At 60.1% G+C, this 57,671-nt stretch carries 39 protein-coding genes and 2 pseudogenes (1 of these 41 only partly in view); 24 read left to right on the top strand and 17 right to left on the bottom strand.

Going from position 1 to position 57,671, the window contains the following annotated elements; genetic code table 11:
* Positions 1 to 26 precede the first annotated feature (26 nt).
* The 4 genes and pseudogenes from KZ772_RS17860 (at position 27) to KZ772_RS17845 (ending at position 5,130) form a co-directional block, all read left to right on the top strand.
* Positions 27 to 1,085: pseudogene (locus KZ772_RS17860) on the top strand (IS30 family transposase).
* Between the two features lie 139 nt (positions 1,086 to 1,224).
* Positions 1,225 to 3,489: a fimbria/pilus outer membrane usher protein gene (locus KZ772_RS17855; protein WP_290537771.1), complete on the top strand. Its 2,265-nt coding sequence runs from the start codon at positions 1,225 to 1,227 to the stop codon at positions 3,487 to 3,489.
* 14 nt (positions 3,490 to 3,503) lie between these two features.
* Entirely contained in the window at positions 3,504 to 3,980 is a 477-nt protein-coding gene (locus KZ772_RS17850) for a spore coat U domain-containing protein (protein ID WP_290537770.1), read from the top strand.
* Between the two features lie 55 nt (positions 3,981 to 4,035).
* The gene (locus KZ772_RS17845) at positions 4,036 to 5,130 is read left to right on the top strand and encodes an OmpA family protein (protein WP_290537769.1); all 1,095 of its coding nucleotides are present in this window, start codon (positions 4,036 to 4,038) and stop codon (positions 5,128 to 5,130) included.
* 45 nt (positions 5,131 to 5,175) lie between these two features.
* Here the strand turns inward: KZ772_RS17845 and KZ772_RS17840 are convergent, their stop codons facing one another.
* Positions 5,176 to 6,834 (bottom strand): Na/Pi symporter, encoded by a 1,659-nt coding sequence (locus tag KZ772_RS17840; protein ID WP_290537768.1) that lies wholly within the window; start codon positions 6,832 to 6,834, stop codon positions 5,176 to 5,178.
* A 126-nt stretch (positions 6,835 to 6,960) separates the two neighbouring features.
* Here KZ772_RS17840 and KZ772_RS17835 point away from each other — a divergent pair, with 126 nt between their 5' ends.
* Positions 6,961 to 9,312, top strand: a complete 2,352-nt coding sequence (locus KZ772_RS17835) for a xylulose 5-phosphate 3-epimerase (protein WP_290537767.1) — start codon at positions 6,961 to 6,963, stop codon at positions 9,310 to 9,312.
* Here KZ772_RS17835 and KZ772_RS17830 read toward each other — a convergent pair.
* Positions 9,279 to 11,981, bottom strand: coding sequence for an HAD-IC family P-type ATPase (locus KZ772_RS17830; RefSeq protein WP_290537766.1), 2,703 nt, complete (start codon positions 11,979 to 11,981; stop codon positions 9,279 to 9,281). The genes KZ772_RS17835 and KZ772_RS17830 overlap by 34 nt on opposite strands.
* A gap of 8 nt (positions 11,982 to 11,989) precedes the next feature.
* Positions 11,990 to 13,411 (bottom strand): MBL fold metallo-hydrolase, encoded by a 1,422-nt coding sequence (locus tag KZ772_RS17825; protein WP_290537765.1) that lies wholly within the window; start codon positions 13,409 to 13,411, stop codon positions 11,990 to 11,992.
* Between the two features lie 244 nt (positions 13,412 to 13,655).
* On the opposite strand from KZ772_RS17825, the gene KZ772_RS17820 reads away from it, so the two are divergent.
* The 3 genes and pseudogenes from KZ772_RS17820 (at position 13,656) to KZ772_RS17810 (ending at position 16,501) form a co-directional block, all read left to right on the top strand.
* Complete coding sequence (locus tag KZ772_RS17820) at positions 13,656 to 14,447, top strand: endo alpha-1,4 polygalactosaminidase (RefSeq protein ID WP_290537764.1); 792 nt, start codon at positions 13,656 to 13,658, stop codon at positions 14,445 to 14,447.
* 102 nt (positions 14,448 to 14,549) lie between these two features.
* A pseudogene (locus KZ772_RS17815) lies at positions 14,550 to 15,607 on the top strand (monovalent cation:proton antiporter-2 (CPA2) family protein); the annotation flags it as partial.
* Positions 15,608 to 15,646: 39 nt separating this feature from the next.
* Positions 15,647 to 16,501 (top strand): NAD-binding protein, encoded by an 855-nt coding sequence (locus KZ772_RS17810; RefSeq protein WP_365871154.1) that lies wholly within the window; start codon positions 15,647 to 15,649, stop codon positions 16,499 to 16,501.
* A 199-nt stretch (positions 16,502 to 16,700) separates the two neighbouring features.
* Here the strand turns inward: KZ772_RS17810 and KZ772_RS17805 are convergent, their stop codons facing one another.
* Together KZ772_RS17805 and KZ772_RS17800 are read right to left on the bottom strand one after the other, a co-directional pair.
* A complete protein-coding gene (locus KZ772_RS17805; RefSeq protein ID WP_290537761.1) occupies positions 16,701 to 17,117 on the bottom strand; it encodes a hypothetical protein in 417 nt (138 codons plus the stop codon).
* A gap of 12 nt (positions 17,118 to 17,129) precedes the next feature.
* The gene (locus KZ772_RS17800) at positions 17,130 to 18,389 is read right to left on the bottom strand and encodes a hypothetical protein (protein ID WP_290537760.1); all 1,260 of its coding nucleotides are present in this window, start codon (positions 18,387 to 18,389) and stop codon (positions 17,130 to 17,132) included.
* A 361-nt stretch (positions 18,390 to 18,750) separates the two neighbouring features.
* On the opposite strand from KZ772_RS17800, the gene KZ772_RS17795 reads away from it, so the two are divergent.
* The 4 genes from KZ772_RS17795 to KZ772_RS17780 all read left to right on the top strand — a co-directional run bounded on the left by KZ772_RS17795 (position 18,751) and on the right by KZ772_RS17780 (position 28,985).
* On the top strand, positions 18,751 to 20,343 hold the full coding sequence (locus tag KZ772_RS17795; RefSeq protein WP_290537759.1) for an AarF/UbiB family protein: 1,593 nt from the start codon (positions 18,751 to 18,753) through the stop codon (positions 20,341 to 20,343).
* A gap of 464 nt (positions 20,344 to 20,807) precedes the next feature.
* On the top strand, positions 20,808 to 23,294 hold the full coding sequence (locus tag KZ772_RS17790) for a membrane dipeptidase (protein WP_290537758.1): 2,487 nt from the start codon (positions 20,808 to 20,810) through the stop codon (positions 23,292 to 23,294).
* A gap of 38 nt (positions 23,295 to 23,332) precedes the next feature.
* Complete coding sequence (locus tag KZ772_RS17785; RefSeq protein ID WP_290537757.1) at positions 23,333 to 26,329, top strand: parallel beta-helix domain-containing protein; 2,997 nt, start codon at positions 23,333 to 23,335, stop codon at positions 26,327 to 26,329.
* Positions 26,330 to 26,594: 265 nt separating this feature from the next.
* Entirely contained in the window at positions 26,595 to 28,985 is a 2,391-nt protein-coding gene (locus KZ772_RS17780) for a TIM-barrel domain-containing protein (RefSeq protein ID WP_290537756.1), read from the top strand.
* 113 nt (positions 28,986 to 29,098) lie between these two features.
* Here the strand turns inward: KZ772_RS17780 and KZ772_RS17775 are convergent, their stop codons facing one another.
* Positions 29,099 to 29,713 carry a lysophospholipid acyltransferase family protein gene (locus tag KZ772_RS17775; RefSeq protein WP_290537755.1) on the bottom strand — a complete coding sequence of 205 codons (615 nt, stop codon included), beginning with the start codon at positions 29,711 to 29,713 and terminating at the stop codon, positions 29,099 to 29,101.
* Between the two features lie 586 nt (positions 29,714 to 30,299).
* Here KZ772_RS17775 and acnA point away from each other — a divergent pair.
* The 7 genes from acnA to KZ772_RS17740 all read left to right on the top strand — a co-directional run bounded on the left by acnA (position 30,300) and on the right by KZ772_RS17740 (position 38,578).
* The gene (gene acnA / locus KZ772_RS17770) at positions 30,300 to 33,044 is read left to right on the top strand and encodes an aconitate hydratase AcnA (protein WP_290537754.1); all 2,745 of its coding nucleotides are present in this window, start codon (positions 30,300 to 30,302) and stop codon (positions 33,042 to 33,044) included.
* A 473-nt stretch (positions 33,045 to 33,517) separates the two neighbouring features.
* The gene (locus tag KZ772_RS17765; protein WP_290537753.1) at positions 33,518 to 33,796 is read left to right on the top strand and encodes a hypothetical protein; all 279 of its coding nucleotides are present in this window, start codon (positions 33,518 to 33,520) and stop codon (positions 33,794 to 33,796) included.
* A complete protein-coding gene (locus KZ772_RS17760) occupies positions 33,796 to 34,398 on the top strand; it encodes a GNAT family N-acetyltransferase (RefSeq protein ID WP_290537752.1) in 603 nt (200 codons plus the stop codon). Before KZ772_RS17765 ends, KZ772_RS17760 begins: the two co-directional genes overlap by 1 nt.
* A 261-nt stretch (positions 34,399 to 34,659) precedes the next feature.
* Entirely contained in the window at positions 34,660 to 35,772 is a 1,113-nt protein-coding gene (locus KZ772_RS17755) for an AraC family transcriptional regulator (RefSeq protein ID WP_290537751.1), read from the top strand.
* 116 nt (positions 35,773 to 35,888) lie between these two features.
* On the top strand, positions 35,889 to 36,773 hold the full coding sequence (locus tag KZ772_RS17750) for a fatty acid desaturase (RefSeq protein WP_290537750.1): 885 nt from the start codon (positions 35,889 to 35,891) through the stop codon (positions 36,771 to 36,773).
* Between the two features lie 13 nt (positions 36,774 to 36,786).
* Positions 36,787 to 37,593: an SDR family NAD(P)-dependent oxidoreductase gene (locus KZ772_RS17745; protein ID WP_290537749.1), complete on the top strand. Its 807-nt coding sequence runs from the start codon at positions 36,787 to 36,789 to the stop codon at positions 37,591 to 37,593.
* A 220-nt stretch (positions 37,594 to 37,813) separates the two neighbouring features.
* The gene (locus tag KZ772_RS17740; RefSeq protein ID WP_290537748.1) at positions 37,814 to 38,578 is read left to right on the top strand and encodes an NYN domain-containing protein; all 765 of its coding nucleotides are present in this window, start codon (positions 37,814 to 37,816) and stop codon (positions 38,576 to 38,578) included.
* A gap of 128 nt (positions 38,579 to 38,706) precedes the next feature.
* Here KZ772_RS17740 and KZ772_RS17735 read toward each other — a convergent pair whose 3' ends face one another.
* The 9 genes from KZ772_RS17735 to KZ772_RS17695 all read right to left on the bottom strand — a co-directional run bounded on the left by KZ772_RS17735 (position 38,707) and on the right by KZ772_RS17695 (position 46,820).
* Positions 38,707 to 39,996 carry a TRAP transporter large permease subunit gene (locus tag KZ772_RS17735; protein ID WP_290537747.1) on the bottom strand — a complete coding sequence of 430 codons (1,290 nt, stop codon included), beginning with the start codon at positions 39,994 to 39,996 and terminating at the stop codon, positions 38,707 to 38,709.
* Entirely contained in the window at positions 39,993 to 40,499 is a 507-nt protein-coding gene (locus KZ772_RS17730) for a TRAP transporter small permease (RefSeq protein ID WP_290537746.1), read from the bottom strand. Before KZ772_RS17730 ends, KZ772_RS17735 begins: the two co-directional genes overlap by 4 nt.
* Complete coding sequence (gene dctP, locus KZ772_RS17725) at positions 40,499 to 41,488, bottom strand: TRAP transporter substrate-binding protein DctP (protein ID WP_290537745.1); 990 nt, start codon at positions 41,486 to 41,488, stop codon at positions 40,499 to 40,501. The genes KZ772_RS17730 and dctP overlap by 1 nt, the downstream gene beginning before the upstream one ends.
* Positions 41,489 to 41,496: 8 nt before the next feature.
* On the bottom strand, positions 41,497 to 42,348 hold the full coding sequence (locus KZ772_RS17720) for a TRAP transporter TatT component family protein (protein ID WP_290537744.1): 852 nt from the start codon (positions 42,346 to 42,348) through the stop codon (positions 41,497 to 41,499).
* Between the two features lie 72 nt (positions 42,349 to 42,420).
* A complete protein-coding gene (locus KZ772_RS17715) occupies positions 42,421 to 43,242 on the bottom strand; it encodes a rhomboid family intramembrane serine protease (RefSeq protein WP_290537743.1) in 822 nt (273 codons plus the stop codon).
* On the bottom strand, positions 43,233 to 44,276 hold the full coding sequence (locus tag KZ772_RS17710; RefSeq protein ID WP_290510157.1) for an aminopeptidase: 1,044 nt from the start codon (positions 44,274 to 44,276) through the stop codon (positions 43,233 to 43,235). Before KZ772_RS17710 ends, KZ772_RS17715 begins: the two co-directional genes overlap by 10 nt.
* Positions 44,277 to 44,285: 9 nt before the next feature.
* Positions 44,286 to 44,852: an elongation factor P-like protein YeiP gene (yeiP, locus tag KZ772_RS17705; RefSeq protein ID WP_290510156.1), complete on the bottom strand. Its 567-nt coding sequence runs from the start codon at positions 44,850 to 44,852 to the stop codon at positions 44,286 to 44,288.
* A 184-nt stretch (positions 44,853 to 45,036) separates the two neighbouring features.
* Positions 45,037 to 45,825 carry a lysophospholipid acyltransferase family protein gene (locus KZ772_RS17700; protein ID WP_290537742.1) on the bottom strand — a complete coding sequence of 263 codons (789 nt, stop codon included), beginning with the start codon at positions 45,823 to 45,825 and terminating at the stop codon, positions 45,037 to 45,039.
* A 140-nt stretch (positions 45,826 to 45,965) separates the two neighbouring features.
* Positions 45,966 to 46,820, bottom strand: a complete 855-nt coding sequence (locus tag KZ772_RS17695; RefSeq protein WP_290537741.1) for a GNAT family N-acetyltransferase — start codon at positions 46,818 to 46,820, stop codon at positions 45,966 to 45,968.
* A gap of 274 nt (positions 46,821 to 47,094) precedes the next feature.
* On the opposite strand from KZ772_RS17695, the gene KZ772_RS17690 reads away from it, so the two are divergent.
* Entirely contained in the window at positions 47,095 to 47,376 is a 282-nt protein-coding gene (locus tag KZ772_RS17690) for a CDGSH iron-sulfur domain-containing protein (protein ID WP_290537740.1), read from the top strand.
* Positions 47,377 to 47,488: 112 nt separating this feature from the next.
* On the opposite strand, the gene ppc is transcribed toward KZ772_RS17690, so the two are convergent.
* Positions 47,489 to 50,155, bottom strand: coding sequence for a phosphoenolpyruvate carboxylase (ppc, locus tag KZ772_RS17685; RefSeq protein WP_290537739.1), 2,667 nt, complete (start codon positions 50,153 to 50,155; stop codon positions 47,489 to 47,491).
* Between the two features lie 444 nt (positions 50,156 to 50,599).
* On the opposite strand from ppc, the gene KZ772_RS17680 reads away from it, so the two are divergent.
* Positions 50,600 to 51,541 (top strand): GGDEF domain-containing protein, encoded by a 942-nt coding sequence (locus KZ772_RS17680; RefSeq protein WP_290537738.1) that lies wholly within the window; start codon positions 50,600 to 50,602, stop codon positions 51,539 to 51,541.
* 112 nt (positions 51,542 to 51,653) lie between these two features.
* A complete protein-coding gene (locus KZ772_RS17675) occupies positions 51,654 to 53,330 on the top strand; it encodes a serine protease (protein ID WP_290537737.1) in 1,677 nt (558 codons plus the stop codon).
* An 86-nt stretch (positions 53,331 to 53,416) separates the two neighbouring features.
* Here KZ772_RS17675 and KZ772_RS17670 read toward each other — a convergent pair whose 3' ends face one another.
* A complete protein-coding gene (locus KZ772_RS17670) occupies positions 53,417 to 54,415 on the bottom strand; it encodes an LLM class flavin-dependent oxidoreductase (protein WP_290537736.1) in 999 nt (332 codons plus the stop codon).
* A 215-nt stretch (positions 54,416 to 54,630) separates the two neighbouring features.
* On the opposite strand from KZ772_RS17670, the gene KZ772_RS17665 reads away from it, so the two are divergent.
* Positions 54,631 to 56,550, top strand: coding sequence for an acyltransferase family protein (locus KZ772_RS17665; protein ID WP_290537735.1), 1,920 nt, complete (start codon positions 54,631 to 54,633; stop codon positions 56,548 to 56,550).
* Between the two features lie 150 nt (positions 56,551 to 56,700).
* Positions 56,701 to 57,671, top strand: the 5' portion of a protein-coding gene (locus KZ772_RS17660) for a serine protease (RefSeq protein ID WP_290537734.1). Its footprint extends 856 nt past the window's final position; only the first 971 of its 1,827 coding nucleotides appear in the window; the start codon lies at positions 56,701 to 56,703; its stop codon lies off the right edge, out of view.

Below are 57,671 nucleotides of genomic sequence, written 5' to 3'. Positions count from 1 at the left end.
ACTCCCGCCAAGAAGTTGAAATTGCTATGAGATATGTACAGCTCACCTACGAAGAAAGAGTAATGCTTTCCACACTAAAACGGCAAGGCCTGTCAGTCAGAGAGATCGCACGCCAGCTGGGGCGTCATTTCTCAACTCTCTATCGCGAGCTACAGCGCAACAGTTGCTTGCACATTGACGGTTCGTACAGGCCCAGCAAAGCCGAGCGCCGAACCCGTGCCCGCCGCAGTCGCTCCAGGCGCAATCGTCACTACACTGATGATCACTTCAAGTTGATCCGGAAACTGCTGAGACAGAAGTGGTCTCCAGAGCAAATATCCGGCCATATTCGTCGGTTCTCTCTAATGCACCGCCACATCAGTCATGAAACGATATATCAGTACCTTTGGCGCGATAAGGCAGAAGGTGGCGCTCTATGGATGCATCTTCGCCAGTCGAGCAAGCAGCGAAGAAAACGCTATCGAGCCTATGACAGCAGGGGGCGATTGGCCGACAAGAGACATATCTCAGAAAGGCCTGGCTCCGTCGAAACCCGCCGCTGAGAAGGCATTGGGAGATCGATACAAGCAGCGAAGATGGGAACAGGTTCAACTGACTGCATATCTCAGAAAGGCCTGGCTCCGTCGAAACCCGCCGCTATAGGGCATTGGGAGATCGATACTGTGATGGGAACAGGTTCAACTGACTGCATTGTAACGATACTTGAGCGCAAGTCCGGGTTCATCCAGATCGGCAAGCTCAGAGACCGATCCACCAAATCACTTAACAAAAAAGTCATTCGATTGATTAGCAGAGACCCGATCTCGTTCAAGACAATTACTGCTGATAATGGCACCGAGTTCCATCAGTACAAGCTGGTTGAAAAGCGCACTGGCGTGAAATTCTACTTCGCAACACCTCATCACTCATGGGAGCGAGGCAGCAATGAAAACGCGAATGGGCTAATACGACAGTATCTCCCGAAAGGAACGAGTATGTCGGAGCTGACTCAGATTGAATGCGACAGGATCGCTGACAAACTTAATAGCCGACCAAGAAAGAGACACAACTACAAAACACCAGAGGAAATCTACTATGCCTACTGATATGGATTACTGTCGCGGTTCAAACTTGATACTAGGGTTCAGCGTTTCCGGTCATCAAGGTGCCATTGCAGACTCGACAGATCCACAGCCAGGTTGCGATAACCCGCAACGGGAAATCACCAGCCATGGCGACGCGTCCATGCGCCTGCTGAAATGGATCGTCAACGGCCGGGATCTGGGGGAGCACTTTATCCTGCGTGATGAATGTGGCGCGGTGCTCGCTCTGACGGAAGATCTGAACAAGGCCAGACTCTGTGCACTAGAAAGCGCCCCAGTGATCACTATTGATCAGCGCAACTATCGGCGCCTTGATCAGCAGGATGGTATTGCGCTGCATATTGACGAAGGTAATCAGACCCTCGTTCTCAGCGTGGCTGCCGACAATTTCTGCCCAACCCGCATTGATATGTCAGCGCAAACGCCAAGGGCCAGACTGGGGGAACCGCAAACCGGCGGCTTTGTGAATTACAACGTGACCGCCAGCCAGACAGAAAACAGTGACACCGCCTATAACGGTTTTCTTGGCCTGGGCGCCTTTGGCGACTGGGGCGTATTACAAAGTCAGCATTCCGGTTATGTCATCGGCGATGATACCGTCACACAACGCATTGCCACCTACTGGCAATTCGACAACCCGGATGAAACCACCACCTTCCGTATCGGCGATGCCTTTGCCGGACGCACGCCATGGCGCACAGGCGCGGCGCTGGCCGGTTTCCAGATCACCCGCAACTACGCCACCCGGCCCGAACTGGTTACCGGCCCGGTGGTGGACTTCCAGGCTATCGTCGATACCCAGGCGCAATTGCTGCTGGCCCAACGGGGGCTGGATCAGCCGGAAGTGATCGGCAATGCCTACTTCGGCAGTGGTTACCAGGTGCCTCCAGGGCCCGTGGATGTGATCAACCAGCCCCTGTTCAGTAACACCATCCAGACCCTGACCGTGCGCGAAGCGGATGGAACCCTCAGTACGCTGGAGATTCCGTCCTACTTTACGGTGGGCCAACTGCGACAGGGCTTTGATGATTTCGAGATCTCGGCAGGTCTGCAGCGTCAGGGCTTCAGTAATGACTACGACCAACTGATCTCATCATTCAGCTATCGCAGGGGCATGAACCGCTGGCTCACCCTGGGGGTCGGCGCAGCCGCCGCCTCCGAGCAGCACGTTAATGGCGGGGTCTTTGCACAAACCACCCTGCCCCGAATCGGCGCCCTGCAGACCCACCTTGCCACCTCCCGGGACTTGCCCGATGCGGACCAGCCCTGGGCCGCAGCAGCCACGCTCAGCAACCAGTACAAAGGCTATAGCTACTCCCTGTCCTACGAACAACAGCAGAATGGTTTTACCCCTTCGCTGGACACCACGCCGCTTGATACGGACGGTTTCCAGCAATGGGTTGGCAGTATCGCCGGCCAGCCCTGGCAGGGTGTGGGGCTGCGTTTCGGTTTCCAGTATCGTGACCCGGACAGTGCCCCGTTGCGTACGGCCCTGACCACCGGCATCTACTTCCATATCCGCCGGCAACTGCGTGTCCGCCTTTCCCATACCGAACAGCTGAAACCCGATCGGGACGGCCTGACCCTGGCCAGCTTCGAAATGCCCCTTTCCAGCAGGCCCCGCACCCGCGGCAGTCTGGAAGCCAGCAAGGCGCGTGATGAAGAAGCCGTGGTAGATGCACGATTGCGGGTACTGGGGAAGGCGGGATATCCCAGCGTGCAGGTGAGGCATCGATTACAGGGCGGAGACCTGACGGCCGTATCTGCATCTGTTGAACGCCCTGCCTATGGCGCCTTTGCCTCTGCCGTGGATGCAGCAGGCATTCGCAGTTATCGTGCCGGCGTTGCCGGCGGTGTCGTGATAAGCGAAGATTTCATTAAACCCACCCGTTTTGCCAATGGTGGCTTTGCTCTGATTGATCTTGGCCCGGAGTTTGCTGGTGTTCGTGTCAACGCCATTCCCACCGACAAGAAAGGCCGCGCCATGCTGGTCGGGCTCCCCCCCTTCCAGGAAACCGAGCTGCACATCAACCAACGCGACCTTCCCTATAACACCACGCTGGGCAACGAGAAAATCCTGGCCGCACCCAAAGCGTTGTCGATGGTTCGTGTTACTCCGGATTTCATTATCTATCGCGACGCGCTGGTACCCATTGTCGTTATTAATCCCAATGGCGTCAGCGAACCGCTGTCTGCAGCGGCACTTGTCACGGACGCCAATGCGCCTGATTCGGCCCCCTACCCTGTCGGGTTTGATGGCCTGGTCTATGTGAAAACCGCCGAGGAAAACGTCACACTGTCTGTAAACCAGGACGGAACCCAATCATGTGAAATCACCGTGGCGATTCCCCCGGCCGGCGAGCGAACCCCGCAGCTTTCCCCGGTACACTGCGTAATGGCGCCATGACGAGGAACTTCAGCATGCCCAGATTCATTGTCCTATTTGCGCTTCTCGCCAGCAGCCTGCCACTGCCGCTGTTTGCCGCCTCCTGCAGTTTCATTACCCCGGATGGCAGCACCCTGGTCGACTTCAATACCGTGTTTTCCTTGCAGACCAGCCCCGCGGATGGCCAGGGGCAAATCTCTTTTAGCTGCACGCCCGACCTGCTGAACCCACTCCCGGTTAATTACGAAATCAGTATCGATACGGGCAATTCCAGCACTTTTACTCCACGGCAGCTCATGCACAGCTCCGGCGCCACGCTCGACTACAACCTATACACCGACCTGCAACGGACCCAGATTCTTGGGGACGGGACAGTGGGCACCAGCACTGTCACCGGTAGCTGCTTATCGCTCTGCATCCCTCTGACGGTGTACGGAAGAATTCCCACCAATCAGTGGGGCCCGGCTGGCGAATACAGTGACACGGTAACCGTCACCCTGGAGCTCAACTAATCCCGGACATGTCATCGGCATGCTTTTAAGGTCTTTTTATGGCGACAGCTCCACAATGAATACGCACTTCCGTTTCCAGCACCTGTTTCTGGTCGTCCTGTTGGCCCCGGCTACGCTATTGGCTGACATGGGTAACCACGAGCAGAAGCCTGTTTCCTACTGGTATGTGGGCGGCGAAGTGGGCTATTACATGATCGAGCAAGATGACGACAGAACAGGCCCGCTGCCGGATTTCTGGCGCCCGGCCTTTCAGGTTGGCCGCCGTTTCAACCGGTATCTATCCACCCAGTTCCAGTATGGAAAGGCCGACAGAGCCCTGCGCGATGACGAACAGGAAGTGGAACACAGCCAGGCAAGCCTGCAGGCCAGGCTACACGGGGATGGCATCAATCTGTTCACCACCCATCCCTACCTGGGGCTGGGCTATGCACGTCACGAACTGACCACGGAGTCGCAGGACCCGGTCAAGGAAAACATGGTCCTGCTGGAACTCGGCGTGCAACGTTTGCTGGGTCAACACCTGATGCTGGATGTGGGCTACCGTCATCTGGTCGACACCGGCGATAACTTTACTGACCAGCACCCCTTTATTGCCCTCAATTACCGTTTGGGTCAGCAATATCCACTGGCGCCTGACCCGGCTCCCAGGCCGGCTCCGCCACCGGAACCTGAACCCTGGATCGACAGTGATGGGGATGGGGTAGAAGACAAAAAGGACAAATGCCCTGACACGCCACGGGGCGCCAAGGTGGATGCGGATGGCTGCCCCATCATGCTGACCGAGTCGGTCAACATCACCCTGGATATTGAGTTCGCCTTTAACAGTACCGAGGTTCCGGAGCGTTACCTGGACGACATCGGCAAGATCGCCACCGTGATGGTGGAGTACCCGGATAGCCAACTCATGCTGGAGGGGCATACCGACAGCGTGGGCAGCACCGCCTACAACCAGACCCTCTCACAAGACCGTGCAGATGCGGTCAAACGTGTGCTTATCCGCCATTTCCAGATCGATCCGACTCGCATTGGCACCATCGGCATGGGCGAGAGCCAGCCGGTTGCTGACAACGACAGCGAAGATGGCCGTGCCCGCAACCGGCGTGTGGAAGCCATCATCGAGGCATCCCGGGAAATCATGGAACAGAGATAGCAACGGGCTTGCCATCGCCGCTGCGAGCATCCGCCGGCGCTGCCTTTACAGCGACTCGGCGGCATTGTCGCCTTCGCCCTGTTCCCCTGTTGCCGTTGTCGCCTCTGTCGGGGCAGCTGTCTGATCACGTTCGGACAGCTGCCGATAATATTCCAGCGCCCGTTGCCATTGCTCCAGCAGCCAGCGCCCCTGACTGAGACTCTGCAATGCCAGATCCAGGGACTGGCGGGAGATCTTGCCCGCCATGGCATTGGCCAGCAGCGCACTCTTGACGCTTTCGTATTGCCCCAGCAAGGCACTATTCGGCGTGTGTTCAACACCGCCGTCCAGCCATTGCTGCCCCATCAATCTGCCGGCGCTGGCGAACCAGTCTGACAACAATGCCTGAATCACCGACCAGTCAGAATGACGCTGCATGGCCAGCCCGAAACCATTGAGCCGCTGCAGGGTTTCATCCATGTTGACCAGATTGCCCTGCAGCCGCCAGCCCATCTGAAAGGCGTCCACCTGCGCGCCCACCAGTTGCTGTCGCGCCACGTCGGCAAGAAAATCTCCCACTCCGGCATGCAACCGGGCTCGATCTGCAATTTGCGCCAGACGACGGGAATCGGGGGCCGGCAAGCTGGCCAACGCCGACGGGTACTGACCAAGCAAACGCTGCATTTCCTGGACCAACGCGACTCTCGCCGCATCCGGAAATGTCACCAGGTTTCTGTCCAGAAACTGTAGCTGCACAGTGCTCTTCTGGCGTTCACGGAAACGGCGCAACAGGAACCGGCTCAGAGGCGGTTCCAACGGCCACATCAGTACAATACCCAACAGATTAAAGCAGGTATGGAACAGCGCCAGCTGCGCAGCCGGATCCTCATCCAGCTGCCAAAGCCCAGCGAGATAGCCCACCAGATCCAGCATGGATGACAGTAGCAACAGCGCCATCACCGCGGTGAAAATATTGAACAACACATGTACCACCGCCAGGCGCCGTGCATTGGCAGTGGCACCCAATGTTGCCAACAGTGCCGTGGAGGTGGTGCCCACATTGGCGCCGATCACCACTGCTGCCGCCTCGCGAAAACCCAGTAACCCGCCGGCCAGCGCGGTAAGTACCAGTGCCACGGCAGCACTGGAGGATTGCATCAGGGTAGTCAGGATCACGCCAGCCAGGATCAACCACACCAGCGGTGTGCCAGCATCGGGCAACGGGAACCGTTCTCCCAGGTCCTGAAAACCGCTGGACAGTACCTCAATACCCAGAAACAGCACGCCGAATCCGGCCAGGGCCATGCCCAGGTTGCGGTAACGGTCTGCCGGGGCAAACACCCGCATCAGGGCACCGATACCCACCAACGGCAGGGCGATCGCGTTGATCTGGAACTTGATCCCCACCAGCGCCACCACCCAGGCAGTCAGGGTGGTCCCCAGATTACTGCCAAAGATCACCCACACCGCCCGCTCGAAACGCAACAGGCCGGTATTGACGAAGCCCAATGCCGCCACGGTGATAGCGCTGGAGGATTGCACCAGCGCCGTCAGCAAGGTACCGGACAACAGACCACGCAGGCGGTTACGGGTCCAGCTGGCCAGCAACCGTTCCAGTGACGCACCGGCAGCTACCTTCAACCCTTCGGTGATCAACCACATGCCCAGCAGAAAAAGGCCCACGCCGCCCAATACCGTTGCCACATATTCCATCGCTGCGCCCATGCTCCGTATCAACAAGAGGGTCACTGACTAATGTCATACTATCGGCGTTTCACCGGCTGGCGTCACCACCCTCGCTTCAGCCATGATGAAGCCCGACGATCCGCCAGGCCATGGAGAGCAATGATCATGCAAGACGCCCCTTCCCTTCCCGAAGACATGGAAACATGGGCTAACGGTTACGGTGTCATTCAACACGACGACATCACCCGCTCGCGCCTGACAGCCCTTCTGGAGAAGGCCGGGGACGCAACCACTCGCCAACACTGGCTGACACTGCTCGCCGCAGCGGATCGCCTTACCTGCATGGGCATGTGGCTGGTAGCGCACATGACCTATGTGCAACGCCCACGCCTGGATGGCCAGCCGCTGGCTGCCGACGATTTCAAGCCAACGCCGGAAGGCCACACAGGCGGCGCCCTGAACATGGTGCCGGCCTATGTGGGTTATCTGCTGGCCAATAGCTTGAGCGGCAAGACCCGCAGCTGGCTGATGGGGCAAGGACACTGCGTGGCCGCCATTGATGCGGTGAATCTGCTCACCGGCAATCTGTCACCGGCCCACGCGCAACGCTACCATTTCGACGAGGCCGGGCTCGCCCGCTTTGTGCAGGATTTCTACCACTACGGCGTCAAGGCTGACGGCTATCCGCAGTCGCCGCTGGGCAGTCATGTCAACGCCCACACCGCCGGCGGCATCATGGAAGGTGGCTACCTGGGTTTTGCGGAACTGCAATACGCCCACATGCCATTACCCGAACAATCACTGGTAGCGTTTCTCAGTGACGGCGCCTTCGAAGAGCAACGGGGCAGTGACTGGACACCGCGCTGGTGGCGAGGCCGGGACTGCGGCGATCTGTTGCCGGTGATGATCGCCAACGGCCGCCGCATTGATCAGCGCACCAGCCTCAGCCAGTCCGGTGGTAGTGGCTGGTTTGCCGGCCACCTGACCCTCAACGGCTTCGACCCGATCACCATCAACGGTCGCGACCCCGCCGCTTTTGCCTGGGCCTTGCTGGAAGCGGAACATCGCCTGGGCAATCTGCGGGAGGAAGCGGATTACCCGGCTCCCCTGCCCTATATCATTGCCGAGACAACAAAAGGGTTCGGTTTTCCCGGAGCCGGCACCAATGCTGCCCACAATCTGCCGCTGGTCAACAACCCGGCCAGCGATGCGCTAGCCCGTCAGCAATTCAACGACGGTGCCGCTTCCCTGTTTGTGCCGCCGGAGGAACTCCGGGCAGCTGTCGCCCAACTGAACAATCACGGTTACAGCCAGCGTCCACTGGAGCGGGATCATCCTCTGGCTGAGCCGGCACCGGTTTCCCCCTTGCAGTTTCCCGACCTGAGCGGCCTGGCATTACCCGCCGCTCCCATGGCGGCCATTGATCAGGCCTTTGTGGCTCTGGTGAAAGCGAACCCGGCAGTGCGGGTACGAGTCGGCAACCCGGACGAGATGCGCAGCAACCGGCTCAATGAGACCCTGGACCTGTTACAACACCGGGTCAGCGCCCCGGAGCAAGGCATTGCCGAATCCCTGCATGGCTCGGTGATCACTGCCCTCAATGAAGAGGCGGTGGTGTGCGCCGCTCTGGCCAACAAGCAGGGGCTCAATCTGGTTGCCAGCTATGAGGCCTTCGCGGTGAAAATGCTCGGCGCCATGCGCCAGGAAATCCTGTTCTCACGCCAGCGCCGCCATGCCAACCGTGGGCCCCACTGGGTCAGCGTGCCGATCCTGGTGAGCTCGCATACCTGGGAAAACGGCAAGAACGAACAATCCCATCAGGACCCTACCCTGTGCGAAGCCTGGCTGGCGGAAATGCATGACGTGGCGCCGGTCCTGTTTCCGGTGGATGCGCACAGCGCAGTGCAATCGCTGCTGAAGATCTATCGCAGCCAGGGGCAAGTCGCGGTTCTGGTAGTACCGAAAAACCCGCAGCCCGCCCAACTCAGTGAAGCACAGGCCCGGGATCTGACAGACCAGGGCGCCCTGTGTCTGCATCAGGACCCATCGCCCCGGGTGCAGCTAGTGGCCATCGGCGCCTATCAACTGGTGGAAATGCAACGGGCCAGCCAGCGGCTGACACAACATGGCGTGGCCCACTGCCTGTCGGTGATTCAGGAACCTGGCCGCTTCCGCACGCCTCGCGATCCGGAAGAGGCGCAGGCCCTGCATTCCCCCTCGACCATGGCATCACTGCTGCCCACCGTGGCCGAACGGGTGTTCCTGGTGCACGGCCACCCGGAAGTGTTCAGCGGGGTAATGCGCCCCCTGGATACTGGCGAGCGCAGCCGCTTCCTGGGCTACCGCAATCGCGGCGGCACTCTGGATACCTTCGGCATGCTCTACGCCAACCACTGCACCTGGGCCCATGTACTGCAGCAGGTGGCAGAGCTTCTGGGCCAACCGGATATCCCCTGGCTGAGCGCGGATGAAAAGGCCGCCGCTCAGGGTGTCGGTGACCCGGACACCCTGCGCTGATGTTGGTGGGGGCGCCGGCGGCGGAGCAGCCACTTTTCCGTTTCCACCGCCAGCAACAACAGCAGCGCCACCGCCGCTGCCTGTCCCCAGAAGGCCAGACCCAGAGGGCGGGAGGTGAACAGGGTTTGCATGACCGGCACCACAAAGAACAGCCACTGCAGCAGCAACACCACCAGCATGGCGATCAATGCCGGCAACAACCCGGCCAGGGACAACTGTGACCAGGCCGGGGCAGACAGGCGGCGGCAGGCAAACAGGTAGGTAATCTCGATCCACACCAGGGTCAGCACCGCCACATTGCGCGCCAGATCCAGATCCGTGTCGGCGAAACGGCTGAACTGCCAGAACACCAGCGCGGTTCCCAGGGTGCCCACCCACAGCAGACGCCCCAATAACAACGGCGACACCAGCCCCTGCCCCGGTGGTCGAGGCGGCCGTTGCATCAGATCCTGTTCGCCATGCTCGAAGCCCAGCGCCAGTGCCAGGGTTACCGCCGTGATCATGTTCACCCAGAGAATCTGCACCGGGGTTATCGGCAGCGGCGTCCCCACCACCACCGCCACCAGCAACACCGAGGCTTCAATGAGACCGGTGGGCAACAGAAACAACAGAGCCTTGACGATGTTGTCGTAGACGGTCCGCCCTTCGCGTACCGCCGCCGCGATGGTGGCAAAGTTATCGTCGGTGAGCACCATGGCAGAAGCATCCCGGGCCGCATCGGTGCCCTTGCCGCCCATGGCCACACCGATGTCGGCCCGCTGCAGGGCCGGCGCATCATTGACCCCGTCACCGGTCATCGCCACCACCTCTCCACCGGCCTGCAGCCGTTCCACCAGCCGCAGTTTGTCCGCCGGCGAGGTGCGGGCAAACACATCCACCTCGGCCAGCACCTGATCCAGCTGCCCATCATCCAGCGCGGACAATTCCTGGCCGGTGACCACACGTTGGCCAAGCAGCCCAAGCTGGGCGGCGATAACCGACGCGGTACGAGGATTATCCCCGGTAATCATTTTCACGCGGATACCGGCCTGCTGACACTGGGCCACGGCGGAGATGGCTTCCTGGCGGGGCGGATCCGTGGTGCCGGTCATGCCCAGAAACACCAGCCCCTGCTCCAGATCCTGGTGACCGAGGGGCCGGTCCACCGAGGGCATGACCTTGCAGGCCAGCCCCAGCACCCGCATGCCGTCACCGGCCAATCTCTCCAGTTGCTGTTGCCAGTAGTCTGCATTCAATGCTTCGGCACCGTCGCCGTTCTGTTGCTGGTCGCACAGCGCCAGCAAGCGTTCCGGCGCGCCCTTAACCATCAGCATGGGCTGGCCCGACACATCATTGAGGGTGGCCATATAAAGCCGCTCTGCAGCAAAGGGCAGTTCATCCCTGCGCGGGCATTGCTGGCGAAATGCCTCCGTCAGTCCGGCCTTGCGGGCCAGCACATACAAGGCACCTTCGGTGGGATCGCCCTGCATCACCCATTGGCCATCGCGCTGATTCAGGTGGGAATCGTTGCACAGCATGGCCACCTGGGCGGCGCGTGCAAAGATCTCGGCCGTCGCCGGGTTGTCGCTCTCTACCTGGCCTTCCGGCGCATACCCCTCGCCGGCCAGCTGCACCTGGCCGGCAGCGGTGACGAAGGTGCGGGTGGTCATTTCATTGCGGGTCAGGGTGCCGGTCTTGTCCGAACAGATCACCGTTACCGAGCCTAGCACTTCCACCGCGGGCAGCTTGCGGATCACCGCATGGTTCCTGGCCATTCGTTGCACGCCGATGGCCAGGGTAATGGTGACCACCGCCGGCAAGCCTTCCGGAATCGCCGCCACCACCACCCCCACGGCGACACGCAGCAGCTGGTCCGGCGCCAACCCCATGACGGCAGTCCCCCAGGCCAGCGCGATGCCGCTCACCACAACAATCGCCAGCGCCAGCTGATGACCGAAGCGGCTCAGGGCCCGGGTCAGTGGCGTCACCGGCGCGCTGACCGTAGCCACCAGGTTACCGATATTTCCCAGCTGGGTTGCCATGCCGGTGGCCACCACCACGCCCTGGGCACTGCCGGTGGTCACCAGGGATCCCATCCAGGCCATATTGCGTCTTTCCGCCAGGGGGGTATCGACCGGTAACGATTCCTGTTGTTTGGCCACCGGTACCGATTCGCCGGTGAGCATGGCTTCGTCACAGTGAAGCTCGCGCACCTGAAGCAGGCGCAGATCCGCCGGCACCCGGTCCCCGGCGGCCAGTATCACCACATCCCCCGGCACCAACTCACTGGCTTCCAGGGTATGCGCCTGACCATCACGGAGTCCCTGGCAATGGGACACCAGCATGCGCTGAATGGAGCGCAAGGCGGCTTCAGCCTTGCCTTCCTGCACAAACCCCACCAGGGCATTAATCACCACCACCAGCACAATGACCGTGGCATCGCTGTAATAGCCCAGCAGCAATGCCAGCATGGCCGCCACCAACAGGATATAAAGCAGCACGTTATGAAACTGGCCGGCTAGCCGCCGCCAGACACTGCGTGGTTTCTGATCCAGCAAGCGGTTTTCACCGAAGCGGCCACGGCGGGCAGCTACCTGCTCACTGGTCAGCCCCTCTGCCTGGCTCTCCAGAGCACTGAGGACGGTAACCCCACTGTCGTGATGCCATTGTGGCTTCGAGGAAGCATCCATTGGAAACCTCAGGAAAAGTCAGGAGAAAATGCCACCTGAGGCTCGGCCACTGACACCCGGATACCCATGTCTCCCAGGGCAGCGGCCAGGCTTTCCAGGGCCTCCGGCTCGCCATGAACCAGACGAAATTGAGGATCACCCGCAATGCCTTTGGCCCAGGCCAGCAGCTCATTGCGACCGGCATGGGCCGAAAAGCCCCCCAGGGTGTGACGCTGGGCACGGACCACAAAACGCTGCCCGAACATGCGGATATGGCTGGCACCATCCACTATTTGACGGCCCAGGGTGCCGCGCGCCTGATAGCCGGTAAACACCAGATGATTGCGTTCCTGCCACAGGCGATGCTTGAGGTGGTGACGAATGCGTCCCCCGTTGCACATACCACTGCCGGCAATGATGATGGCGCCCCGCTCAATGCGATTGATGCGCATGGACTGCTCGACTTCCGGTGTGGGAGTCAACACCGGCAAAAATTCGTGCAGGGAACGGGCACCGAAGTGGGCCATTACGCGCTGATCGTCTTCGTCCATGGCATCCAGCCACTGGTCGTAGAGACGGGTGACCTCCAGGGCCATGGGGCTGTCGAGAAACACCTGCCACCCGGACAGCAGCCCGCGATGGTAGAGGCACCCCAGGTGGAACAGCAGCTCCTGGGTTCGACCGACGGCAAACGCCGGCATCATGATCACGCCGTCATTGCGCGCCTCGGCGATGATCTGCTCCAGTTCCGTCATGGTGTCTTCCTGGCTACGGTGATCCCGGTCACCGTAGGTGCTTTCCATCAACACCAGATCCGCCCGCTCGGGCACTTCCGGCGGCCGCATCAGCACACGCTGGCTGGCCCCCAGATCGCCGGAAAATACCAGGGTACGCGGCGGCTCGCCGGCAATGGTCAACACCACCACCGCCGAGCCGAGAATGTGGCCCGCATCCAGTAGCGTCAGATCCAGGCCTGGCAGAATATTTTCATGCTGGTGGTAATCCAGTGGCTGGCACTGCTCCAGCACCTGACGCACATGATCAAGGGTATAGCGGGGACTCAGTTGGCGGCGGCCGGCGCGGCGGCGGCGCAAATTACTGTTGTCCAGATCTCGCTGATACAGACTGGCGGCATCCTCAAGCATAATCGCCAGCAGGTTTCGGGTGGCACGGGTGCAGTAAATCGGCCCGCCAAAACCTTCCGCCACCAGCAGGGGCAACAGACCACTGTGGTCCAGGTGGCCATGAGACAACACCACCGCATCAATATCCCGTGGATTGAAGTCGAAACGCTCATCCTGCAGGCGCTTCACCGCATCGCCGCCCTGGTGCATGCCGCAATCAAGCAATACGGATTTGCCATGCACGGCTATATGGTGACAGGAACCGGTCACCTCGCCAGCTGCCCCGTGGGACGTTACCGTAATAGTTGACGCATTATTCTTTGCCATAATTCCTGTCCCTGCCCGTGAATCAGATTTCCAGAACGATGAACGGCCACACCTTGCCGGGACACCCAGGCTACAACCACATCCTCGCCCTCCGGCAGGCAGCAACACAAGCCAGCCTATTCCAGGTAACAGAATGTCATTGCGGACACGCGGCATCTACATTTTTACCGTGGAATCGAACAGTAATCTGTCACGCATCAATGAAAAATCGGGTCACCACGACTTGTGACCATTTCGGTGCCCCATGGACCTGCCGTTAAACCTGCTTGCCGCCCTGCTGCTGCCACTGCCCACCGATGGCGGCAACCTGGCGCCTGACTGGTACCAGCCGCCTGTGGACGTGCAATGGCATATCCAGCTGCAGGGTGAGATCAACTCCGGGTACGACGTGGATCTGTATGTGGTGGATCTGTTCGATACCGACCAGAGCGTCATCCAGGATCTACAGGCTGCCGGCAGAAAGGTGATCTGCTATTTTTCCGCTGGCACCTACGAAAACTGGCGTCCGGACCGCCACCGTTTTCTGCCCACGGACAAGGGCCGGAGTCTGGACAACTGGCCCGGTGAGCGCTGGCTGGATATCCGCTCCCTCAATGTCCGCAAGCGCATGGCGGACCGTATTGAACTGGCCGCAGAAAAAGGCTGCGACGGCGTCGACCCGGACAACGTGGATGGCTATACCAATGAAACCGGTTTTCCCCTGAATAACAGACAACAACTGTCCTATAACCGCTTCCTGTTCCGCACCGCCCATCAGCACGGCCTGGCCGTGTCCCTGAAAAACGACCTGCAGCAAGTGGAGGAGCTGGTGGATTATGCGGACTTCGCCATCAATGAATCCTGCCATGAATGGCGCGAGTGCCATCTGCTGCAACCCTTTATTGATGCCGGCAAACCGGTGCTGCACATTGACTACCGGTTCATTCAGGATGCCGGAGAGAGAACCTTCCACTGCGAACACATGGATCTACTGGGCTTACGCTCCCTGACCCTGCCCCTGGCACTGGACGACAGCTTCCGTTTCAGCTGTTTCTGAATCCTTCCCCAATCCCGTTGATACCGATCAAGATCCGGTTCTGGCCTGCCATAACCGGGCTGCTACACTGGTAGTCTGGATTTTGGGGAACCCGATACTTTTATGCATGATGCCCTGACACTCATTGTTGTCCTGCTCGGCACCGCCGTGGCAGCCGTGGTGCTGTTTCGGCGCCTTGGCATGCCTCCCATTCTGGCCTACTTGCTCTGCGGTCTGGCCGCCGGCCCGTTCGGGTTTGGCTGGGTCAGTAATACTGAAGGCATTCAGCATCTGGCCGAGTTTGGCATCGTCTTTTTGCTGTTCACTCTGGGGCTGGAATTTTCCATTCCCCGGCTGATGACCCTGCGCCGCATTGTGTTCGGCGCCGGCCCGCTGCAAGTCGCGCTAACCGGGTTGGCCGTGTTCGCTATCATGCGATTGCTCGGGTTTGACTACACTCTCTCACTGATTACCGCCTGTGCCCTGTCGCTGTCCTCCACCGCCATTGTTATCCGCGATCTGATCTCCCGAGGATCGGTCAATACCGGCTATGGCCGAACCTCCACCGGTATTCTGCTTTTCCAGGATCTGGCCGCCGTGATCATGCTGGTGATGTTGCCGATCCTCACTCAGGAAAACAGCGGCCCCATGTGGTCCGTGGCGTCATTGACGCTGGCCAAATCCCTGCTGTTGTTTGTGGGCATCTATGTGATCGGCCGCTGGGTGCTGCCGCGCATGCTGGAAGAAACCGGCCGGGCCCGCTCCGATGAAGTCTTTGTCATGACCGCCCTGCTGCTGGCATTGCTGGCAGCCTGGGTAACCCACTGGCTGGGTCTGTCCATGGCGCTGGGCGCGTTTCTGGCCGGCATGATGCTGGGCGAAAGTCACTTCCGTCATCAGATCGAAGCGGATCTGCGCCCCTTCGCGATCTGTTGCTGGGGTTGTTCTTTATCAGTGTGGGCATGCTGGTGGACCCGAACCTTTTTGCCGATCAGTGGCACTGGATCATTCTCGCCGCCGCCACCCTGATGCTGTTCAAGGGGGCCCTGATCTTTACCCTGCTACGCTTGCTGAAAGAACGTGCGGATACCGCCCTGCGCAGTGGCCTGATCCTCTCCCAGGCGGGGGAATTCGGCTTTGTGCTGGTGGCGCTGGGTGTCTCCCATCAGCTACTCAGCCCCGATAAGGCGGGTCTGCTGGTGTCCATCGTGGTGCTCACCATGGTGTTCACCCCCGCACTGCTGGACAACAGCGGCCGGCTGACACGGCGGCTATTACAATCCTGGCAAAAGATTCCCGAAGACACACCGGTTTCCGATGAAACCCGCAACCATGTAATCCTCTGTGGTTATGGCCGGGTGGGCCAGAACCTGATGCGCTACCTGACCAGCTTCCATCTCAAGGCCGTGGCCGTGGACCGGGATCTGGTACGGCTACAGGAAGCCAGCGCCGCCGGTGAACATATCCTGTTCGGTGATGCCAGCCGCCAGGAAATCCTGGTAAATGCAGGCATTAAGAGTGCTCGCCTGTTAGTGGTGACCTTTGACGACCCGCGGCTGGCGGAACGCATCCTGCACACTGCCCGCGGCCTCAACCCCAATATCCGGATCCTGGTGCGCACCCGGGACGACACCCACCTGGATGCATTGATCGAGGCCGGGGCGGAAGAGGTGGTGCCCGAGGTCCTGGAAGCCTCCCTGATGCTGGTGGCCCATGCCCTGATGATGCTGGATGTGCCCTTCGACCGTGTCATGGCCACGCTGCGCAAGACCCGTCGGGAACGCTACCGCATGCTGCAGGGCTATTATCACGGCGACACTCTGCCCACCACCGACAGTGCCGGGAACCCGTACCGCCTGTTGCATGCGGTAACGCTCTCTGACAAGGCTCGCGGTATTGGTCGGAGTATTGCCCATTGTGCGCTCCGGGATGTGGAAATCCGTGCGGTAAAACGGCAAGACAAGACGCTGGAAAGTCCTGACGAAGAGCTGGTCCTCGAACCAGGTGACACGGTGATTCTTTATGGTCCACTGGAGGCGGTAGAAGCGGCGGAAAACCGGTTGTTGGGTGGGTAAGGCAGTTGCAAGTTACAAGTGGAAAGTTTCAACGCGGATGAGGTCGATATGGGCGACACCGGCAGTGGCCGCGATTAAGGGCTGGTTGTGTTATCCCGGCATAAATAAAACCGCCGCTGGATCGCGGCGGTTATGGTTATCGATTGGCACACGTCTCTTGCGCGTTGCCACTTGAAACTTGCCACTTGCCCCCTGACAGTCATGGCAAACGTAGCAACACCCGTAGTCCCTCCTGCATATCTGCTTCCTGCACATAGCCAACAGCACGAGGGTTCTGCTTTACCTGCTGCACCATGTCCCGGACATTCTTTACCTGTCGCGGCGGCATGCCCTGGCCGGTGAAAATCATCCTGGCCCAATAGCTCTTCAATTGCGAAGCAGATTTACCCGTCGCCCCCTGATAAAAGCGTTCGCGCTGCTGACTGCCTTCCGGCATGTCCAGCACGGTTACAGCATGGCCGTCGAAACGGGAGGCATTGTCCATATAAAGCTGGCGCACCTCATGGCGATCCATCTCTGCCAATGGCGACGACTCTGCCACTACCACCAGCAGGCCTGCGCATGACAGAGCGGGGCTGCAAAGGGCAAGGAAGAAAACACTTAATTTCTTTAACATTATCATTCTCCCTTAAAAGGCCGCATCGACAGTGAGCCGGAATACCGTGGGTTCTTCCTCTTCGATGGAAGGCGCCGACCCCCGGGGAGTGAACAGACCATTGGTCATGATCTTGTCGTTACTCATGTCATAAAAGCGCTGGGCCTCCAGCTTTACAGCAACCCCCACTTCCAGATCGTAACGCAACCCCAGGGTCCAGCTCTTACTGCGTACCTGATTGGCTGCAGAGAAGCTGGCTGCCACCGGCCCTTCGCTCTGAGCCTCACTGACGCCATGGGCATTGGCAGCCCCCCAGGTCACATGCGGCATCCACGGCCCGAAGCGATACCCTGCACTGACATAACCGCCCCACTTGGTGGGGAACCAGCCTTCGATACCCAGCTGGGTGCGCTCCGCCATCAGCACCATGGCGCCATTGTCATACTGCAGGCCCACACTGCTGATATAAGTCTGGGCATCGTCCAGGCTCACCGGAGCTTCCAGTGCCGCCTCCGGCAGACCGGTGGGGCCGGCAAGATCGGTAAGATCCAGCGTCACTTCCGCGTGGCTGTAACTGAGCCAGGAGGTCCAGTCCCGCCATTGGCTGGTCAGGTTGATACCGGCCAGATCGCTCACTTTATAGACCACCGGGGCGGGCAGGGAAAAACTGGGCACATCGGTGGCGCCGCCATACACATTGAGGCGATGGGAGACCGGACCGGTGTTCAGATTCCAGCTCAGGTCCACCCCTTCCATGGTGTCAAATGGCACCACGTCATAGGCTTCACCGGGCAAGGTCGCCCAGTGGTAGGTGTACCCCACATTGTTGTACTGGGTGTGCATGAAGAACGGCAATACCATGCGGCCGGCCCGTACCGTCACCGATGGCGACAGATCATGGCTAAGATAGGCCCACTGCACCTCCGCATCGTAATGATCTCGCCCCCGGGCCAGTACCTGCACGGTAGCACTGGTCTGATCGCTGATGGTGGCATTGAACTGTACCCCCGCCCGGGACAGCTCCCGGTGGGAAATCTCGTCGGTAGTGCGATCGATGTAGGCAATGGGCTCACCGCTGTTATCGCGCACATGGACATCATGTCGGGTGATCCCATAGGTCATGAAGCCGTTGACGGAAATACGATCGCTCCAGCTGTTTTGCTTGCCATACTGCTGCATTTCCAGCTGTTCGAGGCGCCGTTCCATGTCTTCCAGAGACGCAGGAGACTGCGCCTGGACCACCGGCGCCAGCAGCAACACGGCTGGCACCAATACCCTGGTAGTGGTTGTCATCAGGTTCCTCTGTACACGTTGTTATTATCGTTAGGGGCACCGATAGCGCTCCCCAGAAATCGGTATCGGTGTCTGTCCACTGTGGGTGAGGGAGACATTGCCTGCAGTGCCGGTTATCCATACGGTGCTACCACCCATCACACCGAGCCACGTAACCCTTTGAATTTAGTACGAAAGAACTAAATAAAGGTTACCCGTGGTAGCACCAAGCCATCATTCCCTAGCGCACTGGAACCGCATTTCGTCAACGCCCCGACCTGAATTGCCCTACAAAGTGAACGGTCGTAAACATTTTTGCTTGCCAATCGCGCCCTTCACCCCTATTTTGTGAACACCCATTCACAAAGCGGAGGCGTGCCCTATGCGAAACACGTCATTGGAACAAACCCCGACCACCCCGGCGGAGCCCAACTGGCAGCCGCTCAACGACTTTGCCGAGCGCAAGCAGAAGGACAGCGGCCTGAAGGCCTGGCTGGCCGTGGTGGAAGGCTGTATCCGTGCTATCGAGAGAACTGCCTGGCAAGGGCGGGAAATCGCCGACCAGGCCCTTAAAGCCTGCAAAGCGGTGGGCCGTGGCGCCAACGCCGTGAACGAGGAAATGCAGATCCTGGCGGAGGAAGCCCGCCGCTGGCCGACCCGCCTCAAGCGCCTGAGCAAAACCGGCTGGATGCTCACCAAGGTGGTGGCAAGCTACCGCCTGTGGGGCACCCGCTCCGCCTTTCTGCCGGCCAGCATGCGCGAGGCCGCCCTGGAAAACCTGCACCAGCGTAATGCCCGCCGCTTCCGCGATACCTCCCTGGAACAAGGCGGTGCCTTCTTGAAGATCGGCCAGCTGCTGTCCAGCCGCCCGGATCTGTTACCCCAGGCCTGGGTGGATGAACTGACGATCTTGCAGGACCAGGCCAACCCGGTGCCCTTTGAGGAGATCGCCCAAGTACTGGAGCAGGAATTCGGCCAGCCGCTGGATCAGCTGTTTGCCCATTTCGACCCGGAACCGCTGGCCGCCGCCAGCATCGGCCAGGTCCACAAGGCACAGCTGCACGATGGCCGCGAGGTGGCGGTAAAGGTACAACGCCCGGGCCTGGACGAAGTGGTGGAGCTGGACATGGCCCTGCTCAAGGTCTTCATGGACGCGGTGAAATCCGCCCTGCCGCCCATGGACATGGACACCATCGTCAGCGAAATCCAGCGCACCGTACGCGAAGAACTGGACTATGAACGCGAAGCCCGTGTGATGACGCAGATCGGCGCGCAACTGGCCGGCGTCACCGGCATCACCACCCCGGCCCTGGTAGCAGAACACAGCAGCCGCCATGTGCTGACCACAGAGTTCGTGCACGGCCGCAAGCTCACCACCGTGCTGGATGAACTACACCACACCGACCCGGACCGCCTGGGTGTGGTGCTGCATCGGCTGCTGGATGCCTGGTTCTCCCAGGTACTGCACGGCGGCGTATTCCATGCCGATCCGCATCCGGGCAACATCATGATCACCGACGACGACACCCTGGTGCTGCTGGATTTTGGCTGTGCACAAAGCCTCAGCGATGCAGCCCGACACGGTTACTTCCGGGTCCTGCAGGCCTGCGTGGTGGACGATCAGAAAGTGATTGCCGACACCCTGTTGGCCATGGGCTTCACCACCCGCAGCGGCAACCCGGATACCCTGCTGGCATTTGTCGCCGCCATTCTGGATCAGGTGCGCAACGCCATCATCTACCCGGACCCGGACAAGGGCTGGCCCAGCGCCGAGGAAATGATGCAGCAGGTCAGCCACCTGCTGGACCGGCTGGAACATGACCCGGTGGAAAAAATGCCCGGCGACTTCATCATGCTGGCGCGGGTATTCGGCACCCTGGGTGGCTTCTTCCTGCATTACCAGCCCAAGGTGGACATCGCTGCCCTGGTACTGGGCTACCTGACCCGCCCGCTGGATAACCGGCTGGTGGCATAATCCCCTTTCCATTTCCTGTAGGAGCTTGCTTGCAAGCGAACCACCACGAATCTCCGAGACCCCGTTCGCCTGCAAGCAGCCTCCTACAGACATTCAATCTACCAAGGGCCAATCATTCAGCCGCTCTCCCACCATTCTTTAATTGATAATTGAAAATGGATAATTGATAACACGTGGGGCAGGCCCGCTGTCGTCAAAGCCAAGAGGCCGCGCTCAACATCTGGGCCCGGCCTGCGCGTTTTCAGATCCGACTCGATGTTGATCGCGCCGTTATCAATTATCCATTCTCAACTATCAATTGCTTTTCCCCGGTGCCCCCCCTGTAACAAACCCCGTCCCCTTTTTGACAATAACGCTACAGCCTCTCCCAACCCTTTAGTTGTACAAACGTACCAACAAGAACGAACGTACCCATAACAACAACGGGCGCCCCGCACTGCGAGGACACCCTTAAGGGGTTAGCCATGCTACAACTGACCCGGGCCCCGGCCCTGACTGCTTCTTTTTTGCCCTGCTCACTGTTGCTGGCCGCCAGTCTCCTGGTCGGCTGTGGCGGTGGTAGTGGTGGATCCTCTGCCAGCACCGCCGCAGAGCAACCGCGCCAGCCCGATAGCGAAAATCCGGCCTCCCCGCCGGAACCCGGTCCGGCGCCAGAGCCGCAATCACTCAACCGCTACCAATTCGCCAATGGCTGCTACACCCTGCACAGTGATGGCCGCTTCCTGCAGGCGGACACCGCCAGCAGTGCCTACCGCCTGACCACGGACGCGACACAGGCCACCGCCTTTACCCTGAAACCCACCGACCTGGGCCGCTATCTGCTGGTGTCCGATTACCAACGCACCACCGGCAGCAGCGGGCAGAAACAGCTGCTCGGCATCAGCGACCCGGCCGGAGAGTTACTGGATCAGGGCGGCAACTTCGTCGGCGAGCTCAGCTACCTGGTGGCCGGGCTGGGAGACACGCTCAATCTGGTACTGGACCCGGTGGCCCCGCTAGGCGGTCTGCTGCGGGAACTGGGTGAAAACCTTGAAGGCATTGGCGGCACCCTGGGCGACACCACCCTGCGACCCTCCCTGGCCATGGTATCCAGCGCCAATGATCTGGCGGTATGGAATCTCAACCCCAGCGAGGGAGACAGTTTCACCCTGGCCTCTCAGGTCACCGGCCTGCTGCTCACCGCCAGCGACGACGGACTGACGCTCACCTCTCCCAGCCTGGAAAACGCCGACACCCGCTTTCTGCTCAGCGACGCCGACGGCTGCAGCGGCTACCCGGAAGCCGAGCTGAACGCCACCGTGGCCGACAGCGGCCCGGCCATTTACCTGAAAGAGGTGGAACGCTTCCGCGGCACTCCGGGTATCGATAACGACGATGTGTTCGGCTACGTGGATGCCCACAGCCATATCTCCGCCTACGAATTCATCGGCGGCCGGGTCAACTACGGCGACCCCTTCCACAAATTCGGCGTCGACCACGCCCTCCACGATTGCGCGGAAAACCACGGTCCCCAGGGTCTCACCGGCCTGGTGGAACAGGTGACCAGCAATCCGGGCCCCCACGAAACCCGCGGCTGGCCGGACTTTCCTTTCTGGCCGCGCAATGACTCCCTGCAACACCACCAGAGCTACTACAGATGGATTGAACGGGCCCACCTGTCCGGACTGAAGATCCTGGTCAACCACCTGGTGCATAACGAAATCCTCTGCCAGATCAATCCGCAGAAGCAGAACGACTGCGACACCGTGGCCGCCATCGAACAGCAGGCGCAACTGATGCATCGCATGGAGGATTACATCGACGCTCAGCAGGGCGGCCCCGGCGAAGGCTGGTTCCGCATTGTCACCAGCGCCAGCGAGGCTCGCCAGGTCATCGGTGAAGGCAAGATGGCCGTGATCCTCGGCGTGGAAGCGTCCAAGGCCCTCAACTGTGGCGAGTTCCTGGGCGTGGCGGAATGCAGCCGCGAAGAAATCGTCGAACGCCTGGACCGCCTCTATGCCATGGACGTACGCAGTCTGTTCCCGGTGCACAAATTTGATAATGCCTTTGGCGGCCACCTGCCGGATCTGTCCGACGGCATCGGCATTGGCGCCGTGCTGTACGGCGGCAACCTGCTGGAAACCGGCCATACCGTGGAATTCGAGGAATGCCCGGACCACGACCACGCGGTGAACGACAGCCCGCTGGCCGACCCACTGCAACCCTACGGCATCTTCGAGCAGTTGCTGTTTCAGCTGGATTACGCAGGCGAACGCTTCCCCGCCAGCCCTGAAGAACTGGCGGAATACGATCCGCGTCGCGGCACCGACCATCTGTGCAACACCCGCGGGCTTACCGACCTGGGTTTCTTCCTGATCGAAGAACTGGCCAAGCGCGGCATGATGATCGAAACCGACCACATCAGCCGCAAGGCCGCCACCCAGATCCTCGACCTGACTGCCCCGCGCGGCTACCCGGTGATCAACAGCCACGGCAACTGGGGCGGCACCGAAACCCTGCGTGACCGTGTCGCCGCCCAGGGCGGTATCAGTGCCTCCTTCGGTAGTGTTCGCGACGACTGGGTGGATCAGCTAACCCGCGACGGCAATCGCCCGCGCCCGAACAGCTACAAGGTGGGTCCCTTCGGCGGCGCCCCCTTCGCCTCCGACGTGAACGGTATTGCCGCCCTGGCTGGCAACCCGGGCACCCCGGATCAGGAAGACAGCCTCTACCCGTTCACCTCCGTGGATGGACGAGTGGTATTCGACAAGCAGATCACCGGTGATCACGCCTTCAGCCTCTATGAAGGCCGCGGCGTGGCCCACTACGGCCTCTACCCGGACCAGATCGCCGACATGGTGGCTCACAGCGATCGTCCGCCGGAACAAATCGACGACGCCATCAACCAGTTATTTACCTCGGCGGAAGCCTACCTGCGCATGTGGGAACGGCTTGAACAGGCGGCGCAATAACCGCGCCGCCGACCTATAACAAGACTTTGGGGAATACCATGAAAACGCTAACAGCCCGGTCTCTCTTTCTGCTGTTACTGACCACCACTGTCATCTCTGGCTGCGGTGGTGGCGGCAGCAGCGATCCTGTCAACACGCCCACCGCCAACAGCGGTAATGATGGCGACGGGGATGATGGCACTACCACTACCCCGCCCACCGGCGAAGGCCGCACCTTCATCATCTCCCCCGGTGACAGCGCCACAGAGGACATGGTCAACGCCATGATCCAGTTACGCCCCGGGGATACCCTGCAGTTCGACTGCGGCTATTTCAACCTGGATCAAGGGCTACTGATCCAGGCCACCGAAGACGTACTGATCAAGGGCTGCGGCAAGGACGAAACAGTGTTGTCGTTCAAGAACAGCGCCAATGTCACTGGCCTGGAAGCCTTGAACATTCGCGGCATCACCGTGGAAGACCTGACCATCCTGGATTCCCCCGGCGACGCCTTCAAACTCAAGGGTGTGAAATGGGGCACTCTGCGCAATGTGCGTGCCATGTGGTCCGGTGGCGGTGAGCCGATCACCGCCGACAATTACGGCGACCGCCTGCATGTGGCCTGTACCAACCCGCCTTTCAACGAAGGCGACCCCACCCCGGATTACGTGCCCAGCGCCACCAGCGGCCGCTACGGTATCTACCCGGTAGAGTCGGAAAACATTCTGGTGGAAGGCAGTGAATCCGTGGGCGCTTCCGATGCCGGCATTTACGTGGGGCAGACCAACACCGCCATCATTCGCGACAGCCGTGCCATTTATAACGTAATGGGCTTTGAAATCGAGAATGTGCAGGGTGGCGAGTACGACAACAACGTGGCCGAGTGTAATACCGGTGGCTTCCTGATCTACGATCTGGAAAATATCACCCAGTACGGCGATACCTCGGTGATGCTCAACAATCTGGCCCGCAACAACAATACCTACAATTTTGCCCAGAGCGGCCTGGTGTCCGCGGTGCCGCGGGGTACCGGCTTTATCACCCTGGGCTATGACAATATCGAAGTGTTCAATAACACCTTTGAAGACCACAGCACCGCCGCCGTCATTTACACCAGCTATGAGCTCATCGACGGCAAAGGCAAGACTGCCGACAAGAAACTGGATCCTTATACCGAAGGCCTGCACATCCACAATAATGTGATGAAAAACTCCGGCTATGACCTGCCGCCACCGGACCTGGAAAAAGTGGCCAACGGCGAAGTGGAAAGCGTGCTGCCCACCCTGATCGGCCTGAAGAACCTGCCCACCATCAACGACCCTACCCAGCTACTGGGCAGCCTGGACAATATTCTCAATCTGGGTAAAGGCGCCCACATTGTCTGGGATGGTCTGCGCGACGACCTGGATGCGGACTGCCCCTATCCGGTGGACAGCAACGGCGACCCGGTCCCCATGGACAGCAACGGCAAGCCCCTGCACACCAACGAGCATCCCAACCCGAGCTGCCATTACAACGCTTACAAGTTCGATGAGAACAACGAACGCATCCAGCCCACTTGGGGTTCCTGTATCCACGACAACGAATTCTCCGAGGACAGTGAGCCCTACCTGAACTTCCACGGCACCGATGGCCTTGAACTGGTGCTGGCCCTGGCCGAGCAGGATCTGTCGATCCTCTCGCCCGGTGGTCTGCTTGATGCCCTGGAAGGTCTGCTCAACATGCCGTCGGATACCAACCTGTCCGACCACGACTGCCAGGCCCGTTTCGGCAAACTGTTGCCGTCACTGCCACGGGTGGAAATTCCCCCCTTCGAGCCCAGCGGCGATTTCGATCCTGCGCCGCCGCCGGAAGTGGTAGAAGAACTGTGTAACGCTGAGGTGGCCAGCGGTGAAATCAATCGCGACGCCCTGGCAGTAAACTGCCCACGGCTGGAACAGTACAACCTGTTTGCCGATGCCACGGATCCACGCAGCTTGCCCAACGAAGGCGGTGTCCCCTTCGTGCTCAACACCAAGCTGTTCTCCGACTACGCCACCAAATACCGGGTCGCCTTTGTTCCTCCGGGCACCAAGGCGGTGTATCGGGACGGCCAGGGCGGCAGCAACCCCAATGGTGGCATCCACTTCCCCACCGGCACCGTACTGGCCAAGACCTTCGCCTTCACCGACGAAGCCAACGGCAATGAAAAACTGGTAGAAACCCGCCTGCTGATCAAACGCACCAGCAGCAGCGGCAAACCCTTCTGGGAAGGCCTGCCCTATATCTGGGGGGAAGAAGACGGTAACCCAGTGGCCCGGCTGGCCATGGGGGGCGGTACCGCCGCCGTGAACTGGCACTACCGCGATAGCGACTCAGGTGCCCTGCTCACTGGCAGCACCGACAGCTACTCCGTGCCCAACGCCAACCAGTGCATCACCTGCCATGGCAACGACGACCAGGCGGGCGGTAGCGCCCCTATCGGTCCCAAGCCGCGCAACCTGAACCGTGCCTACAAACCGGAATCCGCCTTCATGGGCAACACCGGCCAGGCCGGCTTCCCGCGCGTCAACCAGCTGCAGTACTGGACCGATGTGGGCATCCTCAGCGGCACCCCGGAACTTCAGATCAGCAACGGCGTCGCTACCAACATTGAGCGCCTGCCGCACTGGAACGTGCCCGGTGACAGCGGCAACACCGCCAACTCCGATGCGGATATTGAAAGCCGGGTAAAGGCCTATCTGGAAGTGAACTGCCAGCACTGTCACAACGACAAGGGCGCCGCCTCCAACACTGGCTACTATCTGGATCATTTCCGTGAAGTGGACGCCAGCTACGGCATCTGCAAGAAGCCCACCGCCACTGGCGGCGGCTCCTGTGGTCGCCAGCATGTCGTAGTGCCGGGCAGCGCTGACAGCTCCATCGTCTCCTGCCGTCTGGCCGCGGAAAACGACCCGCAACGGATGATGCCGCCCATCGCCCGCAGCGTGGCCCACGACGAGGCCACCGCCTTGCTGGACCAGTGGATCAATCAGGTGGTGGACAGCAGCTACACCAACGGCAGCGCCTGTAACTAGCGCTGCACCTTTCCCCCTCCCTCCTCCCCCCTTGTCTCCGGGAGGAGTGTTTGGCCCCTCCCCGCAAGGGGAGGGTTTTTATTTTTAATCTCGGAAACAACAGGGTCTGAGAACCTCAGGGCAAGGCCATGTTGCTGGCATGGTGCCATAAACACCGATGCAGGCATGGGCTTCTGAGAGGGACTTACCAAGGAACGGAATCAGCACAAAGACGAGAAAACGGTGTTGCCGACAATAGCCCAACGAAATGAATGGTGCCTTCATCATGAATAAAAACATGCAACTCATCCTTCTTCTCTCAGGACTATTGTGGGGATGCGGCAGTGATAACGACCCGTCTCCTTCAACGTCACCTTCATCTTCACCATCGACCCTATCCCCGGACATTACTTCCTCTGAGCCCGAAGCGCCCCCGCGACAGAAAAATGAAACACCCGCCACGACGCCACCCGGCAATATCCGGATAGAGGATGGCCCTGAGCGGATTACATTGAGAACAGACTATGGCCACGTGGAAATAAAACGCGCGCCATTATCCATGAGTTTTTACGACGGGAATGGCAACAAGGTATTGAGCAGCGACAGACAGCAGCCGCCTGTACCGCTGCTATTAAGAACACCGTTGCCAAGTCGTCTCTTGGGCGGCTGGACAGAGATCATGCCGGAAGCCCCCGCCCTGTATGCGCCTTTCACATTTGTTGTCGGCGATCAGTTGAACCTCCAGTTCCCGGCGACTTTCTGGGTCGGCAATATGCTGGCCTCGGCGTCCACCGGTGTCGAGTTCCGTCTCACCAACGTTCAAGGCGTGTCCGTCGACGGCAATCAGCTGTCATTGGACGTAGGCACCTCCGACCCCAGCGGGCGTAAGGCTCGCGTCACCATCAAGGCTGATGAAAACAGCAGCTTCCATGTCTCCGTCAAGGTGAATCACTTCCTCCGCGAAGTCCCGCTGATCTCAGCCAGCTTCGATTCAAGGCCTGACGAGGCTTTCAGGGGATTTGGCGGCAGACGCAACAAAATCAATCAACGCAATGAAGCTTTTTTGAATTGGGCTGAGGAGTTTTCACAAACGCCTGAGGAGCTTGAGCCGCTGATTGGCGATACGTTCGGTGACCACTACCAGTTCCCCAGCGGCCCCCAGGGCGCTTATTACATTCAATCGCTCTTCGTTTCTGATCAAGGCTACGGGTTTATGCTGGACCGCGATGAGCTCTCTCATTGGCGCATGGCATCCGACCGCAGCGATGCCTGGCGTGTCGAAGTGGCAGGCAGCGAACTGGATTTTCTGGTCGTCCCCGGCAATCAAAAGCAAGTCGTCAGCCGTCTCTCCGGCATCAACGGACGACATCGGGTTCCCCCCCGCTGGTCACTGGGTCCAATGCTCTCTGAAACCATTCAGGAATTCACAGATACTCCGGAGAATTACACCGAAAAAGTGAAGGAGTCGCTGGATCAAATCGAAGCGCTGGAACTGCCTGTCACTGCATTTGCTTTTGAAGGCTGGGTGGGGACCAAAAAGACCGGTGCCTTCGACGATATTATCCAGCGACTGCGCGCACAGAACATCAAGCCCATTACCTATTATCGAGGCTTTGTGGGCCAGGCAGAAGACGAGCTTGAAGAACCGGAGGTATACCAACAAGCCCTATCCCGCGGTTATGTGACGCGGCATGAATCAGGGTTGCCTTACCTTTTTGGCTCCCCATTGATGGGTGGCATCGCCGCACTGATTGATTTCACGAATCCGCAAGCCGTCGAGTGGTGGAAAGAACGGATAAAGAAAGGCCTCGAAGAAGGTAGCGAAGGCTTTATGCAAGACTTCGGCGAACAGGTGCAGGTCGACATGGTTTTTCATGATGGCAGCTCAGGCATCGCCATGCACAACCGCAATGCTGAACTGTTTCATCAGGCAACCCGGGAGGCCTTTGACGAGTTTGTTGCCGATAACCCTGACAGGGAGCCATGGTTCTTCGTTCGGTTTGGCAACTCCGGTCGTAAAGGTTCAGCACACTACGAATCCGCGAGCTGGCCAGGCGACAATACCGCCGACTGGAGCCGGGCCTCGGGCCTTGGTTCGGTCATTCCTGACATGCTGAATCGCAGTGTCGGCGGGGCTTATGGCTTTGTCACCGAGATCGGCGGCTACATTGATACCCTTGGCTCGGTCGACTCGGAATTATTGATTCGCTGGGCCAACCATGCGTCCCTGATGCCCGTATTCCGCCAACATGGAGGCCCGGTAAATGGCACCCCCATGCCGTGGCGATTCGACGATCCCGAGGTTGTCGAGCACTACCGCGCAGCGATGAACAGACACATCGCTGCGCAACCGCTGATTTATCATCTTTGGCAGGAGGCCCTGGCCACCGGCATCCCCATAACCCGGCCGCTGTGGCTGGAATATCCGAACGACCCGGAAGCCGGCCGCCAGGAACAACAGTTCATGTTAGGGCCGAATGTCCTGGTGGCACCGGTGGTATCCCCTGGCACTGACGGGCGCGACGTGTATTTCCCGCGGGGTTGCTGGCAGCACCCGGAAACGAAAGAGACCGTTCTTGGACCACAGACAAAATTTATCCTGGCCGCCGTCAATGAGCTCCCTTACTTCTTCAACTGCGGAACCGAACCCTTTCCGGTACCGGAAGGCGGTTTCTAGAGCGACGTTGCATAAGGGCGATGTAGGGCTGCAACCAAACCATGGGAGCAGATCTTGGCTTGTGCTAGCTGAAGCCCGGCGCAAGCACCCCCCCCCTCATGCTCTGACGGGTATCAGCGACGCTCGCGGATGGCCTTGAGTGGCGCTGACAGTTTTTCCGGATGGCGCGGCTCAATCTGGGCAAAGCACTGGAAAATCCGCTCCAGATCCGCCTCCAGATCCCCCGTGGTGTCCATCACCATGGGGAAGGCAATTTCCTTTTTGGCATAGTCTGCGGTGGCCAGCACAATCGGCACACCGGCCTGCTCGGCGATGCGATAAAAACCGGTTTTCCACTGGGAGGCGCCGCCGCGGGTACCCTCTGGCGCCACCACCATCACCAGACGCTCATGGCTGTGGAACTGGCCCACGGTCTGCTCCACCACACCACCAGCCTTGCTGCGATCAATGGGCAGCGCCCCCATCCAGCGCAGCAGACCACCCAGGGGGCCCTTGAACGCGCTGTCTTTCATCATCACGTGGGCATCCAGGCCCATTTGCATCATGGCTGCCAGGGTGACGATGCCGTCCCAATTGGAGGTATGCGGTCCGCCGATCACTACAGCCTTGGGCACCTGCGGGAACGGGTCCACCAGACGCCAGCCGAACAGGCGCAGAAAACCGCGACCCAGCGTCCGGGAGATGGCATTGCCGCGTTGCGGGAAGACAGAGGGATTGGTGTCGGCCATGAAATCGCATCCGTTAAGGGTAATCGGCAATCATACGACAGTGCCCGGAAAGCACCATTGGCGCAAATGCCATATCAGGTCTTCCAACCAGGCCTCTGCGGAGGACAGCGCCAGGCGCACGGCGCAGCCGGACAAGCACCGGAAACCGCCACCAAGCATAGGCAACGTTTCTGCTGTAGTGGCTTGTCTGAAAAACACACCAAATCACTTGCGCAACAACAATTTACACTTCTCATCATCGTAATAGAAAAACACCATCGGCCACTATTTCATGTGCTCGCCATAACGGCGTAGTATGAACCTGAGTCCGTGACTTCAGCGCGGCGCCTGACGCAAGCCTTTGCCGCCACAGAACATTTTCTTCAGTCGATCGTATTCCCTGATACGACACTTCTTCAGAAAATGCCCTGTGACAACAAATTCTTACGCCATACATCCACGCTGAAATCACGAATTCAGGTTGAATTGACTCACTACAGAGGTCGGCGGCGCCGTTTCCTCGACGCCTCCGTCCCTGTCGCCACCCGACACGGCACCGTTATTCCTGCCAGTGCCGTGCGGGCTAACAAAAACCAGGAGGTGTGCAGTGACACGGATTGGCCAGGACACCCTGAACAGCAAGAAAACGCTGGAAGCCAACGGCAAGACCTATCATTACTTTGATATCAACACGGTCGCCGACAAGGGCTGGGGTGATCTCAGCAAGCTCCCTTTCTCCCTGAAAGTCCTTCTCGAAAATCTGCTCCGTTTTGAAGACGGCGACAGCGTCACCACCGCCGACGTGGAAGCGGTAATGCGCTGGCTGGAGAACAAACGCTCCGACAAGGAAATCAACTACCGCCCGGCCCGGGTGCTGATGCAGGACTTCACCGGCGTGCCCGGCGTGGTCGACCTGGCCGCCATGCGCGACGCCATCAAGAAGGCCGGCGGCGACCCCTCCCGCATCAACCCGCTGACACCGGTGGATCTGGTCATCGACCACTCGGTGATGGTGGACAAGTTCGGCAATGCCCAGGCGTTCGAAGACAACGTGGAGATCGAATACCAACGTAACCGGGAGCGCTACCAGTTCCTGCGCTGGGGCCAGAAAGCCTTCAACAACTTCCGGGTGGTACCGCCGGGCACCGGCATCTGCCACCAGGTGAACCTTGAATACCTGGCCAAGGGCGTGTGGTCCGCCGAGGCGGACGACGGCAACACCTACGCCTATCCGGACACCCTGGTGGGCACCGACTCCCACACCACCATGATCAACGGCCTGGGCGTGCTGGGCTGGGGTGTGGGCGGCATCGAGGCAGAAGCCGCCATGCTCGGCCAGCCCATCGCCATGCTGATTCCCGAGGTGATCGGCTTCAAGATCAGCGGCAAGCTGCGCGAAGGCATCACCGCCACCGACCTGGTACTCACCGTCACCGAGATGCTGCGCCGCCGGGGCGTGGTGGGCAAGTTCGTGGAATTCTTCGGCGACGGCCTAGCCGATCTGACCCTGGCCGACCGCGCCACCATCGCGAACATGGCGCCGGAATATGGCGCCACCTGTGGTTTCTTCCCCATCGACGAGCGCACCACCGAGTACATGGAGCTGTCCGGCCGTGATGCGGACACCATTGCCTTGGTAGAGGCCTACTGCAAGGCCCAGGGCCTGTGGCGCTCCAGCGCCGATCCGGACCCGGAATTCACCGATGTGCTGGAACTGGATCTGGGCGATGTGGTGCCCAGCCTGGCCGGCCCGAAACGGCCCCAGGACCGGGTGCCGCTCACTGCCGTGAAACGCACCTTCATTGATGTGGTCACCGAGACCCTCAAGCTCAACGACGACGAAATCAGCAAGCTTGAAGGTGAAGGCGGCCAGACCGCCGTGGGCAACCATGAACCCAGTGGCGGCCAGGTACCGGTGGTGATCGACGGCCAGAAGCACTTCATGAGCCACGGTGACGTGGTGATTGCGGCCATCACCTCCTGCACCAACACCTCCAACCCCAGCGTGATGCTGGCCGCCGGCCTGGTGGCGAAGAAAGCCGCCGAAAAAGGCATGAACCGCAAACCCTGGGTGAAGACCTCGCTGGCACCGGGCTCCAAGGTAGTCACCGATTACCTGGACGTGACCGGCCTGCAGAAGCCGCTCAACGATATCGGTTTCGATCTGGTCGGCTATGGCTGCACCACCTGCATCGGCAACTCCGGCCCGCTGCCGGAGGAAATCGACAAGGCCATTGCCGAGGGCGATCTGGTGGTGGCCTCGGTACTCTCCGGTAACCGTAACTTCGAAGGCCGGGTACACCAGAGCGTGCGCACCAACTGGCTGGCTTCACCGCCGCTGGTGGTGGCCTATGCCCTGGCCGGCACCGTAAAGATCGACCTGGACAAGGATCCCCTCGGCAAGGACAAGGACGGCAAGCCGGTCTACCTGAAAGACATCTGGCCCAGCTCCGAGGAAATCCAGAATGAGCTGGTGAAGATCAACAACAGCATGTTCCGCAACCAGTACGCCAGCGTCTTTGAAGGTGACGAGGTGTGGCAGAGCCTGCCGATCCCGGATTCCGAAACCTACGCCTGGGACAGCAGCTCCACCTACATCCAGAACCCGCCCTTCTTCGACGGGCTGACCAAACAGGTGGACGATGTGCAGCCGGTGAAGGATGCCCGCATCCTGGCGTTGCTGGGCGATTCCATCACCACCGACCACATCTCCCCCGCCGGGGCCATCAAGGCGGACTCCCCCGCCGGCCATTACCTGCAGGGGCACGATGTGGAGCCGCTCGACTTCAACTCCTACGGCTCGCGCCGGGGCAACCACGAGGTGATGATGCGGGGCACCTTCGCCAATATTCGCATCCGCAACGAGATGACCCCGGATATCGAAGGCGGCTTTACCAAGCACCTGCCTGGCGGCGAAGAAATTTCCATCTACGGCGCCGCCATGCGCTACCAGAAGGAAGGCGTTCCCACCGTTGTGGTCGCCGGCAAGGAATACGGCACCGGCTCCAGCCGCGACTGGGCCGCCAAAGGCACCAACCTGCTGGGCGTGAAAGCGGTGATCGCCGAAAGCTACGAGCGCATTCACCGCTCCAACCTGATCGGTATGGGCGTATTGCCACTACAGTTCCCGGAAGGCACCGACCGCAAGACGTTGAACCTGGACGGCACGGAAGAGGTGGATATCCCGGACCTGGGCAATGACCTGAAACCCGGCGATACCGTCACCGTGGTGTTCCGCAAGGACGGCAAGGAACAGAAGGTAGAAGCTCTCTCCCGCCTGGATACCGCTGCCGAAGTGGAGTACTACAAGAACGGTGGCATCCTGCACTATGTGCTGCGGCAAATGATGTAGGCAAGCGGCTAGCTTCGAGCTGCTAGCTGCGAGCAGGGACGCGGAAACCGTGTTGCTTGCTCCAACCCAGGAGGCCGCGCCCGAACACCGGACGCGGCCTCCTGCATTTGGGACACCCCCGTAGGGTGCACTGAGCCTCAGACGAACTGCACCAGCCCCGCTTTCTACCCGTAGGAGCACCGCTTGAGGTGCGAACCGAGCGTCGCGAGGCGACAAGGCAAAGGTCTGTCCGCCGTTCTTTCTGGAATCTGTCGAGCGCTGACATTCCTGATCGCCCTGCGGGCAATTTCCGCGCAAGCGCGGTTCGCCATGCAAGCATAGCTCCTACAAGCGGCTTCGTAGAAATGACGGGATCCGGGGAACCTTCCACCCTTTCCCTACCCAGTCGAGCGCAGCTTGCAGCTCGCCCTCCCCCTTGTCGCCCCCTTTTTGCTATGCTGACTCCCCTTCACGGCGAGTTTGAGGGGAAGCCCGTGCGTTACCTGTTTGCTGCCACCGCGCTGATCCTGTCCGGCACCCTGTTTGCCGAGCAGGACAACGATATCCGTCTGCTTACGGAAGAAGAGCGTGACGCCCGCCTGCGTGAACAGCAGGAGCTGTCAGAGCGGGCTGAAGAATTGCAGACCCGGCAGGAAACCGCGCAACAACTTCTCCGCCAGCAGGACCAGTATCTGGAAGCGCTCCAGCAGGAGATCCAGGCACTGAAAAAACAATCCGAAGAGGCAGATGACACTGCCCGGGCAGAGCAATAATGTTGCAATGGTTACGCCAGCGTTTTCAGCGCCGCCCCCTCACCGAGCCGGCGCTCCACCACCCCGAGCCACCGGAACAGCAGAGCCACGGCAGCGCGGCACCCCAGGCCGCGGAACCGGATCCCATCGCTGCCCTGATGCCCTTCCAGATCCGCCCGCTGGACAGCAGCGACATGGCCGACCTACTGGGCGTGTTCCGCGAGGCCATCCAGATCAGTGCAGCGGGTGATTATGACCAGCAGCAACGGGATGCCTGGAGCCAGGCCCAGAGCCACGACAGCCTGATTTCGGTACTCAGTGAAGGAGATACCGTGGTGGCCGAATGGGATGACAAACTGGTGGGATTTGCCCACCGTATCCGCGATTACATCAACATGGTCTTCGTACATCCTGACGCCTCGCGAGTGGGCATTGCCACCCTGCTCTACCAGCACCTGGAAGACGGCGCCCGCATCGACGGCATCACCGAACTGACCACCCACGCCAGCCTTACCGCCCACGATTTCTTTGCCTACATGGGCTTCATCAGCGAAGGTCAGGAGCAGGCAGAGCGAGATGGCGTCCCCCTTACCCGTCATCTCATGCGCAAGTCCCTAGTCTGAGATCGTGCCCAACATTGATCGAATAAACTGATCATACCGCTCAACCCAGCCCGGTGGGTCACCGCTCCATCGGTCGCTATCCTTTACATATCGATGGCGGCACCCCGCCTCACCGCACAACCCTGCGCTCATTCTGTGATACCCGAAACCCTGACGGGTTTCTGCTTCCCCCCCTTAGGCCGTCACCCATGACGGCCATTTTTTTGCCTCCCGCCCCGGTCATGCCCTGATAATCCCCGTCATTGCCTGCCTGCAAGCGGAATGCGACGATCCTCGGACAATCTGGCATCATCCAAATACGTCGCGCTCCCATGCCAGCACTGGCGCGCCGCCCACAACAACCCGGAATCCATTGCCATGACACCGGATCTGGCCCTGACTTACTGCCGCATGATCGCCCAGACCCTGGGGCTGGATGAGGGTGGACTGCAAACCCTGGTGGCAGATACCGGCGTGGATGTAGACACCCTGCAACACAGTGACGGTTTTATTGACTGGCCTGGCGCGCGCCAACTGATCCACAATGCTCTACGGCTCTCCAGACACCCTGACCTGGCCCTGCAAACCGGTCTGCGCGCCCTGCCCGCCATGCATGGCCCCATGGGCACGGCCGCCATGGCAAGCCCCAATCTGCGTGATGCCATGCAGATGTTTGCGCGCTTCATCAACACCCGTACCCGGGTATTCAGTAACGAGATGCGGGAAACCCCTGACCGGCTCTCGCTGGTGCTGACGTTTGCCTACCCCCATGACGAAGCCATCCGTTTTCTCACCGAGTCCGCCATGGCCTCCACCTATGCCTGTTATCTGGTGCTGCGGGGCAAGCCCATTGAAAATGGCGAGGCCCACTTCAATTACCCGGCACCGGCCTGTGCTGATACTTACCAGGAGACCTTCCAGGGGGTGAAAGTGCTGTTTGACGCCCCTGAAACCATGCTCTGCCTGCCCTCCCGCTATGGTGATGAGCTTTTGCCCGGGCATGACCGGGATCTGATGTGGATGGCCATACAGCAGTGCGAGGCACGCCAGGAACGGCTGCGTCGGCAGGGAGATCTCAGCGATCAGGTGCTGGCGCTGCTTCATCAAAACCATGGGCAGCTGAGCCTGGAAGCCATGGCGGAATGCCTGCATCTCAGCCCGCGCACCCTGATCCGCCGGCTCAAGCAGGAAGGCACCCGCTTTCAGGAACTGCGTGACCAGACCCTGAGCCGGCGTGCCAGCCAGCTACTCAGCCTGCCCCGTTACACCGTCAGCATGGTGGCCGACGAGCTGGGCTACACGGATGTGGCCAGTTTCCGCCGGGCATTCCAGCGTTGGTTTGGTGCCAGCCCAGGGCAGTTCCGCCAGGGCATGACTTCCCCGTCCGAAGAGTAAGCGATCAGGGGTCCGGCCCCTGTTGTCACTTATTATCCCCCTGTTGGCATTTTCCGTTCTTACCTTCACCCGGCAAAAGGCAAACACTGTGTCCGGACCCTTGCAGGAGAGCGACAATGACAACGACAACTGCCGCGCGACACGATGAAGACAACACCCTGGCCAGGCTCAAGGTCTCCCCCCGGTTTGCCTGGCCGACCCTTGCCATCATGGTGGTATCCCACAGCGTCACGATGCTCAGCTGGGTGATGGTACTAAATGGCTACTGGCCAGCCTGGCTCGGGTTGATCCTCAACAGTATTACCGGCTATGCCCTGTTCACCCCGGCCCACGAGGCAATTCACCGCTGTGCTGCGCAGAAACCCCGGCACAACGACCTAATCCTTTCCATTGCCACCTTTATGGTGGTGCCGTTCGGCAAAGGAAACCTGTTCCGGCTGATGCACATGCGCCACCACCGCTTTGCCAATGATCCGCAAAAAGACCCGGATCACTGGATGGCCAACAGCCTGTGGACCATGCCAGTCTGGGGCTTCTGGCCTTTCATCTATCTGGTCAATTACCTGCGCAAACCGGACGTGCTTCCCAATATGAAACCGTCCGAAGTATGGCGCGAACTGGCCATCGCGGTGGTAGCAATCACTGCCCTGTTTATCTGGCAGCCTTTCGTCACTCTGATGCTGTGGTTGATCCCTTCCTATATCGCTTTCTTCCTGATGTGTCTGGTCTTCATGATGCTACCCCACTATCCGCACACCGGGCGTCAGGATGAGAACCCGAACACCACCGCCCTGATGCGTATGGGCAAGGAATGGCTGCTGACACCCGTGCTGATGTACCAGAACTATCATCTGATCCATCACCTTTATCCGACCATTCCCTTCTATCGCTATGGCAAGGCATGGAAAGCCCGTGAGCGCTATCACCGGGAACACTCTGGCAGCATGATTATCGGTCCCTTCCAGCTGGGCCCGAACAATTCTCCCGCCAAGTCCGACTAACGAGGACCCGATAATGACAAAAACCGTTCTGATTACCGGCGGCGCCGGCGGCATTGGCCGTGAACTCTGCAAGCATTTCAACAATGACGGCTACAACATTGTGGTCTTCAGTTTGCTGCAGGAAGAGCTGGATGACCTGGGTAACGACCTGAAAGCCCAACGCAGAGACATGATCTACCACGGCGTGCAGATGGACCTGTCACAGCCCGACGCCGCCGAGCGCATCGTGGAATGGCTGGCCAGGGAGAACATCGAACTGGACGTACTGGTGAACAACGTGGGCTTCGGCATGATGGGCGAACACGTTGAACAGGACAGCCAGAAACTGGAACGCATGCTCACTCTGAACAACATCCTGCTCAGCAAGCTGTGCATGCTGGTGGGCGTGCGAATGAAAGCCCGCGGCGAAGGAAAGATCATGAATATCGGCTCCCTCGCTGGCTTCTGCCCCATGCCGTTCTTTGCCGCCTACAGCGCCAGCAAGGCCTTCGTGATCAACTTCAGCGCCTCCCTCCAGGAAGAACTGAAACCCTACGGCGTGCAGGTCACCTGCTTCTGCCCCTCCACCACCAAAACCGCCTTCCTGGATACGGCACAAAGCCAGCACCAGAGCTCCAGCGGTATTACCAAATTCGTCTCCGCCCAGATCGCCACCCCGCAAGACGTGGCCCGAGCCGGCTACGCGGCGCTCAATAAGGGAAAACGCTACGCCCTGCCCGGCCTGTCCATAACCCTGCAAAGCATCTGGATCCGCATGATGCCCCTGCGCTCCATGGCGAATTTCGTCTACAGGAAATCGGTGAAGGCTGTTAACAGTTAATAGTGAATAGTTAACAGCGTCACGGGATAGTGTTTTCCTGGTTTCAAACGCAAGAGGCCGCGCCCAGGTGATGGGCGCGGCCTCTTCGCTTTCAGAACAAAACGTGCTGGTACGCGTAGCTGTTAACTATTCACTATTAACTGTTAACTCTGCTCCACCCCATGTCGCATGCAGTCCGAATCCGTTATGTTGACGGTATCGCAGGCAAAAGGAATGCATCATGGCAGGCAGCAATAGTGACACGGACTCTTCCGCTATCAGCAGCACCTCGCTGGCAGTCCTTATCGACGCGGACAATACGCCGCCGAAAATCGTCGATGGTCTGTTTGAGGAAATAGCTAAATTCGGCACTGCCAGCGTCAAACGCATCTATGGGGACTGGACCAAACCCAACCTGGGTGGCTGGAAAAACGTGCTGCTGAAACACTCCGTACAACCGATCCAGCAGTTCGCCTACACCCAGGGCAAGAACGCCACGGACTGCAGCATGATTATCGATGCCATGGATCTGCTCTATACGAAACAACTGTCCGGGTTTTGCCTTGTATCCAGCGACAGCGACTTCACTCGCCTGGCGGCCAGACTGCGCGAAGAAGGGCAGACCGTTTACGGCTTCGGCGAGCGCAAAACCCCGGGGCCCTTTGTGGCCGCCTGCGACAAGTTCATCTACACCGAGGTATTGCGTTCGGATCACCCGCCGCAAGACACCGCCGGCAAAACCGATGACCCGGCACCCAGCGAACCCGTCAGCAAGGAACCGCCACCGCTGCAGCTGATAGCCAATGTGATTGACGATATTTCCGACGAGGACGACTGGGCCAACCTGGGCACCGTGGGCCAGCACCTGAGCAAGCGCAAACCGGATTTCGACACCCGCCTGTTTGGCCACAAGAAACTCAGCGACATGATCCGCGCCTACCCCAAGTGGTTCCAGATCCAGAAAGGACAAGGCAAAAGCATCCAGGTAAAAACGCTACGAAAATAACCGTCCGTCCAACCAGACAAACGCAAGAGGCCGCACCCAAACAATGGACGCGGCCTCTTGCCTATCCGACTCTCAACGCAGTTGATCGCGCAACTATTAACTATTCACTGTTAACTATTAACTGCCTTTTAACGCACCAACCAGAGACTGAGCTGCGGGATATAAGTAATCATCAGCAAGGCAATGATCAGCACCATCATGAAGGGCAAGGTCGCCGCGAACAGCTCGGTGACCTTCTTCTTGAAACGGTAGCTGGCAATAAACAGGTTCATGCCCACCGGCGGGGTGATATAGCCGATCTGCATGTTGGCCACGAAGATGATGCCCAGATGCACCGGGTCGATGCCGTAGCGCAGCGCCACCGGCAGGATCAGCGGCACCATGATCACCAGGGCAGCGAAGATATCCAGCACCGCCCCCAGCAACAGCAGCAGGATGTTGAGCAGGATCAGGAAGGTGACCTTGCTCTCCACATGGGTCTGAATCAGGGTAAACAGCTTCTCCGGCACCCCGGCGTAAACCAGGTAATCGGTGAAGGCCAGGGCCACCGCCAGAATCAGCAGGATGCCGCCCACCATGATCATGGAATCACGCATGATGCCGGGCAGCCTGCGCAGGGTAATTTCCCGGTACAGGAACACTTCCGCCACCAGCACATAGAGCGCGGTCACCGCTGCCGCTTCGCTGATCACCAGGAAGCCGGAAAAGATCCCGCCCAGCACCACCAATGGCAGCGGCAACTCCCAGCGGGCTTCCCAAAGCGCATCCACCAGCTCACGGAAATCGAAGCTCTGACGTGGCACCTCGGTGCCGCGGGTGGCCCACACGCAATAGCCGTACATCAGCACGACCATCAGCAACGCCGGCACCAGGCCGGCCAGGTACAGGTCGACGATTTCCACCGACGGCATGTCCAGCTGCTGGGACATCTGCTGGGCGATGATGCCGTAGATCAGCAGCGGCACGGAAGGCACCAGCAGCAGGCCCAGGCTACCGGAAGACGTTACCAGGCCCAGACTGAATTTTTCCGGGTAATTGCCTTTCACCAGCGCCGGCAACAGCAACGCACCCAGCGCCACAATGGTGACCCCGGAGCCGCCAGTAAGGGCAGTAAAGAAAGCACAGGCGATCAGCGACACAAAGGCCATGCCACCGGGCATCCAGCCAAAGGCGGCCTGGCTGAGGCGCAGCATGCGGTCGGCGGTTTTCGATTCGCTGAGCAGGAAACCGGCGAAGGTGAACAACGGCAGCGCCATCAGCACCACGGAATTGCTCAGCTGGTAGATATCGATATGCAGCACCGACATTTCGATGCCCAGGGTATAAAAGCCCAGTGCCGCCGCACCGAGAATAATCGCAAACAGCGGCGCCCCCATCAGCGCCAGCAACACCAGCAGGATAATGGCGACGGTAATCATGGCACCGGCTCCTGCATCTTCGGCCGTTTACCCAACAGGCCCAGCACGAACAGCACCACGTAACGCACCGCCATCACCGAAAAGCCCAGCGGGATAATGCTCTGCAGCAACCAGCTCGGCACATTGGCAAAAGCTGCGCCGGCGTAGTCGTATTCCTCGATCACGAAACCCACGCTGTACCAGGCCACCAGCACACAGATAAAGGCGGTAAACAGATCCACAGCCGTGGTCAGGAAGGGGTGATATTTCTCCGGCAGCAGTGACGAAGCCACATCAATACGGATGTGCTCGTCATTGCGCGAGGCGATCATGGCACCGAGCAGACCGATCCACAGCACCGCGTTCTGCAGCAGCGGCTCAATCCATACCAGGCTGGTACCAAAGAAATTACGCAGCACGATCTGCGCCACCGCCAGCAGCACCATAAACAAAAGGACGGCCACGATCAGGCCGTCCTCGATTTGGTGGAGGGTACGGTGGAGCCGGTGTAACAAGCCTGCCATTACTGCCCTTCGCGCTGCTGGGCCAGAATGGCGTTAAGCCGGTCCAGCATGCCCTGGGAGATTTCCCCCTCTTCCACCAGCTCTGCGGTGGCGCGTTTGGCGTAGTCACGCCATTCGGCCAGCTGCTCCGGAGTGGGCTCGACCACTTCCAGGCCCTGCTGTTTCACCGCCTGGAAGGCACTCAGGTTTTCCTGACGGCTTTCCGCATCCAGCTTGGCAAAGGTGCTGTCCAGCACCTGACGCACTACCTGCTGATCCTCGGCGCTGAGTCGCTTGAAGAACTTTTCATGGATCCCCAGGGTGCCAAAGGTGTATAGCAGCGGCATGTCGGTCAGGTAATTCACCCGGGAATACCACTGCAGGGTCAGGGCCGCCACCGGCGGGGCCGCGAAGGCATTGACCGCCCCGGTCTGCAGGGAGGTCAGCACCGAGCCGATATTGAGCATGATGGGCGACAGTTCAAATGCCTTGGCGGCCTTGGCAGAGCCTTCATCATTGGCCGGCAGCCACAGCTTCTGGTTGCGCAGATCGGTAATGCTCTTCACCGGCTTTTCCGACATCACATAGGCAAAACCGCCGTCGATCAGGCCGAAGCTGACCCAGCCGCCCTCTTCCAGGCCCTGCTTGATCACCGGGTCCAGTTCGGCGCGTACTGCGTCCACCTCGTCGTAGTTGTTGAAGGCCAGCGGCACGTTGAGAATCTGGCTGTCCTTGTAGGCGGAGGCAAAGGCGCCGCCCTGGGCCACCTGACCGTGGAGCTGGCCGATGCGGATCTTGCGCTGTACCGCCCGGTCATCGCCCATCACCCCACCGGGATACACTTTCAGTTTCACCCGCCCTTCGGTTTTTTCGGCGATTTCCTTACCCGCCTCTTTCAGACCGGTGACGATGGTGGTGCCATCCGGGTACAGGGTGGAAATTTTCAGGGTGTTGGCGGCCGAAGCCCAGACCGGCAACAACGCGACCAGAATCGTGGCAAGACGCAGCATAAGTACTCCTAGAAATAATCGTCAGCGTCGGCGAGCAGGGCTTCAGCCTGCTCCTGCGCATAGGTATTCTGCAGGGTCAGACCATGCACCTGCGGATCAGCGGCGAGGACCTCCTTGAGCAGGCTATCATGCAGCTCACGGTCAAACACCAAACGGGCATACTTTTCGGCATAAAGCACCGGGGCCAGCAGGTTCTTGCCTTCCGAGAGGGTCATGGCCTGCTCAAAGTGGGCTTTTGCCTGGTCCGGCTTGCCGCCCAGGGAAGCGGGCAGAATGCTGCTCAGCACGCCCAGGTACATATGCGCCTGGCCGTACTGGTAACCCTCATCCAGCACCACCACGCGCTCCATGATGGCTTCCACGCGCCCCAATTCGGCCACCGCATTCCAGTCACTGGTGTTCTGCTGAATGTAGCCGGCCCAGGCGCTGCCCAGGGTGAACAGCATGGGCACATCACCCTTGCCGGCGTCATCCAGCAGTTCCTCGAATTCGGGAACGGACAGGTCGCGCAGATCGCAGTAATCGTTGTCGTGGGCACAGGCAGAGCGGAAGGCATAGCCCAGGGCCTTGTCACTGAGCTTGCGGGCCCGTTCCGGGTCTTCCACAAACAGCCCCGCGTAGGCGCCGTAAAGGTCTGCCCCACTGGCCAGCATGGAGGCGCTATCAGGCCAGTTTTCGATCAGACCGTCCACCATCAACAGATAGGTGGGCAGGCCCTCAGCCACCAGCTCAAGATCATTGTTGTTGAGTACGCCATAGGGCAGGTTGTCGTCGATGCTGGCCAGGGAACAGCCCTGCAAGGAAACGACCGCTGCGACAAGGAGTGAGGGAACAAACCCGGGTAGGACGCGCCACTGCATAGGTCGCCGGTATCCTTTCATTATTGTGACCCTTTGTTTTGGCAGTCTTTATAGCAGTACGACCGGGGTAACTCAAACGGCCCCGGCCCCCTGTGCCCGCCGCCAGAGGCCGAAACCGCCCCCCAGCAGACAGCCGCTGACCAGCCCAGCCAGATGCGCAGCGTTGGCCACCACACTGGACAGCCCCACAAAGCAGATCACCATCCAGGCCAGCATGAAGATGACAATCTCCCGGCGCAGGGGGTAACCGGACTGGGGATTCACCTTGCCATAGATCCACAGGTAACCGAGCAACCCGTACACCACCCCGGACAGGCCACCGAACATGGGCCCGGTGTGGAAGAACTGGGCCACATTGGCAGTAATGCCGGTCACCAGGGTGACCAGCACCAGTTGCCCGCTGGACTGGAACCGCTCGATCAGGCGCCCCAGATCCGACCACCAGAGCAGATTGAACAGCAGGTGCAGCAGGGAAAAGTGCAGCAGCATGGGGGTCACCAGCCGCCAGGGCTGGCTGGCCAGCCCGTCCAGGGCCGCCGGAAACAGCAGCGCCCGGTAGACGCCATCGCCCATCAGGTACGGCGTCAGATACACCAGCACACTGACAATAAGAACGATGCGGGTCACCCAGCCCAGGCTGGCAAACCAGCCCCCGGACATCAGCGGCTGGGGGCGCCCGGTGAGGGGCTCCACCGGCTGGCGCCCCTGCTGATGCTTGAGGTCGGTGATCAGCTCTTCCAGCAGGGCCTTGGCAGGGTTGTACTGCGACGGATCCTGCAGCTCGATGATCTGCTCACTCCCCTCCTCCCGGCGCGCCACCGCAAAGCCGTTACGCTTGAGGGTATGCTCAAACAGCTTTGCCAGTTCCGGTTGCGGGGTACGGATCAGTTCCATGCCAGGCCCTCCAGGGCGTTATTGCGTTGTGCCGGCGTCAACTCGGCCAGGTTTTCCACCTGCTGCCAGAAACAGTCCCAGTCCCGCTGGCATTGTTCCAGCAGGCGGGCAAAGGCCGGCACATGATCATTGTAGTCACTGACACCGTTTAACTGGGCATTGTTCAACGGCCCGTCAAAGAAGCCCTGATAACCGGCCAGGGCCGGCAGGCTTTGTTGCTCGCGGGCAAAGCGCTCCCGAGCCTGCTGCTGGATGCGGGCTTTTTCCCGGGCCAGCACAGCCTCGTCCTGCTCTTCGGCGTAGAGCTGCTTCAGCGCCTCACGGGTATCGGTGACGATGGTCAGGAAAGCCTGGCGGACCTGCTCACGGCGCTGCCAGAAATCCGCCGGCAGTGGCCTGCCGCTGGCGGCAAAGAAATCCACCGCGCCTTCACGGCCTACCAGGGTGGCCAGGGATTCATTGAAGCGGGTGTCGTTCCTGATATACAGGCGCCGATGGGCCAGCTCATGGATCAGCAGTTCCGCCAGCGCCGGCTCGGAGCGTTGCAGCATGGGGGTGGTCAGCGGGTCGGCAAACCAGCCCAGGGTGGAATAGGCAATGGCACCGCCCACATAGGTATCCAGCCCCTGTTCAGCCAGCCTGGCGGCGGCCTTTTCCGCCGCCGGACGGCGGAAGTAACCCCGATAGCTGACGCAACCGATCAACGGGTAGCACCAGGTCTTGGGGGTCAGTGACCAGGCCGGGGCCGCCAGCACATTCCACACCACCGCGTCCTGTTCCAGGGCCACGTACTGGTGATAGACATCCTCGGCGGGCAGCGCCAGCCGGTCACCGGCAAAGCGGACCACCTGCTGGCTGAACTGCAGGGAATCGACAATCTGCGGCGGTGTCTGCGGGTCTGCCAGCACCGCCTCCAGCGATTCACGCTGGCCCATCAGCGACAGGTGCCCCTTGGCGGCCTGGCTGTAGTAGCCAAGCTGGCAGCCACCCAGAAGGGTCATGCCTGCCAGCGTGGCGACCCGCAATAACATCATGATCCGGAGTCAGGCCCGGGACATGAATTTGCGTTCAGCGGTATTCACCCGCACCTTTTCCCCTTCCACGATATATTCCGGCACCTGCACCACCAGCCCGGTATTCAGGGTGGCCGGCTTGGTCCGTGCGGAGGCTGAGGCGGCTTTCATGGCCGGGGCGGTTTCGGTAACTTCCAGCACCACCGAGGCGGGCAGTTCCAGGCCAATCACCGCGTCGTCCACCCGCAGAGCCAGCAGGCCTTCGGTATCCTCGGTGATAAATGCCAGCTCGTCAGCAATGTCCTCGGCCTTGAGCAGGTACTGGGAGAAATCCTCGTTATCCATGAAGATGTAATCGTCGCCATCTACGTAGGAGAACTGCACCGGCCGGCGCAGTAGCTCCACCGTGGTCACCTCATCATCACCCTTGTAACGCTCCTCAAACTTGGGCCCGCCGCCCACCGCACTGGCCTTCACCCGATACAAGGTCGCCGCTCCCCGTGCCGAGGGGGATTGGACCTCGATCTGGCGAATGGCGTAAAGGGTACCGTTGACTTCAATAACGTCGGATTTTTTCAGATCGCTGGCGCGGGTCATGGTTGGGGGAGATCCTTGATGTGTTGGAAAGGGCGATGCTAGCCAGTTAACAGTGAATAGTGAACAGTTAACAGCGCCGCGAAAGCAGCTATTCGGGTTTTCAAACGCAAGAGGCCGCGCCCAACATGCAGGCGCGGCCCCTTGCGTTTGGAAACCATGAAGGCCCAATTCGCGGCGCTGTTAACTATTCACTGTTAACTATTAACTGCTCCACTACCTTCCCATGTGCCTCCTCACACAGCCCCTTCCGATCCGTACCCTGTGCCGATAGCGGTTCGCAGAAGTGCAGGCGCACGCGGATTCGGTTGCGCAACAGCATGGCCCAGAGATGGTGATGGAATTCGTCGTCGCCAATGAAAGCCATGGCGGCATCCGGGGCGCCGCTGTCATCCAGGTAGCGCACCGCTAACGGTTGCACCGGTACTCCGGCCATCAGCGGGGCATCGAACAGCTGCGGGAAGAAGCGGCGCAGGCCGGTGCCGTCGGTGGTGGTGCCTTCCGGGAATACCAGTACGGTGTGACCCTGCTTCAGACGGTCGGCGATTTCCCGGGCCTTGCGGCTGGACTCGCCGCTCCCCCGCTTGATGAACAGGGTGCCCATGGCCCGGGCCAGGGTACCGATTAATGGCCAGTCCCCCACTTCCGCCTTGGACAGGAAATACAGGTGGCGCTGGCTGGCAATCAGCGGGATGTCCAGCCAGGACACATGGTTGCTGACCAGAAAAACCGGGGCGTCGCCTGGGGTGCCGGTGACCGTCAGTTCCACGCCGAGGATACCCAGAAAGCGTCGACACCAGCGCTGCTTGGCCGCCAGCACCACCGGCCGGTAAGGAGACCAGAAGGCCCCCAACAGAAAGGCCAGCACAAAGCCCCAAAGCAGATAGATCACGATGCGGGCAACCCGCCACACCCGGCGCAGTTGCGGCCAGAGGCCGCTTTCATTGTAGGAAGCAATATCGACGGAGTTACTCATCTCACTCACAGTTCAAAACCTGGGCCGAATGTAAGAAGCCCCGTAGGAGCGGCGCTTGAGCCGCGAATGTACTAGCGACACACCTGCCATCTTCGCGGCTCAAGCGCCGCTCCTACGGGCCCGCCCGCCGGCCTACGTTCCTACACTGCCTGGGCGGGCTGCAGGAAGTGCTGCACATAGCGGGCCGGCAGGTCATCCACCGCCATCAGCACGAAGAAATCCAGGCAGTTGAAATCCGGGTCCCAGCAGGGCTCGCCGCACACCCGGGCGCCCATGCGCAGGTAGGCCTTGAGCAGCGGCGGCATTTTCACGCTCTCGTCATCGGCATTGCCCGGCAGCCGCTCCAGACGCAGGTGCGGCTGCACCCGCAGGGACGGTTCGCTGAGGTGGCGCTGGCTGATGCGCTGCTGGATGGCAGCCACGTTGTAACCCTCGCTCAGGGCAATGCTGGCGCAGCCCAGCAGGTAACGCACATCGTTTTCGAGCATGTACTGGGCCAGCCGGGCCCACAGCACAGTGATCACGGCACCGCCGCGGTGGGCAGGATGAATGCAGGTACGGCCGATCTCCGCCACCCGGCCATCCAGATGACGCAACATGGACAGATCGAATTCGCCGCTGGAGTAGAAACCGCCGGTGCGGTGCAGGCGTTCACCGGGCAGCACCCGGGTGTAGCCGACGATTTCACCGCTGTGGTTATCGCGCACCACCAGGTGCAGGCAGTGTTTATCAAAGCGATCCCGGTCCAGCCCGAAGGGGGCGCTGAAACTGGCGCCGTATTCCTGGGAGAAAATGCGATAACGCAGGCGCTGAACCTTGATGATTTCCCGCCTGGAGCGGGTGAAGTAGGCGCTGAAGCGGCCGGCATTTTCCGCCTCCGCTGCCATCTCCCGGGGAAAACGGAGAATGTCGGCAGTGGCCGTAAACGGCTTGGCCAGGGCCCCTCTCAAGTGGGGGCTAAGGGCTTTGATCTTTCCTGCGGCTTGCGCAAGCATAGTGTACTCCACTGGCAGTTTCGGGCAGTTTCGCCAGTGGACGTGGCACAGCAGTGACATTTGAATGACATTTGTGCGACAGGGGTTAGAAGCAGTTAATAGTTAACAGTGAATAGTTAATAGTTGCGCGGAAGTGGCGTTGTGGTTGCTGAAACGCATGAGACCGCGCGCAAAGGCGGGAGAGCGACATTCCGGGGTGAATAGGGAGGCGCGATCCCACCGCAATGCGCGTAGCAAGTACAACGCCCCGGCCATTTTGAAAAGGAGAGACCCTATGGACAAGCCTGTCATTGCTTCCCGGTTTCCCTACCCGTTGCCGGTGAAGAAAGGGGAAAAGGTGTTCTGGTGCGCCTGTGGTCGCAGCGAGAATCAGCCGTACTGTGATGGCAGCCATAAAGGCACCGGCATCACCCCGGTGCCCTACACCGCCCCAAGAGACAAGATCGTGTTCTTCTGCGGCTGCAAGCACAGCGGCAAGGCGCCGGTTTGTGATGGCACGCATTCGAAGATAGTGAACAATGAACAGTTAACAGCGGCGCGGAACAGAAATGCCTGAGTCAGAAAGCGGAGAGGCCGCGCCCAATGTATGAGCGCGGCCTCTCCGCTTTCAGCTTGGGACGCGTCCATTCGCGTCACTGTTAACTATTCACTATTAACTGTTCACTGCTTTACCCGGTATTTCGCAGCCCCGCCGCAATACCCGCGATGGTCACCATCAAGGCGCTTTCCAGGGTTTTATCGCCGTCCTGCTGGCGCAGGCGCGCCATCAGTTCCGCCTGGAGCAGATGCAGCGGATCCGTATAAGGATCGCGTACCCGGATGGACCAGCGCATCACCGGATTGTTATCCAGCAGGTCTTCGCGTCCGGTGAGGGCAGACAGGGCATTCACGGTGCCGGTGAGTCGCTCGCGTAGCACTTCCCCGAGCCGGGCCAGGTCGGCATCATCCCCAGCCAGGCGCTGCTCATACCAGGCCGCCACACGCAGGTCGGCCTTGGCCAGCACCATCTCCAGCATATCCACCACGCCCTGAAAGAAGGGCCATTGCGCCACCATTTCCTGCACGGTACTGCTCTGCGCCGGGTCTGCCTGAGCCGCCTCCAGCGCCGCACCGGTGCCCAGCCAGGCGGGCAACATCAGGCGTATCTGGGTCCAGGCGAATACCCAGGGAATGGCACGCAGGGAGCTGATACCAGCATCCTGCTTGCGCCGCGCCGGGCGGCTGCCCAGGGCCAGCCGGGACAGTTCGGTTTCCGGGGTGACCGTGCGCAGGTAGCGCACCAGTTCCGGCTCTTCCTGCACCACGCTGCGATAGCCAGCCACGGACACGTCGGTGAGGGTCTGCATCTGTTCCCGCCATTGCGGCTTGGCGGCACGGGGCGGCAACAATGTCGCTTCCAGGGTGGCGGCCACATATTGCGCCAGGTTGAACACCGCCACCGCCGGGCGACCATATTTGAAGCGGATCACCTCGCCCTGCTCGGTGACACGAATACGTCCGGCCACCGAGCCCGGTGGTTGGGACAGCAATGCCATACGGGTGGGAGAGCCCCCCCGGGAGATGGAACCACCCCGGCCATGGAACAGGGTCAATGGAATCTGGTGCTCGGCAAACAGGGCGGTGAGCTTTTCCTGGGAGCGGTACTGGGCCCAGGCGGCACCGAGAAAGCCGGCATCCTTGGCGGAGTCGGAATAGCCGATCATCACTTCCTGGCCTCCGGCCACCCGCTGCCGGTAGAACGGCACCGCCAGCAAGGCCGACATGGTGGCTTCGGCATTGTCCAGATCGTCCAGGGTTTCAAACAACGGCACCACGCGCATGGGTTCGCTGACCCCGGCGATCTTCTGCAGCAGCATCACCGCCAGCACATCCGAGGGGGCACGGGCCATGGAGATCACATAGGCGCCCAGCCCTTCGCTGCCCTGCTCGGCGATCACCCGGCAGGTGGCCAGCACTTCCGCCACCTCGTCGGTGCATTCTTCACTGCTGTGGAAGCCTTCATCAATCAACGGGCGACGAGCCTGCAGCTCCTCTACCAGAAAGGCCTGCTTGCGCTCCTCCGGCCAGTCGGCGTAGCTACCCAGCTCCAGATAACGGGTCACCGCATCCACCGCATCACGATGACGGGTGGATTCCTGACGGATATCCAGGCATAGCAAGGTAATGCCGAAGCAGTTGAGGCGACGCAGGGTGTTTTTCAGATCGCCATCGGCGATATCCCCCAGCCCCACCTCACGCAGGGAGCGGTCGATCAGTTGCAGGGGAGCGAGCAGCTCTTCGCGCCGCAGGAAACCCTCGCCTTCCGGCACCGGCAGGTTTTCCACCCGTGCCTCCATCTGCCGGCGAGTCAGTTTCAGCCGATGGCGCACCTGGCGCAGGATCACCCGGTAGGGCTCGTGGCTGGGGCCGGTTTCTGCCAGCAGTTCCTCGCTGGCCGCTTCCATGGACAGGTCCGCCAGCAGGTTTTCCACATCACGCAGATACAGGTCAGCGGCCATCCAGCGGGCCAGCAGCAACACTTCCCGGGTCACCGGCGCGGTCACATTGGGGTTGCCGTCCCGGTCACCGCCCATCCACGACGCCAGTTTCACCGGCGCCCAGTCCGCCGGTGGCTGGGGCAGGCCCTGCTCGGCCAGCTCCCGCTCCAGTTGCCGCACCATTTCCGGCACCGCCTGCCACAGGGACTGCTCGATGGTGGCGAAACCCCATTTGGCCTCGTCCACCGGGGTGGGCCGTTCGCGACGGATTTCGTCGGTGCTCCAGGCGGCCAGGATCAGTCGGTAGAGCTTTTCGCGACGAAAGGCCTGTTCATCCTCGGTCAGGTCCGGCCGGTCCAGTTCGCCGAGCAGATCCGCCATCTGGTCGTACTTGCGGATCAGGGTGCGGCGGGTCACCTCCGTGGGGTGGGCAGTGAGCACCAGCTCCACTGACAGGTCCCGCAGGGTGCCCTCAATCACACCGCTGGCAATCTGCTCCTCCTGGAGGCGCTGCAGCACATCGCGAATACCCTGATCGCCACCCGGGTCCCCGGGGTAACGCTGGTGCTGACGGTGTAGATGCTCGCGATGGTGTTGCTCGGCAATGTTACTCAGGTTGAGAAACTGGCTAAAGGCCCGGGCCACTTCCAGCAGGGTGTCGTCATCCAGTGGCGACAGCAGATCGCGCAGGGAAGACAACGCTGCACCTTCGTCACCACGGGTGGCCACCGACGCCTTGCGAATGGTTTCAATGGTCTGATACAGGTCCTCACCGGCTTGCTGGCGCAGGCACTGGCCCAGCAAATCCCCCAGTAAACGCACATCATCTCTCAGCGGCGTGTTGACACTGTTATCCACGGTGACTCCTTCATGACTGCCAAACGGTATGACCTATCTTTATGCCTGAGCCCATTCTCCTTGGCCATGACAACAGCAAAAAAACGCATTTTTAACAAGATTAGCGTGCATGACATCTTTATTCCCGAGAGGCCCTGACGCAACATAGGCGGCCAAGGAGCCTCTGAATAATCCCTTGCGTACTCAGTCTTTCAGGCTGGCTCGCAATCTAGGCGCAATGTTGAAGGTGTGTGTCCACCCATCGAGACATTGCAACAACGAGTGCGGGCCAGCCAGGAAGACCCGGAGGGCGCGGCCTGAAGGGCACATCTGCTGCGCTTTGTCGCTAGGAAAGGGCACCACCCTGACCGTCGCGACAAAACACAACAGCTGCACCCTTCAGGCCACGCTGAGTACGCAAGGGATTATTCAGAGGCTCCATAAGTAACCGGGGATCGATGAATCATGACGACTTCCAGCCGTATCACCTCGGATCAAGGTGTGGTGATCATGCAGTACCTGGCCCGGGCCCTGTTTGCCGCCCTGGCCGTGATTTATTTCCATCACGCGGACAGCTTCTTCTTTGCTCTGCCAAAGGCAACCCCCTGGCTGCTGTTTGCTGCCTATGTGGGCCTGCAACTGTTGCTGCTGTTCTGGCGGCCGGCCAATGGCGATGCCTTTGCCTCCGGCCTGGACCTGCTCACCCTTGGCATTGTGCTGCTGCTGGACCCGGGCAACCCGCCCCCCACCATGGCGCTGTTGTTTATCGCTGTGCTCAGCAACGGTCTGCTGCACGGTATCAAACGTTTTCTGATCATGCTGGCCGGGGCAGAAATCGTGCTGGCCTTTGTGCTGCCGATCCGGCTGAGTTATGTGACCACGCCCTCTGCCTCAGCGAGCCTGTTTCTGGTTATCGCGCTGAGCGCCTGTATGCTCTATTTCGGGCTGATGATCTGGCGTAACCAGGCCCTGGCCCGGGCAGCTCTGGAAGCCACCTGGCGGGACCCGGATACGGATTTCATCAGCCGCGAAGCGCTGATCAGCACCGCCGGCTGGCTGGTGCCGCTACACGATCGGATTTCCTCACCCATGACCCTGGCGCTGGTACGTCACGATGAGCTGCCCCAGCTGGCCAATCGGGTGGCCCACCGCATCCGCCGCAGCGATGTGGCAGCTCGCTATGATGAGCAGCATCTGGCCCTGCTGCTGCCCTGCACTGCCACCGCCGCCGCCGAGCAGCTGCTCAACGACCTGCGTGACCGTCACCCCGGCCTGCGTGCCGCCATCATGACCCTGACCGATGGCGATGCGGCCCTGGAACAGGCCCTGGCCCACCTGCAGAGCTCCATGGCTCGCACCCGGGACGATAACGACCACTGGTTGGCCCACGCCCCGCCCATGCACTGAACCCTATCCCCAAAACAACGCCTAAATTGGTGAACTCGGGTCAGATACATAAGCTCACACAGCCTTGCCGTGAAAGCCGATAAACTGGTGAAAAACGTGCAAGGCTGTCGTCATGTTCCGTCGTATTGCCCTGCTGGCAGGGCTGGCCATACTTCCCCTCTCCAGCACCATCGCTGACACCGCCACCGCCAGAATTGTGGGTGGCGATCCTGCACCAGTGGACCGTTGGCCGTGGATGGCCCAGGTAGCAGTGGATGATCCAAGCGTAAGTGGTTATCTACTCTGCGGGGCCAGTCATCTCAGCCCGGAGTGGCTGGTGACTGCCGCCCATTGCATGGAATATCTGGACGGTGAGCAGGCCGAAGCAAATCGCACCTTTGTCTTTATCGGCGACACTGATCGTAATAACGTCCCGCAAAACGGCATCCCCGTCAGGCAAATACTCATACACCGCCAATACCAGAACCTGAATCGGGATCTGGCCCTGCTGCGTATCGACCCCCGTAGCAATACCCGCTGGCCCAGCGTAATCAGCGAAAGTGGCTTTATGGATCTGGAAGGTCGTAGTACCACGGCTCTGGATGAATCAGTTACCGCCCTGGGCTGGGGGGATACCGGTAATGGCAATCTCAGCAATGTGTTGCAAGAGGTGCAGCTGGACTATATCCCCCAGCAACGCTGCCGGCAGTTATCCAGTCTTACCATTACCGACTTTGCGGTCTGCGCCGCCGAACTCAACCCGGTCAACGGCAACAACCAGGACACTTGCTTTGGCGACAGTGGCGGCCCCCTTTTCCTGGGCGAAGATCCAGAACCCTGGCTGGTGGGCCTGACCAGTTTCGGCCTGCGCAACTGCGCCACCGGCGCTCCATCAGGCTATACGCATCTGTCTGCGGAAACCCGCGAGCTTGAGGTGTTAACCGCTTCCTCCGGTATTCCCCTTGTCGATCTACTGCCCGAATGGCCCACGCCACCACCACAGTATTACTACCAGCCCCCCGGCGGCAGCCAGACGCTGACCCTAGCCCTGAAAAACGACAGCAAGGAAAACACCGTCACCAATCCGATTCTGGGCTTTAGTCTCACTGGCAGCACTTTCGCCAGTGGCCGCTGGTCCGGGTGCGGCGGCCTGCTTTCCGGCGATCGCTGCCGCCCCGTATCCAGCCTCGCTGCCAGCGGCAGCGTGAATCAGGATCTGGTGGTTGATGGCAACGGCGGCGCTGATCAGGTGGTCACTGTGGCGATCACCGCCACCGCCAACCAGGACGATTACCGGCGCCGCAATAACCGCATTGCGCAGATGGTGGTGTTCTCCAACCAGCCGGATCTGACTCTGTCCGCCGTCCAGCAGAGCGGCAACACCAGTGAAGCCAGGGTGGCGGTAACGCTCAACAATCGATCCACGATCAATAACGCTACCAATGGGGAAATCCGCTTTTCCCTGCCACTCAATACAACCCTGGCAAACGCTGACGAGCTGGGCTGTACCCTTTCCAACCCGCTACGGTGCCCGGTGGGCAATTTGCCTGCCTCCACCAGCCAGACATTGAATCTGACGTTTGTTTCGGATACCGGAGCAAACCAGTCCATTACCTTTACCGGTTTCTCCAGTAATGGCGATCTGCCAAACGATGACGACGATAACGCTACGCTGACCCTGCGCTATCCCTCCCCGCCACCAGCCGGAGGAGGCAGCAGCGGAGGCGGTGGAGCACCCGCCATCTTCACCCTGCTGGCCGGATTGCTGCTGGTGTTGCGCAATGCCCCGGCAAAAGCACGACACCGCTAGCTCCTCCCTATTCCGTTGGAGCCTTGTTCACAAGGCGAAGGCCATTCGTTTTGCTAGCAAAGCTCAATCGGAGTCTGGCGCTGTTGCTAGCGACGAAACTGAGGCAGCGAGGCGAGAATATCCAGGGCATGGCGACGTTTTGCCGGGTCGTACAAATCCACCGTCACCATCAATTCATCCACTTCCACGCTATCCAGCAACTCGGCCAGTTGCCCGTCAATGGTGGCGGCGGTACCCAGCAATTGCAGCGCCAGAAAGCCTTTTACCCCGGCTTCTTCTTCCGGATTCCACAGCCCCTCCATACTTTCCACCGGCGGACGCATCCACAATGGCTGGCCCCGAAACAGGGAAAGAATGCGACGATAGCTGGTGGTGGTCAGAAAGCGGGCTTCCTCATAGGTATCCGCCGCCACCGCCGGTACCGCCAGCATGGCGTAGGGCTTGTCCAACTGGGCCGATGGCTGAAACTGCTCCCGGTAGAGACGCAGCGCCTCGCGATACAGACGCGGGGCAAAATGCCCGGCAAAGGCATAGGGCAGCCCCCTCTGGGCCGCCAGCTGCGCACTGTACAGGCTGGAACCCAGCAACCAGATCGGCACCTCTGTGCCGGCACCGGGGATGGCATTGACCGGGCGGGAACGATCCAGTGGGCCCAACAGCCGCTGCAGCTCGGCCACGTCGTGGGGGAACTGCTCGGCTCCCAGGCCTTCTCGCCGCAGGGCGCGACTGGTCATCGGGTCGGTGCCCGGTGCCCGACCCAGCCCCAGATCAATGCGACCGGGATGCAGGATCTCCAGGGTGCCAAACTGCTCGGCGATCACCAATGGCGGATGGTTGGGCAGCATCACCCCACCGGAGCCCACCCGAATGGTCTCCGTGGCATTGGCGATATGACCGATCAGCACCGCAGTGGCGGCACTGCTGATGCCCTCCATATTGTGGTGCTCGGCCAGCCAGAACCGGTTGAAGCCCAGGGATTCCGCATGGCGGGCATAGGCCACGCTATTGGTCAGGGTCTGGCCGATGGTGTCGCCTTCACGGACCGAGGCCAGTTCCAGTAGGGAAAACGGCAGGGATGTCGCCATACGATACTCCTTGATGGCAGCCGGAGGGGTTGGCTCGGCGCTCACAGTAACATGCATCAGCGCCACCCTGAATCAGGTTCGCATTACTCAAAGGCAGGCCCTGCCGACCAAGCCGGGAAAAACGGACTCCCCCTATCAGCAGATCCCCCAGTCTTGTTTGCCCTGGCACCGCCCTATATTCTCCCCGCTTTGCTGATCATCCTGGGGAGAACACTGTGAAGACCACGCCGAGCTACCGTGCCGATATTGAAGGGCTGCGCGCGCTGGCCGTTGTGCTGGTGATTCTCTACCACTACGACGTCCCCGGCATCACCGGCGGTTTTATCGGTGTGGACGTGTTCTTCGTTATCTCCGGGTTCGTCATCACCCAGCTGCTGCAGCGGGCCTTCGAGAAAGGCACCTTCCAGTTCCGAGACTTCTACGCCCGCCGTATCCGCCGGCTGGTGCCCCTGTTCCTGCTGGTGTCCACCGTCACCTTCCTGATGATCTCGCCCTTCTATATCGGCGATGCCTATTACATCTTTGCCAAGAGCTGGCTGTCATCCCTGGTGGGCCTGAGCAACATCTACTATTTCCAGGAACTGAGCCAGTACTTCGCCCCGGAAACCCGCTCCCTGTCGCTGCTGCACACCTGGTCCCTGGCAGTGGAAGAGCAGTTCTACTTGATCTGGCCCCTGGCCCTGTACCTGGCCTACCGGTTCGGTAAGGGCCGTGACGGCCACTGGCCGTTCCGCATCACTCTGGTGGGCACCTTTGCGCTGTCTGTGTACCTGGCCAGCGCCCACCCGGCGGCCGCCTACTACCTGCTGCCCGCCCGCCTGTTTGAATTCATGCTCGGCACTGGCGTGGCCCTGTTCAGCCGCCAGCTTCCCGCCCTGGGCCGGGGCAGCGCCGAGCTGCTCGCCGCCCTGGGGGTAGCCATGATCTGCGCCACCGCCGTGCTGCTCACCAAGCACCACCACTTCCCCGGCTACAATGCCCTGTGGCCGACCCTCGGGACGGCGCTGGTGATCTACGCAGGCCTGCACCAGACCGGCACCGTCACCGCCCGCCTGTTGAGCCTGCCGGTAATGGTATTTCTGGGCGGTATTTCCTATTCGCTGTACCTGTGGCACTGGCCGCCGGTGGCGCTGCTGCACTATCAACTGATCGAAATCACCTGGCCCATCCGGCTAGGCCTCATGGCGCTGGTGCTGCTGCTGTCATGGCTGAGCTACCGCTTCGTGGAAAACCGCTACCGGCATCGCCCCTGGAGCTTCAAGAAATCCTTCATGGTGTTCATCTTCGTGCCGCTGCTGATCATCTGGGCCATCCAGTCCACCATCCGCATCGCCGATGACCTGAGCTTCCGCATCCCTGAGGAGCGTCGCGAGCTGTACACCATCATCGCCCAGAATAACGCCGCCGACCTTCACAAACGCTGCTTCAAGGGCGACCCCACAGAGTTCAACAAGGGCAAAGCCTGCCTGTTTGGCGCCAAGCAGAAAAACGGCCAGCCGGATGCCATGTTGATCGGCGACTCCCATGCGATTGCCCTGCTGGGGTTCGTGGAACAGCTGATCGGTGATCGCCATTCCATGCTGGTGGTCACCCGGGCCTCAACTCCATTCCTGATTCCCGAACACTCCGCCAAGGCCTTCGGCGACCCGGAAAAGACCGAACGGAATATCGCCCTGGCCGAGTACCTGCAACAGCGGCCCATGACCGTCTTCGTCAATGCCTGGTGGAGCGCCTACCTGCAAAGTGAATCCTTCCAGCGTTACTTCGTGGACACCGTGGCCTGGCTACACGCTCAGGGCCACACCGTTATCCTGATCGAAGACGTGCCCGAGCTTCCTTCTGCGTCCTACGCGGAGTGCCTGCTGAAAAACATGGATGGTTGCTCTATTGATGCGGTGGAGGCAGAGGAGCGCCTGGACAACTTCTATCGCTTCAAGAAAACCGTGCTTCAACGCTTCCCGGACATCCTCTGGATCAACCCGAAAAAAGTCATCTGCGACGATAGCCGTTGCCAAACGGTATTGAACGGCATCCCCTTGTATCGGGATGAAAGTCATCTTAACCACGTAGGGTCAACGGAGATTGGCAGGCTGTATCTGGAACGGTTCGGGAATCCACTACCGAAAAGCCCTTAACCCCTCTCGGAAACGCAGACAAGCAATGTGAATAACGTCACACCATCTATTCTGACTACAAAAAGTATGGCGTTTTTCCTACATCTTTCAGCGTTTACCGCACCTAGAATGCCGCCTTTTGGGCATTCTGATTCATCTGGGGAATTTCACATGAAGTACCGCTTCATTGCCGCACTGGCTTCCACGCTGGCCTGCAGCACCTTGTTCGCTGCAACCGCCTCACCAAGAGTTGTCGGCGGGGACACCGCTGACACTGGCTGGAACACACTGGTTGCATTGATTGATAAACAGAGGAAACAGGACGCCATTGAAACGGAACATCCTCTCCCTGTTGGCATGGGACAGGTCTGCGGAGGCACCTTGCTGTCCCGAGACTGGGTGCTTACTGCAGCACACTGTGTCCGCTCCGGTATCGTTACTACCCCGGCCAGTGAACTCGAACTCCTGGTCGGCAGCCAGACTCTGGATGTGCCGGCGAATAGCCCCCTGCTGCTGAATGCAGCGTCCATCATTGTCCACGCGGGCTACAACAAAGATACTTTTGAAAACGATATCGCATTGATTAGGCTTGCAGAACCAGCTGAAACAGGCAGTCCGAATATCCATACCGGGGTGCTGGCCAAGCTTGATACCGATAACACCCTGGAAAACCTTGTCAGCTACGATGACATTCTCAGCGTATTAGGCTGGGGGGTCGCCACTTATGAGAACCGGGACGAAGACCCCGATCTGGAACCCGTGGCGTTTGTGGAGCTTCAAGAAGTAGCGCTGGACTATGTCACCAATGCATCGTGCCAGACCACCATTGATCTCTATACCAATGGCGACCAGATTCTTGATACCATGCTCTGCGCCAATGAACCGTCACCCGATGCTGGCGACCCCTTTGGCGAAGACTCCTGCCATGGCGATAGTGGTGGCCCACTGTTCCTGACCAGCTCAACACTGAATGACAGCCCTCAGGTCGGCATTACCAGTTTTGGCTATTCCCTGGATGACAAATGTGGCAACCCGGAGATCCCTTCTGTCTATACCCGGGTCTCCCAATATCTCGACTGGATCGAACAGCAAACCAGCAGTGAAAACCTTGCGCTCCGTGATCTCACTATTGCTGAGGGTGA

The sequence above is a fragment of the Alcanivorax sp. genome (genome assembly GCF_019431375.1).
Classification (GTDB): Bacteria; Pseudomonadota; Gammaproteobacteria; order Pseudomonadales; family Alcanivoracaceae; genus Alcanivorax; species Alcanivorax jadensis_A.
Note: the sequence above shows the minus strand (reverse complement) of the source record. Positions and strands in the feature narration are given on the sequence as shown.

Bases quoted from the DNA above. Each gene is read 5' to 3' on its own strand.
- KZ772_RS17855 (WP_290537771.1), top strand. From the start codon at position 1,225: ATGCGCCTGCTGAAATGGATCGTCAACGGCCGGGATCTGGGGGAGCAC.
- KZ772_RS17850 (WP_290537770.1), top strand. From the start codon at position 3,504: ATGCCCAGATTCATTGTCCTATTTGCGCTTCTCGCCAGCAGCCTGCCA.
- KZ772_RS17845 (WP_290537769.1), top strand. From the start codon at position 4,036: ATGAATACGCACTTCCGTTTCCAGCACCTGTTTCTGGTCGTCCTGTTG.
- KZ772_RS17840 (WP_290537768.1), bottom strand. From the start codon at position 6,834: ATGGGCGCAGCGATGGAATATGTGGCAACGGTATTGGGCGGCGTGGGC.
- KZ772_RS17835 (WP_290537767.1), top strand. From the start codon at position 6,961: ATGCAAGACGCCCCTTCCCTTCCCGAAGACATGGAAACATGGGCTAAC.
- KZ772_RS17830 (WP_290537766.1), bottom strand. From the start codon at position 11,981: ATGGATGCTTCCTCGAAGCCACAATGGCATCACGACAGTGGGGTTACC.
- KZ772_RS17825 (WP_290537765.1), bottom strand. From the start codon at position 13,411: ATGGCAAAGAATAATGCGTCAACTATTACGGTAACGTCCCACGGGGCA.
- KZ772_RS17820 (WP_290537764.1), top strand. From the start codon at position 13,656: ATGGACCTGCCGTTAAACCTGCTTGCCGCCCTGCTGCTGCCACTGCCC.
- KZ772_RS17810 (WP_365871154.1), top strand. From the start codon at position 15,647: ATGGTGTTCACCCCCGCACTGCTGGACAACAGCGGCCGGCTGACACGG.
- KZ772_RS17805 (WP_290537761.1), bottom strand. From the start codon at position 17,117: ATGTTAAAGAAATTAAGTGTTTTCTTCCTTGCCCTTTGCAGCCCCGCT.
- KZ772_RS17800 (WP_290537760.1), bottom strand. From the start codon at position 18,389: ATGACAACCACTACCAGGGTATTGGTGCCAGCCGTGTTGCTGCTGGCG.
- KZ772_RS17795 (WP_290537759.1), top strand. From the start codon at position 18,751: ATGCGAAACACGTCATTGGAACAAACCCCGACCACCCCGGCGGAGCCC.
- KZ772_RS17790 (WP_290537758.1), top strand. From the start codon at position 20,808: ATGCTACAACTGACCCGGGCCCCGGCCCTGACTGCTTCTTTTTTGCCC.
- KZ772_RS17785 (WP_290537757.1), top strand. From the start codon at position 23,333: ATGAAAACGCTAACAGCCCGGTCTCTCTTTCTGCTGTTACTGACCACC.
- KZ772_RS17780 (WP_290537756.1), top strand. From the start codon at position 26,595: ATGAATAAAAACATGCAACTCATCCTTCTTCTCTCAGGACTATTGTGG.
- KZ772_RS17775 (WP_290537755.1), bottom strand. From the start codon at position 29,713: ATGGCCGACACCAATCCCTCTGTCTTCCCGCAACGCGGCAATGCCATC.
- KZ772_RS17760 (WP_290537752.1), top strand. From the start codon at position 33,796: ATGTTGCAATGGTTACGCCAGCGTTTTCAGCGCCGCCCCCTCACCGAG.
- KZ772_RS17755 (WP_290537751.1), top strand. From the start codon at position 34,660: ATGCGACGATCCTCGGACAATCTGGCATCATCCAAATACGTCGCGCTC.
- KZ772_RS17750 (WP_290537750.1), top strand. From the start codon at position 35,889: ATGACAACGACAACTGCCGCGCGACACGATGAAGACAACACCCTGGCC.
- KZ772_RS17745 (WP_290537749.1), top strand. From the start codon at position 36,787: ATGACAAAAACCGTTCTGATTACCGGCGGCGCCGGCGGCATTGGCCGT.
- KZ772_RS17740 (WP_290537748.1), top strand. From the start codon at position 37,814: ATGGCAGGCAGCAATAGTGACACGGACTCTTCCGCTATCAGCAGCACC.
- KZ772_RS17735 (WP_290537747.1), bottom strand. From the start codon at position 39,996: ATGATTACCGTCGCCATTATCCTGCTGGTGTTGCTGGCGCTGATGGGG.
- KZ772_RS17730 (WP_290537746.1), bottom strand. From the start codon at position 40,499: ATGGCAGGCTTGTTACACCGGCTCCACCGTACCCTCCACCAAATCGAG.
- dctP (WP_290537745.1), bottom strand. From the start codon at position 41,488: ATGCTGCGTCTTGCCACGATTCTGGTCGCGTTGTTGCCGGTCTGGGCT.
- KZ772_RS17720 (WP_290537744.1), bottom strand. From the start codon at position 42,348: ATGCAGTGGCGCGTCCTACCCGGGTTTGTTCCCTCACTCCTTGTCGCA.
- KZ772_RS17715 (WP_290537743.1), bottom strand. From the start codon at position 43,242: ATGGAACTGATCCGTACCCCGCAACCGGAACTGGCAAAGCTGTTTGAG.
- KZ772_RS17710 (WP_290510157.1), bottom strand. From the start codon at position 44,276: ATGATGTTATTGCGGGTCGCCACGCTGGCAGGCATGACCCTTCTGGGT.
- yeiP (WP_290510156.1), bottom strand. From the start codon at position 44,852: ATGACCCGCGCCAGCGATCTGAAAAAATCCGACGTTATTGAAGTCAAC.
- KZ772_RS17700 (WP_290537742.1), bottom strand. From the start codon at position 45,825: ATGAGTAACTCCGTCGATATTGCTTCCTACAATGAAAGCGGCCTCTGG.
- KZ772_RS17695 (WP_290537741.1), bottom strand. From the start codon at position 46,820: ATGCTTGCGCAAGCCGCAGGAAAGATCAAAGCCCTTAGCCCCCACTTG.
- KZ772_RS17690 (WP_290537740.1), top strand. From the start codon at position 47,095: ATGGACAAGCCTGTCATTGCTTCCCGGTTTCCCTACCCGTTGCCGGTG.
- KZ772_RS17680 (WP_290537738.1), top strand. From the start codon at position 50,600: ATGACGACTTCCAGCCGTATCACCTCGGATCAAGGTGTGGTGATCATG.
- KZ772_RS17675 (WP_290537737.1), top strand. From the start codon at position 51,654: ATGTTCCGTCGTATTGCCCTGCTGGCAGGGCTGGCCATACTTCCCCTC.
- KZ772_RS17670 (WP_290537736.1), bottom strand. From the start codon at position 54,415: ATGGCGACATCCCTGCCGTTTTCCCTACTGGAACTGGCCTCGGTCCGT.